Raw genomic sequence first — 56018 nt, forward strand, 5'->3', positions numbered from 1 at the left:
CGCCACGGCGTGGCCGGCGAAAAAGCCGATCGTGAGGCAGGCAATCCCGGCGGCGATCAGCGAAAGCGGCGAGAAGAGCGTGAGGACGACGCCCGCGAGCATGATCGCGAGGCTCGCGATGAGGACGCCTCCGCGGCCGAAGGTGTCGGCCATGCGGCCGGACCACGGCGAGGCGACCACGCCGGTCAGATAGACCACGAAGATCGCGCTGATGGCCGCCTGGCTCATGTGGTAGGGCGCGGCGATGAGCCGGTAGCCGATGTAGTTGTAGAGCGTGACGAAGCTGCCCATCAGCACGAAGCCCATTACGAACAGCACGGGCAGGCCGGGGCGCGCGAACTGCTGCATGAGCGCCGCGCGGTGATGCGCGAAGCCGAGGCCCGGCTTCGGCACGAAGCGGCGCGAGGGCGGCAGCAGCGCCCGAAACGCGAGCATGGCGCCAATGCCGAGCGCGCCGATGACGGCCACGGCCACGCGCCAGCCGAACAGGTCGGTGAGCACGCCCGTGATGACCCGCCCGGCCATGCCGCCGATGGCGGTGCCGCCCACGTAGAGGCCCATGGCGAGGCCGAGGCCGTCGGGGTGCATCTCCTCGGCGAGCCAGGCCATGGCGACGGCCGGCACGCCGCCGAGCGCGAGGCCCTCGAGCGTGCGCAGCACGAGCAGTTCGTGCCATTGCGGCACGAAAGCGGCGGCGAGCGTGAGCACGGACGAAGCGCTCAGCGACGCCGTCATCATGGTGCGGCGGCTCCAGCCTTCGGAGACGAAGCCCGCAACGAAGATCGCGCCCGCGAGCGCGGCGGTGGTGAGCGAGAGCGAAAGGCTGCTTTGCGCGGGGCTCACGCCGAAGGACTGCGAGAACGCGGGCAGGAGCGGCTGCACGCAGTAGAGCAGCGAGAACGTGGCATAGCCCGCGAAGAGCAGGGCGAGACACGCGCGCCAGTAGGCGCGGGTGCCGCGTTCGAGATACGGTTCGTTCGACGGCGAAGGGGCCGCGGTGGTGCGATCGGCGCCCGGTGAAACGGTCACGGCTGGATCTCCGCAAAAGTGCAAAGCCGCCACGATACGCCGGTTGCGCGAATCGGGGCGCCGAAGCCGCAGGACGCGCCGCCGCTGCTCCCGTGCGACCTCGCGCTCCCCCCTCAGCCCGGCGTGGCGGTTCCGGCGGGGCCTTCCTGCTTCGGAGGATGCACGAGCTGGTCGCCCGTGGGTAACGCCGCCGCATTCCAGCCGCCGCCCAGCGCCTTGACCAGCGCGACGCTCGCCGCCATGCGCCGGCGCGCAATCGTCACCGCCTCGCGTTCGTTGTTGAGCGCCGTGGTTTGCGCGACCACCACGTCGAGATACGTGATCGCGCCGCTGCGATAGCGGTTATCGACGATCGCGAGCGTGCGCTGCGCCGCCGCCACGGCACGGTCCTGCGCGAGCGCTTCCTGTTCGAGCACGCGCAGCGTCGCGAGGTTGTCCTCGACCTGGCCGAACGCGTCGAGCACCGTCTGGCGGTATTGGGCGACGCTCTCGTCGTACTGCGCGCGCGCCTCGTCGCGCACCGCCGCGCGGCCGCCGAAGTCGAGCAGCGTGCCTGCGAGCTGCGGCCCGAGCGACCAGAACCGCGCGGGCGCCACCAGCCACTGGCTGTAGTTGGTCGCCTCCAGGCCGCCCGTCACCGCGAGGATCAGGTTCGGGAAGAACGCGGCCGTGGCCACGCCCACCTGCGCGTTGGCGGCCGCCACGCGCCGCTCGGCCGCGGCGATGTCGGGGCGCCGTTCCAGCAGCGTCGAGGGCACGCCCGGCGGCACGATGACCGGCTGCGCCGTGAGCGGCGCGCCGGGCAGCACCGGCAGCGTGAAGGCGGCGGGCGGCTGGCCGGTGAGGATCGCGATGGCGTGTTCGAGCTGGGCGCGCTGCACGCCCAGGTCGATGGCCTGCGCCTGGGTGGTTTCGAGCTGGGTCTGCGCCTGGCCGACGTCGGCATCGGTGGCGATGCCGCCCGTGTAGCGGTGCTGCGTGAGGTCGAGCGACTCGCGGTACGCCTTGATGGTGTCGCCGAGCAACTGGCGCTCGCGGTCGATGCCGCGCAGCTCGAAGTAGTCGGTGGCGAGTTCGGCCTGCATCGAGAGCAGCACGGCCTGTTCGTCCGCGGCGCTCGCCTGTGCGCCGGCCTTCGCGTTTTCGACGGTGCGCGCTACGCGGCCCCACACATCCGGCTCCCACGACGCATCGACGCCCGCGAGGTAGTCGTTGACCGTCAGCCCGGCCGTGGACTTGTATTCGATGTTCTGCGAGGTGCGCGTGCGCGCGAAATCGCCGCCTGCCGTCACGAGCGGGAAGAAGCTCGAACGCTGCTGCGCGACGTTGGCGCGCGCCGCGCGAAAGCGGGCTTCGGCGGCCGCGACGTTCTGGTTGGCGCGCGCCACCTGAGCTTCGAGCGCGTCGAGCTGCGCGTCGCCGTAGATGTCCCACCACGCGCCGCGCGGTGCCGCATCGGCGGGTTGCGCGGCGCTCCAGCCGGTGCCTTCGAGCTCCTTGTAGTTCGCGGTGACGGGGGCCGCCGGCCGCACATAGTCGGGGCCGACCGCGCAGCCCGCAAGCGCGGCCGCCGCGGCCAGCGCGAGAGCACAGCGGGGAAAGCGCGCGCGTGTCATGAGCCCGAACCGGAATCGTTTTGCGCGGCGCCGCCCTTCGGCTGCGCCTCGCCTTGCGCGTGGGTCTCGACGATGCGCACCGGCGTGCCATCGACGATCGAATCCTGCGGATTCACGATCACGCGTTCATGGCCGGTCAGTCCTGCCGCGATTGCCACGCGCGTGCCGAAGTCGGTGCCGAGCGCCACCTTCACGAGCTTCACGCGGTCGTTCGCATCGACGGTGGCGACCTTCACGCCGTCGGGACGGAACAGGAACGCGTTGCCGGGCAAGGTGAGCGGCGTGGCGTCGCCGCCGAGCGCGAAATGGACCTGCGCATAGGCGCCGGGCAGGAGTTCGCCGCTGCGGTTGTCCACATCGACTTCGACGAGCATGGTGCGCTGCTGCGGGTCCACCGCCCCCGCCGTGCGTGCGATCACGCCCGGATAGCGCTTGCCCTGGGTTTCGTTGAGCGTGAGATATGCGCTGGCCTGCGGGTGGATCTGCTGCGCGTAGGCTTGCGGCACGTTCGCATAGACGCGCAGCCGGTCGGCCTGGGCGAGGTGGAACAGTTCCTTCTGCGCGCCGCCGGCGCTGCCCGCGTCGATCAGGGCGCCCACATCGACGTTGCGCGCCGTCACGATGCCGTCGAACGGCGCCGTCACCTTTTCGTACGACTGCAACTGGGCAAGGCGCGAGACGTTGAAACGCGCGGCGTCGAGCGTGCCTTCTTTCGCGAGCATGTCGGCGGTTTTTTCGTCGGCGTCCTGCTTCGAGACCGAGCGGCTTTGCAGCATCTCGCTCCAGCGTGCCGCCGTTGTCCTCGCAAGCGTGTAGTTCGCCTGAGCATTGGCGAGGTCGGCGCGCGCGGCGCGCAACTGGTCGTCCACTTCGGGCGCGTCGATTTCCGCGAGCAGCTGGCCGGCCTTCACGTGCGCGCCGATGTCCGCGTACCAGCGGCGCAGATAGCCGTTGGTGCGGGCATAGATGGGCGTGTCGAGGAACGCCTGCACGTCGCCGGGCAGCACGAGGTCGAGCGGGCGAGTCGAGCGCTGCGGGCTCACCACCTGCACGGAGAGCGTGCTTGCCGCCGTCGCGTCGCGTTCGAGCGCCGCATGCGCGCTGTGGCGCGACCAGATGCCCTGCGCGGCGAGCGCGATCACCACGAGCGCGGCGAGCGCCACGGGCCAGCGGCGCCGGCGTGGAGGGCGGGGCGGCGGGGTATCAGCGTGCGGCTGCATGGCGCCTCCGCGTGAGCAGTGAGAAAAGAGTCGTCATGATTTCGGCACTACGTTTTCGAGAGCCCGCTGGCGGCGTTCGCCGAGCTTGCGGTACACGAGCGAGAAGACCACCGGCACGAAGATCAGCGTGGCGAGCGTACCCACCGCAAGCCCGCCGATCACGGCGCGCCCGAGCGGCGCATTCTGTTCGCCGCCTTCGCCGAGGCCGATGGCCATCGGCACCATGCCGATCACCATTGCGAGCGCCGTCATGAGCACCGGGCGAAAGCGCGTGAAGCCCGCTTCGATGGCGGCGCGCGCGGCGTCGCCGTGTTCGCGCAACTGCTCGCGCGCGAAGCTGATCACGAGAATGGAGTTCGCCGTGGCGATGCCGATACACATGATCGCGCCCGTGAGCGCGGGAATGGAGAGCGTGGTGTGCGTGAGGAACAGCATCCAGACGATGCCCGCGAGCGCGCCGGGCAGCGCCGTGATGATGATGAACGGATCGAGCCAGGACTGGAAGTTCACGACGATCAGCAGGTACACCAGCAAGATCGCGAATACGAGGCCGCCGAACAATCCGGAGAACGAATCGTTCATCGTCTGCACCTGGCCGCGCAGCACGATGGTCGAGCCGCGCGGCAGTTCGGCGCGCGCTTCGCCGATGATCTTGCCGATGTCGTCCGAAACGGCGCCCAGGTCGCGTCCGTCCGCCGTGCCGTAGATGTCGATGGTGGTCTGCGCGTTGTAGTGCGTGACCACTGCGTTGCCTGCTTCGCGCCGCATGTTCGCGAGCGCGCCGAGGATATTGCTGCGTCCGTTCGCGGTGAGCGGAATGTTCGCGAGCGACTGCAGCGAATCGATCGTGTATTGCGGCGCTTCCGTGACCACGTTGTAGCTCACGCCGTTCACGGGATTGAGCCAGAACGTGGGCGTGGTCTGCTGGCTGCCCGAGAGCGTGATGAGCAGATCGTTCGCCACGTCCCTTTGCGTGAAGCCCGCCTGCTGCGCGCGGGTGCGGTCCACGTCGATGAAGATGCGCGGCAGGTCGGCCGGCTGCTGGATGCGTGCATCGGCGAAGCCGGGCACGCCGCGCAGGCGTTCGAGCAGTTTCGCCGCGAACGCGCGGTTGCCGGCCACGTCGCGGCCCACGATCTGCACGTCGATGGGCGAGGGCATGCCGAAATTGAGCGTCTGGCTCACGATGTCGGCGGGCAGGAACGCGAACTCCACGCCCGGGAATTCGTTGCTCAGCGTGCGGCGCAGCAGGCGCACGTAGTCCGCGGTGGGATGGTGATCTTCGTTCAGCGAGATCAGCACGTCCGCGTCGGAGGTGCCGATCGTGCCGGTATTGCTATACGAGAGGTTGATGCCCGAAACCGGCAGGCCGATGTTGTCGATGATCGAATGCAGTTCGTTCGCGGGAATCAGCGTGCGGATGCGCTTGTCGACGCGATCGGTGAGCACGGCGGTTTCCTCCACGCGCATGCCGGTTTTCGCGCGCAGGTGCAAGGCGATGGTGCCCGCATCGACCTGCGGAAAGAAGTCGCGGCCGAGGAACGGCAACAAGAGCAGCGAGGCGCCGCAGCACGCGAGAAACGCCACGACGAACAGCACCGGGTGCGCCACGCGTGCTGCGAGGAAGGCGCGATAGCGCACGCGCAGGCGCTCGAAGCCGCGCTCGAACGCGAGATGCGCGCGCAGGAACGGATTGCGCGTGTTCGCATGCACATCCGCCGCCTTGTGGTGATGGCGCATCAGGTACATGGCGAGCGTGGGCACGAGCGTACGCGAGAAGAAGTACGACGCGAGCATCGCGAACACCACGGCTTCTGCGAGCGGAATGAAGAGGTAGTGCGCGACGCCCGTGAGCAGGAACATCGGCACGAACACGATGCAGATGGAAAGCGTGGAGACGAGCGTCGGAATGGCGATCTGGTGCGCGCCGTCCAGAATCGCCTGCTCCAGCGTCTTGCCCTGTTCGAGCTGCTGGCTGATGTTTTCGATGGCGACCGTTGCGTCGTCAACGAGAATGCCGACGGCGAGCGCCAGGCCGCCGAGCGTCATGATGTTGATGGTTTCGCCGAGCGCGGAGAGCGCGATGATCGAGGTGATCATCGAAAGCGGGATCGACACCGCGATGATGAGCGTCGCGCGCCAGTTGCCGAGGAACAGCAGGATCATGAGCGCGGTGAGGGCGGCCGCGATCAGCGCCTCGCGCAGCACGCCCTGCACGGCGGCGCGCACGAACAGCGACTGGTCCGCCACGGGGTCGATGTTCAGCGACGGGGGCACGAGATTGCGCAGCGCGGGCATCATGGCCTTGATGCGGTCCACGATTTCGAGCGTGGAGGTGTTGCCGCTCTTGTTGATGGTGAGGAGCGAGGCGCGCTGCCCGTTCACGCGCACGATGTTGGTCTGCGGCACGAAGCCGTCGCGCACGTGCGCCACGTCGCGGATATAGATCGTGCCGCTCGCCGTGGTTTTCACCGGAATGTCGTTCAGACCTGCTAACGTATCGGGGCTTGCATTCATCAGCACCGAATACTCGGTCGAGCCGATCTTGGCCGTGCCCGAGGGCAGGATCAGGTTTTGCGCGCTGATGGCGTTGACGACGTCGGTGGGCGCGAGGTTGTGCTGCTGGAGCGCGCGCTGATCGATATCCACCATGATCTGGCGCTGCTTGCCCCCGTAGGGCAGCGGCGCGGAAGCGCCCGGCACGGTCGCGAGCTGCGTTTTCAGGAAGTTGTTGCCGTAGTCGAACAGCTCCTGTTCGGTGAGCTGCTGCGAGGAGAGCGACAGGCGCAGGATCGGCACCGTCGAGGCGTTGTAGCGCAGGATGAACGGCGGCGTGATGCCGGGCGGCAGCGAGCGCAATTGCGTCTGCGAGAGCGCGGTGACTTCGGCGAGCGCTTCCTGGATATTGGCATGCGGCTGGAAGAAGATCTTCACCACTGCAATGCCGTTGAGCGAAGTGGATTCGGTGTGCTCGATATCGTTCACCGCCACCGAAAGCCCGCGCTCGTAGTTGAGCACGATGCGCTTTTCCATCTCGTCGGCGGGCAGGCCCGTGTAGGTCCAGATGACCGAGAGCACGGGAATGTCGATGTTCGGGAAGATGTCGGTGGGCGTGCGCAGGATCGTCAGCGGCCCGACGATGAGCAGCAGCAGCGCGAGCACGACGAACGTATACGGGCGCCTGAGCGCCAGTCGGACGATCCACATGGAACGGCGGGTTCCCTGGTTGAAAGAGCGGCCCGCGCGCGCGGCTGGTCTGGCCTTGGGCGGCGGGCGTTGTCGATTGAGGTCCTGGCGCCGGGCGCTTGCCCGTTGCCCGTCGAGTGGACGCGACAGGACTATAGCGCCTTGCACTGGCCCACAGCGTACTTTTCGGCAGGTGCTGCGGCAAGAGCCGGGGGAATGGGGTTTACCAGTTGTTGCAGTTGGCGTTTCGTAAGCTGTCGCGCCGCGCACGGCGGGCGCGCAGGCGGGAAAGAGCGTGGGGCCGTTGCTTCACCCCCTAATTTTTTACTTTCCGTGTTCGCCCAAACAGGCAACAATGGAACGACCGGTCGGCCCGCCGCGCGTGAATCGCGAAACGGCAGGCCGCCGGGCAGGCAGGTATGGATGTGCGCGCAACCGTTGGTGCGCACGGGCTTTGATCAGCACGTTGACCGGCGCTTCACGAACGAAAGCCGGCATAGAGAACGGGGAAACATCATGCAAGTCGGTTCTATCGTCCGCTCGGTTCATATCGCCGTACCGCAAGGTGCGCGCGGCATCGTGATGCGCATTCTCGGCGACATGGCCATGGTCACCTGGTACGTCGGCGAGCCCGGCGCGTCGAAACAGCTCGCTACCGAGCCCTTTTTTCTGGAAGACCTGATCGAGACGGGCGAGCACGTCCTGCCGGCGGGTGCGGTGGTTCACTAACCCGTTCATCGCGACACGGCGCGCGAGGAGACCCGCCCAGGCGCGCGGCGCATGGGCGTCGCGCCGCGCGACTCGCCCCGCCGGCCCGCAGCAGGCACAATTGCGGGTATGAACCACGATCTTTCTTCCCAGCCGGGCGCACCCGACGACGACGGCGAACCCTCCGCCGATCCGGCACGAGCGGCCGCTCCCTACGCGCGCCTCACGCCCGAATGCGTGCTCGACGCCCTCGACAGCGTGCTGATCCCCGCCGGCCGCCGCACCGACGGCCGCATGCTCGCGCTCAACAGCTACGAGAACCGCGTCTACCAGGTCGGCGTGGAGGACGGCCCGCCGGTCGTCGCGAAGTTCTACCGGCCCGAGCGCTGGTCGGACGAAGCCATTCTCGAAGAACACGCCTTCGTTGCCGAACTCGCTGCCCGCGAAATTCCGGCGGTGCCCGCGCTCGTCCTCGAAGGCCAGACGCTGCACAGCTACGAGGGTTTCCGCTTCTCCGTGTTCGAGCGGCGCGGCGGCCGCGCCCCGGATCTGGACCGCAGCGACACGCTCGAATGGATCGGCCGTTTCATCGGACGCATTCATGCCGTGGGTGCGCTCACGCCGTATCGCGCACGCCCGACGCTCGACATCGGGACCTTCGGCTACGAGCCCCGCGCGTATCTGCTCGAACACGGTTTCGTGCCCGCCGACGTGCGCAGCGCGTGGGAGGCGGCCGTGAATCTCGCGCTGGAAGGCGTGGAGGCCGCGTTCGAACGCGTGGGCGACGTGCGCAATCTGCGCCTGCACGGCGATTGCCACCCGAGCAACGTGCTGTGGACCGAGGCCGGCCCGCACTTCGTCGACTTCGACGACAGCCGCATGGGTCCCGCTATCCAGGATTTGTGGCTGCTATTGCCGGGCGACCGGGAGGGGGCGTCGCGCGCGCTCGCGGATCTGCTGGCGGGCTACGAGGATTTCGCCGAATTCGAGCCGCGCGAGCTGCACCTGATCGAGGCGCTGCGCACGCTGCGGCTCATTCACTACTCGGCGTGGCTGGCGCGGCGCTGGCACGATCCGGCGTTTCCGGCCGCCTTCCCGTGGTTCAACACGCAGCGCTACTGGGAAGAGCGCATTCTCGAACTGCGCGAGCAGATTGGCGCCATGCAGGAAGGGCCGCTCTGGCCGGTCTGAGCGGCGGTTTGCCCGTCTTTCGAGCCATGCGCTTCGCTGCTGGTTGCCGGTTCATTGCGCATTGACCGGCGTATTCGCCGCGTGCACCGGCTGGGTGCTCGCGGCGGTTGCGGTTGCGGTTGTGGCTGCGGTTGCGGTTGCCGAGGTTGCCGCCGTTGCATTGTCCACCGGCTTGACGATCCATTGCGCGCGCAGGTCGCGCGACATGGTTTCGAACGCGGGCTGCATCCGGGCGAATTCGTCAGGTGTGCAGACGTCGCTCGCAAAGTGCGTGCGGCCCGTGCGCGTCACGCGCAGGACGTTGGTGGCCGGATCGAGCGCGTACTGCGAACTGAATTCGACATAGGCGTTTTCCGCGTGCTGGGGCGCGGGCACGTCCAGCACGCGGATGCCGGGCGGCAGCGTGATGCGGGTGCGTTCGGTGGAGACGAAGTTGCGGCAGACGAAGGGCTGCGTGCGGCGCGGCTCGCCCAGCCAGTAGCGCAGGTTCGCGTCGAGGCCGCCGACGAAGCTCGTCAGCGCGGGTACCGGCGTGGTCATGCCGGGATCGACGAAGCTGTCCAGCTGGCCCGAAAGGGTGAGCACGAGCGGCCCGCTCGTCGCGTCCAGCGGGCTTGTCGCGATGCTGGCCGTGCCGCGCAGGTTCGCGTTGCGCAGCTCCCATTGCAGCGATTCCTCGCGTTGCGCCGGCGTTTGCAGGCGCAGCACGCTGCGCGTCTGTTCGGCGGCCCAGCCGTCCGCGTGCAGGCGGAATGTGAAGCGCGCGGAGCCATCGGGCGCAACAGTAATGTCGAGGTCGCTCTCGCGCGTGGTCGAGGCCGTGGCGGGTGTGCGCACGCGCGTGCCGTCGCCCGCGAGCACGGCCATGCGGTCCATGTCGGTGGCGGGCAGGAAGCCGAACTCGATGTTGCCGGCCGTGGAGTCGGCGAACATCTGCAGGTCCGGCAGCCAGGTGATGACGTGGTTGATCACGCCGAAGCCCGGCACGTCGGGCAGCGTATAGACCGTGCCGCTGTTGATGAGCGCCGGCTCGCTCTTCACGCCCACCGCGGCGAGCAGCGCGCCGTAGAGCGCCACGTGGTCCTTGCAGTCGCCGTAGCGGTTGGCCAGCACGTCGGCGGCGTGGTGCGGCACGATCTCGCCGCGCCCGATATTGATCGCCACGTAGCGGATATTGCGGCGCACCCAGTCGTAGAGCGTCTGCGCTTTCGCGCGCGGCGTGGTGTCGTGGTCGGTGAGGCGCTTCGCGAACGCGATGAGCGCCGCGTCCTGCGCGCTCGGGTCCGCCGCCGAGGCGCGATACACGGAGGCGAAGGCCGCGTAGTCGGGGAAGGTGGAGACCATCAGCCGGTCGCCGTAGCTTACGTAGGAAACCGAACCATATTCGAGGCGCTGGAAGCTCGCCTTGTCGTAGCGGAATTCGTAGCGCGTGCGCCCGCCCGAAGTCTGCGGCGGCAATGCGGTGAAGCCGCGCGCGTCCGCGTAGAGCGGCACCGAAGCCGGCATGTCGTAGATCACGCGGAAGTTGTGCGTGGGCGCGAGGTCGGGCGGCGTGAAGTCGCTGAACCAGCCGGGCACGACCGGCACGCGCTGGGTCTTGCGATAGGTGAGGTGCACGCGCGCGCCGGGCTCCACGGCCGGAAACACGATCACCTTGTCCTGCACGTCCTGGAACATGGGGGCGTCGAACGAGCCCAGTTCCTGCACGTCGCGGATCTGCTCGGGGCGCACGTCGTGGCGGTGCCCCTGGGCGTCTTCGGTCCAGGCGTCCAGGATGTCCACGTCGGCCATTTCGCGGTTGAACCACACGTAGTACTGGCCGGCGCGCGCAATGCCCGCCTCCGTGTTCACGCGCAGGGTGAGCGTGTCGAGCTTCGTGAACGAGCCGTCCGCGTTGACGGTGAAGGTCTGCGTCTCCGACTCGTTGGTGTAGGGCGCGAGCGACGCGCCGCCGGGTGCGGTGGCGTTGGCCGTGCCGGTCGCATGAACGCCTGCGGCCGCGCCGGACAGGGCAATGCACAGCGCGATCAGATGAGCGGGGCGCATGTCGGCCTTCGTGTATTGAGGGGCAACGGGTCGTGGGAACGCAGTACTCGAGCACAACGTTCCCACTTAAAAGTGACCGGATTCGCTTGTCAAGCGGGTGCCCCGCACAGAAACCAGGGTTGCTGCCCGCAAGCCTCGATTGAGTAAACCTTTCAATTGTGTAATGATGCGCGTTCTCATCTGCGGGGCTTAACGCGCCTGTCTTCATCACCCGTTGCCGATTCCATGTCCGACTCTCTCCGTACCGCCACGCCGCTCGACGCGGGTGAACTCGCCGCGCGCCGGCAGCGTTCGCGCCGTGCCACCTTCATCAAGTGGCTGCGCAAGGTGCATGGCTGGGTGGGGCTGTGGGGTGCCGTGCTCGGCCTGCTGTTCGGCGTGACGGGCTTTTTGCTCAATCACCGGGCCGGGCCGATGAAGGTGCCGACCGGCGAGCCGCAGGTTGAGCAGATGCAGATCGCGCTGCCCGCCGAGTCGCCCGCCACGCCCGAAGCGATGGCGCACTGGCTGCAACGCGAACTGGGCTTCGACGGCAAGCCCGGGCGCATGAAGCGCGAACGCGCGCATCCGGTTGCGTGGGGCGATCGCAGCGTCGTACAGCCGGAGCTCTGGCAGATGGCGCTGATGGGCCCGCATCAGGGTCTGCAGGCCGAGTACTGGGTGGGCAACGGCTACGTCTCGGTCAAGCGCACGCAGAACACCGTGCTCGCCACGTTCAACAATCTGCACAAGGGGGTGGGCCTCGGGATCGGCTGGGTGCTGCTCATGGACACCATCGCCGGCAGCCTGATCCTGCTCTCGCTCACGGGCGTGCTGCTGTGGACCGAACTGAACCGGCGCCGCACGGTGGGCGTGCTGCTCGTGGCGGGATCGGTGGGGGCGGCCCTCGCGGCAGGGCTCATGTAGCGCGCTGTTTCGTTCTCCGATCTTTCGTGGACCCTGAAAATCGATAGCGAGCAAAGCAACGATCAGGGATCGCTCACGGCGGGTGTACCCGTATATGCAGCGCCGTTGCATATCCCATATGCATCGCCGTCTCATATTGCAAACGCTCCTTGCGGGGAATAAGGTTCCGGGCAGTCGCTCCGCGACATTTAAGCGCACCGTACAGACGGACACGATCTGCTCCCTGCGGTGCGCGATTCGATGCCCCCACGCCTTGCCACAAGAAGGAGACCACATAATGAGCAGCGTTGCGGATACAACGCGCGGTCGAGCTGCCGCACCATTCTTTTCCAAAGAGGCGACCGTTGCACCCCCCGGCTTTTCACGCTGGATGGTGCCGCCCGCTGCGCTTGCCGTGCATCTGTGCATTGGCGAGGCTTACGCCTTTTCCGTTTTCAACGCGCCGCTCACGAAGGTGCTCGGCATCACGCAGTCCGCGCCGGGCGACTGGTCGCTCACCACGCTCGGCTGGATCTTTTCGCTCGCCATCGTGTGCCTCGGGCTCTCCGCCGCGTTCGGCGGCAAGTGGCTCGAACGCGTGGGCCCGCGCCGCACCATGTTCACGGCGGCCTGCTGCTTCGGCGGCGGCTTTCTCGTCGCCGCGCTCGGGGTGGGGATGCACGAGATCTGGCTGCTGTATCTGGGCTATGGCGTGATCGGCGGCATCGGCCTCGGGCTCGGCTACGTCTCGCCGGTTTCCACGCTGATCCGCTGGTTCCCGGACCGCCGCGGCATGGCCACGGGCCTCGCGATCATGGGCTTCGGCGGCGGCGCGATGATTGCCGCGCCGCTCTCCGTCATGCTGATGAAGCACTTTGCCAGCGACACCAGCGTGGGCGTGGCGCAAACCTTCGTCGTGCTGGGCGTGGCCTACTTCATCTCGATGTCGATCGGCGCGCTCGCCATTCGCGTGCCGCCGCCGGGCTGGCAGCCCGCGGGCTGGACGCCGCCCGCCACCACCGGCAAGCTCGTTTCGCGCGCGCACGTGCATATCGATCAGGCGCTCAGGACACCGCAGTTCTATCTGATCTGGCTCGTGCTGTTCCTCAACGTGACGGCCGGCATCGGCATCCTGGGTCAGGCTTCGGTGATGGTCCAGGAAAGCTTCAAGGACACCGTGAGCGCGGGCGCGGCCGCCGGTTTCGTGGGTCTGCTCTCGCTCTTTAACATGGGTGGGCGTTTCGTGTGGGCCTCAGCGTCGGACTGGGTGGGCCGCAAGAACACCTACTTCATCTTCTTCGTGGTCGGCGCGGTGCTGTATTACGCGGTGCCGCAGTTCGCGCAGAGCGGCAACATCGTGCTCTTCGTGCTGGCGTACTGCCTGATTCTCTCGATGTACGGCGGCGGCTTTTCGACCGTTCCCGCCTATCTCGCGGACATGTTCGGCACGGCATTCGTGGGCGGCATACACGGACGCCTTCTGACCGCCTGGGCCGCGGCCGGCGTAGCGGGGCCGGTGCTCGTGAACTACGTGCGCGCCTATGAAGTGGCCCACGGCGTGGCCAAGGCCGACGCCTACACGATGACCGTGCACATCATGACGGTGCTGCTGGTGATCGGTTTCGTCTGCAACCTGCTCGTGTCGCGGGTGCACCAGAAGCATCACATGAGCGAGTCGCAGCTTGCGGCTGGAAAATAAGGAGAAGCCCATGAGTACGGCCGTTGCGACGAAGTCCTCGAACAAGCTGCTGATGGCGGTTTTCTGGCTCTACGTGCTGGTGCCGCTCGCGTGGGGCGTGACCAGCACGCTTGCGCAGGCGATGAAGCTGTTCGGGTAACGCGGTACGTGGCGCTTCGCGGTGCCGCATGCGAAACCCCAGAGGCGGGCCGCCGACGCAAGTCGCGGCCCGCCTGCCTTTTGAGGCCGCCCACGCGCAATTGCGGGACCGCTTGCGCCCGCGAGCGGTACGATTTGCGCTTCAGCCGATTCGGGAGGCTCGGGATGGTGCGGCTCATGATGATCCTGCTGGGCGTGGATTACCTGCGCGCGCGCTGGCGCGGCCTGATGATCGCGGGCTTGCTGAGCGCCGCCATCGGCGTGGTGCTGTTCATCGATGCGCTCGACGGCGCGATGCACTTCCACATCGCCCCGTTCGGCTGGCTGCTGCTGCTCGAAGGGCTCGCCACGCTCGCGGTTGCCTGGACCGGCATGGGCGGCCAGCGCACGCTGCGCTACGTGAAAGGGCTGTCGTTCTGCTTCGTGGCGGGGCTCATGCTCTCGGGCTACCGCAACGCGCCGTTCATCATTTCGATGGTGTTCGCCACGCTCTTTCTCGCCGACGGCCTTTTGCAGATCGCCTCGGCCTGGGTGGTGCGCTACCGCACCTGGCGGCTCGCGGTGGCGGGCGGGGCTCTGGAGATCGTCATTGCGATCTTCCTGTATCAACCCTATCCCACCCACTACAAGGGCACGGTGCCGTACTGCCTCGGGCTCGTGCTTGTTTTCACGGGCTGGAATCTGCTGCTGCTCGCTTCGCGCGCGCGGCGCCTCGCGGCGAACCCGGCGGTGCCGGCGAGCAGCCCGGCCATGCTTGCCGCCACGGCCGCGGGTGCTGCAGGTCTTGCGGGTGCCGCGGGTGCGGCGAAGGGGACGGCACAGGACGCGCGCGGAGAGGCGCACGAAGAGGCGCACGAAGAGGCGCGCGCCGCGCCGGCGAAACTCGCGCGAACCGAATTCGAAGGACCGCCTGCGGACGACGAGCACGCGCTCACCGTGCACGTCTGGACGCCCGTGGGGTCTTCGCGGGCCGAGGCGCGGCGCCAGCCCGTGATCGACCGTTATATCGCCGCCGTCGATCGCAACGGCGTGATCTCGACGGGCCACGCGGCGCTGGAGTCGCCCGAGCGCGTCTATATCAGCCTCTATCCCGCGGTGGAGCTCGACCGCTCGCCCGACGAGTTCTCGCGCCTCCTGCGGGCGACGCGCGAAAACGATGTGCCGGGCCTGTTCCAGCCCGACTACGCCACCGAATCGCACGCGTGGTGCCCCTCGACGCGGCGCGTGCGCATCCGCAACTACGATCCGCTGCGTCTTGCGAGCTTCTGGGTGCACTACCGCGAGGACACCACCTACAACCTCACCTACCGCAACTGTTCGAGCACGGTTGCGCATGCGCTGGAGGCCGCGCTGGAAGGCGCGACGCCGCGCGTATGGGGGCGTGGCTGGTGGGCCTTCGCGCGGATGCTGGCGACGCCCGAGCTCTGGGTGGCGGCGCAGTTGCGCAAGCGCGGGCAGACCATGGCGTGGACGCCGGGCCTCGCGCTCGACTATGCGCGTGCCCTGAGCATGCTGGCGGACCCGCGTCCGCCGGGCTGGGCGCGCGCGCTGCGGCTCTTGCGCGCGCGCTGGCGGCGCGGGCCTGGCCGCTAGACGTCGCAGGTCGAGCCCGCGCCCGCGGCGATCTCGCGCGCGGCCTTCGCGCCTTCGACCTGGAGCAGCGTGGGCAGCGAGACGCCGTTCTTCGCGGCAGTGACCTCGGCGAGTATCGACACGGCGATCTCCGGCGGCGTGCGGCTGCCGATGTAGATGCCCACGGGCCCATGCAGGCGGGCCAGTTCCGCGTCGCTCAGATCGAATTCCTTGAGCCGCTCGCGCCGCGCCGCGTTGTTGCGCCGCGAGCCGAGCGCGCCCACGTAGAACGCGCGCGTCTTGAGCGCTTCCATCAGCGCGAGGTCGTCGAGCTTGGGGTCGTGCGTGAGCGCGATCACGGCGCACCGCTCGTCGAGCTTCATGTCGAGCACGGTGTCGTCGGGCATGGTGCGCACGAGCGTCGTGCCCGGCACGGCCCAGGTGTCGGTGTACTCCTCGCGCGGGTCGCACACCGTCACGTGGTAGTCGAGCCCCACGGCGATCTGGCACAGGTAGCGCGAAAGCTGCCCCGCGCCGATCACCAGCATGCGATAGCGCGGCCCGTGGATGGTCAGCAGTTGCGCATCGTCGAAATAGACGCCGTCGGTGGCGCTCGCGGGGCCGAGCGTGGCCACGCCTGTGGCCATGTCGAGCGTGCGCGCGACGAGCTCGCCGCGCTCCACGGTGTCGAGCAAGGTGCGAATGCCGCTCGCCTCGCTGAGCGGCTCCAGCGCGAGCTGGATCGTGCCGCCGCAGGGCAGCCCGAAGCGGTGCGCTTCTTCCGCCGTGATGCCGTACTTCACCGCCTCGGGCTTGTCGATGCCGATGCCTTCGCGGCGCACGCGGTCGATCAGATCGTCTTCGATGCAGCCGCCCGAGACCGAGCCCACCACGAGTCCGTCGTCGCGCACCACCAGCATCGCGCCTTCGGGGCGCGGCGAGGAGCCCCACGTTTTCACCACCGTCACCAGCAGGGCGCGGTGGCCCTCGTCGAGCCAGCGCACGCTGGATTTCAGGACCTCGAGATCCACGCTGTCCATGATCGTTTTCCTTTCTTTCCTTCGTCGCCGGATGGGTCCGCGGCGGCGTTATCGCTTTCCGTCTGTGCCTCGGCGGTGCCCTCGGCTTCGGCGGTTGCCGCAACGCCCGGCGTCGTTGCCGCCGCGCCTGCGCCCAGCTGTTCGCCGAAGCGTTTGAAAAATTCTGCCGCGATCTTGCGCGCGGCGCCGTCCACGAGCCGCGAGCCGATCTGCGCGAGCTTGCCGCCCACCTGCGCGTTCGCCGTATAGGTGAGCGTGGTGGCGTCTTCGCCCGCCGGTTCGAGCTTCACCTGCGCGCTGCCCTTGCCGAAGCCCGCGGCGCCCCCCTGGCCTTCGAAGACGATCGTGTAGCTCCGCGGCGCGTCGATGTCGGCCAGTTCCATGCGTCCCTTGAAACGCGCCTTCACCGGGCCGACGGCCGCGGTGAGCGCGACCGCATAGCCGGCCTCGCCTTCGGGTTCGATGCTCTCGCAGCCCGGAATGCAGGCCTTGAGGATCGCCGCATCGTTGAGCGCCTCCCACGCGCGCTGCTGCGGCACCGGCAGCGTGTGGCTTTCGGTCAGCTCCATCGTGCTCCTCCTTCTCGTGATCGGCCGGGCGGCGTCGCGCGTGCGGCCAGCGGCGCCTCGCCGAGACTGCGTCCGAACGCTTCGAGACTCTCGAGGTTGTGGACGGGGTAGTGGGCGTTCACGTGCGGCAGCATCGCCTGCACGCCGCGCGCCTTCGGGGTGAAGCCGCCATAGCGCAGCAGCGGGTTGAGCCACACCACGCGGTGCGCGAAGCGGGCGAGGCGCGCCATTTCGGCGTCCAGCGTTTCGCTCGCTTCGTGATCGAGCCCGTCGGTGACCATCAGCACGGTGGCACGACCGCCGAGCACGCGGCGCGCCCAGCGGCGGTTGAACTCGCCGAGCGTCGCGCCGATGCGCGTGCCGCCCGACCAGTCCGCCACCTGCGCCGCGATCTGCGCGAGTGCGATATCGGGGTCGCGTTCGCGCAAGGCGCGCGTGGCATGCGTCAGGCGCGTGCCGAACAGGAAGACCTGAAGGCGCTCGCGAGAATGCAGTAACGCGTGGCAGAAGTAAAGCACCGCGCGCGAATACGCACTCATCGATCCGCTTATATCGAGCATCAGCACGAGCGGCGGCTTGCGCTCCACGGGCGCGCGGTATTTCCACACGGTCCAGTCGCCGCCCGCGCGCACGGCGTGGCGCGCGCTCGCGCGCAAGTCGGCATGCGTGCCGTGCGAGGCGGCCTTGAGCCGCCGCGTGCGTTCGGTCGCAAGCGGCAGGCGGTGCGCGCGGATCAGGTGGCGCAGCGCACGCCATTCGTCGGCGGTGAGGGTGTCGAAGTCGCGGTGGCGCAGGTGCTCTTGCGCGCTGAAGCTCGCGTGGGCGCGCAGTTCGTGCTCTTCTTCGCGCGACTGCGGCTTGTGGGCGCCCTGCGTTTGGGCCGCGCGCGCGGCGAGCGCGTCGGCGAGACGGTTGTTGCGGCGCGGCGGCGGCAGGCCGCCCTTGACCTTGGGCAGCAGCAGGGCGCGCAGCTTGCCTTCCCAGTCGGGGTCGCGCCAGAAGAGATCGAATGCCGCGTCGAAAATCCCGCGCTCGTCGGGCGCGCTCGTGAGCAGCGCGGCCAGCGCGGCCCGCACGTCGTCGCGGCGCGCGAGGTCGATGAGGTTCAGCGCTTCGAGCACGTCGGCGGCTTGCGCGGACGACATCGGCAAGCCCGCGCCGCGCAGGATGCGCACGAAATGCACCACGTTGCGCGCGAGCATGGGCGGTGCGGTAACGCCTGGGGCGGCATGCATCGGCTCAATCCTCTGCGGCGAGCGCTTCGGCAATACGCCGCGTGTCGAGCTGCGCGAGATCGTCCTGATACTTGAGCAGCACGCCCAGCGTGTCCTGCACCGATTGCGGGTCGAGCTCCGTGACCGAAAGCGCCGAGAGCGCGCGGCACCAGTCGATGGTTTCCGCAATGCCGGGCGCCTTGAAGAGATCCATCGTGCGCAGCCGATGCACGAAGGACACCGTGCGATGCTGCAACGCCGCCGAGGTTTGCGGCGCGCGCGCCGCCACGATGGCGAGCTCGCGCTCGCGGTCCGGGTAGCCCAGCCACTGATAGAGGCAGCGGCGCTTGAGCGCATCGTGGACTTCGCGCGTGCGGTTCGAGGTGATGACCACGAGGGGCGGCACGTCGGCGCGCACCGTGCCGTACTCGGGAATCGATACCTGGAAGTCCGAAAGAAGTTCCAGCAGGAAGGCTTCGAACGGCTCGTCGGCGCGGTCGATTTCGTCGATCAGCAGCACGCGCTGCGCCGAGGGATTGTTCGCATCGGGCTGCAGCGCTTGCAGGAGCGGCCGCTTGAGCAGGAATTCGTCGCGATAGAGCGTGTCGCTGCGCGGCTTCTCGCCTGCGGCTTCGGCGAGGCGCAGCGCCATGATCTGGCGCGGGTAGTCCCATTCGTAGAGCGCGCTTGCGGTATCGAGCCCTTCGTAGCATTGCAGCCGCAAGAGCGTCGTGCCGAGCATCGCGGCGGCCGACTTCGCGAGTTCGGTCTTGCCGACACCCGGCTCGCCTTCGAGAAAGAGCGGGCGCTGCATGGCGAGCGCGAGAAAGAGCGCCGTGGCGAGTTCGCGGCTCGCGAAGTAGCCGCGCGACTGGAGTTGCGCGAGGGTGTCGTCGATCGAGGCCGGTTGCATGGCGTGCCTGAATACGGTGAGGCGCGAGGCGCGCGCTTTGTTCACGTTCGGTTCACGTTCGGTTCACGTTCCGCCCGCGCGTCACGGCGCAGGCGGAGCGTGCGGGGCGGACCTAGCCGGTGGCCTTCGTCACCGCGCGCGCCGCGAGCACCGGAATCAGGTGCGCGCGGTACGCGGCGCTCGCGTGCAGGTCGGTGTTGAGGTCGTCGGCCGCGAGGGTCACGGCGCGCGCGGCGGCGGGCGTGAAGTTCGCCGCGAGCGCCTGCTCCAGCGCCTGCGCGCGGAACACCGAGGGCGCGGCGCCCGTTACCGCGACGCGTACCTTGCCGTCGGCTGCCTTCGCGACGAACACGCCCGTGAGTGCGAAGTGCGAGGCCGGGTTCTTGAACTTCTCGTAGGCCGCGCGCTCGGGCACGGGGAATTCGACGGCCACGATCAGCTCGTCGGGTTCCAGCGCCGTTTCGTACATGCCGCGGAAGAAGTCGTCCGCCGCGATGCGGCGCCGGTCCGTAACGACGGTCGCGTTCAGCGCGAGCACGGCGGCGGGGTAGTCGGCCGCCGGATCGTTGTTCGCGAGCGAGCCGCCGAGCGTGCCGAGCGCGCGCACCTGGCGATCGCCGATACCGGCCGCGAGTTGCGCGAGCGCAGGCAGCGCGTTCTGGACTTCGGCGTTTTCGGCGACGTCGGCATGGCATACCGCCGCGCCCACCTTCACCACCCGGCCGTCGACGAATAGCGCCTTCAGGTCGGGAATGCGCGTGACGTCCACGAGCGTGGAAGGCTGGGCGAGCCGCAGCTTCATCGCCGCGAGCAGGCTCTGGCCGCCGCCCAGGTATTTCGCGTCGGCGTCGCCCGAGAGCGTTTTCACCGCGCCTTGCGCGTCGCTTGCGCGCTGGTAGTCGAATGCATACATGGTGCGCCTCCGCTCAAGGTTGTGATGCCGCGCCGGACTGGCCGGCGGCCGCGATGGCCGACCACACGCGATGCGGCGTGGCCGGCATCTGCAGGTCCTTCACGCCGAGCGGCGCGAGCGCGTCGAGTATCGCGTTGATGACGGCGGGCGGCGAGCCGATCGCGCCCGCCTCGCCGCAGCCCTTCACGCCGAGCGGATTGTGCGTGCAGGGCGTGCCCCTGGCGGTTTCCACGCTGAACGAGGGCACGTCGGCCGCATGCGGCATCGCGTAGTCCATGTACGAGCCCGAGAGCAGCTGGCCGGTCTCCTTGTCGTAGATGCACTGCTCCAGCATCGCCTGGCCGATGCCCTGGCCGAGGCCGCCGTGCACCTGGCCTTCGACGATCATCGGGTTGATGACGTTGCCGAAATCGTCCACGGCCGTGAAGCGTTCGATGCGCGTTTCGCCCGTATCGGGATCGACTTCCACTTCGCAGATGTAGGCGCCCGCCGGATAGGTGAAGTTGGTCGGGTCGTAGAACGCGCTTTCGTCGAGGCCCGGTTCGAGCTTGTCGAGCGGATAGTTGTGCGGCACGTAGGCCGCGAGCGAGATTTCGGCAAAGGTCTTCGTGCGGTCGGTGCCGGCCACGCGGAACACGCCGTTGGCGAACTCGATATCTTCCACGCCCGCTTCGAGCATGTGCGCCGCGATCTTCTTCGCCTTCGACTCGATCTTGTCGAGCGCTTTCATGATCGCGGAGCCTCCCACGGCAATCGAGCGCGAGCCATACGTGCCCATGCCGAACGGAATGCGGCCGGTGTCGCCGTGCACGATCTCGATCTGCTCGATCGGTACGCCGAGGCGGTCGGACACCACCTGCGCGAAGGTGGTTTCGTGCCCCTGGCCGTGGCTGTGCGAACCGGTGAAGACGGTGATCGAGCCGGTGGGGTTCACGCGCACTTCGCCCGCTTCGAAGAGGCCCGCGCGCGCGCCGAGCGCGCCCGCGATGTTCGAGGGCGCGAGGCCGCACGCTTCGATGTAGCACGAGTAGCCGAGCCCCCGCAGTTTGCCTTGCGCCTTCGCGGCGTCGCGCCGGGCCGGGAAGCCCTTCACGTCGGCAATTTCCAGTGCGCGCGAGAGGCAGGCTTCGTAGTCGCCCGTGTCGTAGGTGAGGCCCACGGGCGTGGCGTACGGGAACGCGGTGATGAAGTTGCGGCGGCGGATCTCGGCCGGGTCGAGCTTCATCTCGCGCGCGGCGGTTTCCACGAGCCGCTCGACCACGTAGGTCGCCTCGGGCCGGCCCGCGCCGCGATAGGCGTCCACGGGCACCGTGTTCGTGAACACGGCCTTCACCTCGGCGTAGATCGCGGGCGTGGTGTACTGGCCCGCGAGCAGCGTGGCGTAGAGGATGGTCGGCACGCTCGACGCGAAGGTCGAGAGATAGGCGCCCATGTTCGCGATGGTGTGCACGCGCATGGCGAGGAACTTGCCGTCCTTGTCCATCGCGAGCTCGGCCTTCGTCACGTGGTCGCGGCCGTGTGCGTCGGAGATGAAGGACTCGCTGCGCTCGGCCGTCCACTTCACCGGGCGGCGGATCTTCTTCGCGGCCCACGTGAGCGCGACGTCCTCGGCATAGAGAAAGATCTTCGAGCCGAAGCCGCCGCCCACGTCCGGGGCCACGATGCGCAGCTTCGTTTCGGGCAGCCCGAGCACGAAGGCGGCCATCAGAAGCCGTTCGACGTGCGGGTTCTGGTTCGACACGTAGACGGTGTAGCTGTCGTCGTGCAGCGAGTAGCTCGCGTTCACGGCGCGCGGCTCGATGGCGTTCGGCACGAGGCGGTTGTTCACGATGTCGAGCGTCGTGACGTGCGCGGCCTGCGCGAAGGCGGCGTCGGTGGCGGCCTTGTCGCCGTGGCCCCACGTGTAGCAGGTGTTCTCCGGCACGCCGTCGTGCACGAGCGCCTGGCCGGCGTCGGCCGCGTGCGCCGTATCGACCACGGCGGGCAGTTCTTCGTAATCGACTTCGACGAGTTCGGCGGCGTCCTTCGCGGCCTTCACCGAATCGGCGATCACGAGCGCCACCTGGTCGCCCACATGGCGCGCTTTCTCGTGTGCAATCACGGGATGCGGCGGTTCATGCATGGGCGTGCCGTCGATGCTGTGGATGAGCCAGCCGCACGGCAGGCCGCCCACGTTTTCGGCGGCGAGGTCCGCGCCGGTGAACACGGCCACCACGCCGGGCGCGGCTTTCGCGGCGCTCGTGTCGATGCTCTTGATGCGCGCATGCGCGTGCGGCGAGCGCACGAAGACGGCGTAGGTCTGGGCCGGAAGGACGACGTCGTCGGTGTACTGGCCGGCGCCGGTGAGGAAGCGGTAGTCTTCCTTGCGCTTGATGGGCCGGCCGATCATGCGGTTGGGTTCGGGTGCGTTCATGGCGGGCTCCCGTTCAGACCGTTGCGGCCGCAGCGGCCGGCGTGCCGGCGCGCATGGCCTCGGCGCCCGCGAGCACCGCCTTCACGATGTTGTGATAGCCCGTACAGCGGCACAGATTGCCGTCGAGGCCCGCGCGCACCGCGGCTTCGGTGAGGTCGGGGTTCTCGCTGGCCAGCGCCGCCGCGCTCATCACCATGCCCGGCGTGCAGAAGCCGCATTGCAGGCCGTGGCATTCGCGGAACGCGGTCTGCATGGGATGCAGTTCGCCGTGCTGCGCGAGGCCTTCGATGGTGGTGACGTCCATGCCCTCGCACTGCACCGCGAGCTGGTTGCACGACTTCACTGCGCGCCCGTTCAGATGGACCGTGCAGGCGCCGCACTGCGCGGTGTCGCAGCCGACATGGGTGCCGGTGAGACGCAATTGCTCGCGCAGGAACTGGACCAGAAGCGTGTGAGGTTCGACTTCGGCGGTCACGGGCTGGCCGTTGACCGTGAGGCGGATACTGATCGCCATTGACTGTCTCCTGTTGATCGGAGCGGGAGCGTGAACTCCTTGTTCCGATCCCATACAGCGTAGGGATAGAGACCTGCCTGGGCCCGCATACACCATCATGCCCCGAATTGCCGTCTGCTGGTCTGCCGTCCGATGTCTGCCGCACGCGATGGCGGCCTGGAGGGAGTGGGGGCGAGGGTCCGGCTGGTGCTTTGCTCTTCAGTGATGCCAGGGGGTAACGCTCGGGACAGTAAAGCACAAAACGCCGCTTTGCGCTGCGCGGGCTTTTACCGTTCGGCGGCCTGGGCGGCGCGCATGAAAAAGCGGCCCGTCCCCGGTGTCCGGGGCGGGCCGCCTGTCTGTGTCTTTGTGCGCCTTCGCGCGCTTTGTGCGTATTGGTGCAGTGCGGGTGCAGTGCGACGAAACGCACCGCACGCGGCTTACGCGCTGATTTTAATGCTCGCCGTGCGGCGCGTGCGCGAGGCGCGAATGACGGCGCGAGTAGCCGAAGTAGATGACCATGCCGATCACGAGCCACACCACGAACGCGACCCACGTGAGCGGCTGCAGGTTGACCATGAGAAAGAGGCACGACGCCACGGCGAGGATCGGCACCACCGGCACGCCGGGGCAGCGGAACGCGCGCGGCAGGTCCGGGTGCGTCTTGCGCAGCACCAGCACGGCGATCGAGACCATCGAGAACGCCGCGAGCGTGCCGATGTTGATGAGCTCGGCCAGCACGTTCAGCGGCACGAGCGCGCCGATCAGCCCGAAGAAGATGCCGACGAGCCAGGTGGTGAGAAACGGCGTGGCGAAGCGCGGATGCACGCGCGAGAGCGCGGCGGGCAGCAGGCCGTCGCGCGACATCGCGAAGATGATGCGGGTCTGGCCGTAGCTCATCACGAGAATCACGGTGAGCATGCCGAGCACGGCGCCGAGATCGATGAAGCCCGCCACCCACTTTTCGCCGGCCACCTGGAGCGCGTACGAAACCGGGTGCCCGATGTTGGCGAACTGCGCGGACGGCACGATGCCCGTTACGACCGCGGCAACGGCCACGTAGAGCACGGCGCACACGGCGAGCGAAGCGATGATGCCCACGGGCAGGTCACGCTTCGGATTCTTGACTTCTTCGGCGGCGGACGAAACCGAGTCGAAGCCGATGAACGCGAAGAACATCACCGCAGCGGCGCCGAACACGCCGTTCCAGCCGTTGGGCATGAACGGATGCCAGTTCTCGGGCTTGACGTGAAACACGCCCACGGCGATCACGAGCAGCACCACCGTCACCTTGATGGCGACCATGACGTTGTTGATGCGGGTGGATTCGCGCACGCCGATGGAGAGCAGCGCCGTGATCGCCATCATCACGAGGAACGCGGGCAGGTTAAAGAGCGTATGCACGCCGGGCACGGCGCCGGGTGCGGCGGTGAGCGCCGCGGGCAGGGTGACGCCGAAGCCCGCGAGCAGCGATTGCAGATAGCCCGACCAGCCCACCGAAACGGCCGAGGTGGCGAGCCCGTACTCGAGCATGAGGTCCCAGCCGATCACCCAGGCGGCCAGCTCGCCGAGCGTGGCGTACGAGTAGGTGTAGATCGAGCCCGCGACGGGGATGGTCGAGGCGAATTCGGCGTAGGCGAGCGCGGCGAAGCAGCAGGCCACGGCGGCGATGAGGAACGCGATCATCAGTGCGGGACCGGCCTGCACGGCGCCCGTGCCGGTGAGCACGAAAATGCCGGTGCCGATGATCGCACCGATGCCGAGGAAGGTGAGGTCCAGTGCGCCGAGTGCTTTCTTCAGGCCGGCGCCCTGGGCGCTGGCCTGCAACATGTGCTCGACGTTCTTCTTGCGAAAAAGGGACATTTGGCGGGGAACTCCTGGTTTGCGCGCAGTGCACCGCAGTGCGCCCGCAGTGTGTCTGAAGGGCGTGCGAAAGCCGCGCGCGGAAAATCGGATGAAACCGGAAATTTTAGCGGATATGGGCGGCAAAACCGGCCGGGCCGGGTGAGAAACACCGCTGCGCCGTGGGGGAATCTGCCGCAAACGCCAATGCGCAGGCGCAATCCTTGCCGGCGCGCGCCGTATCGGGATCATTCATTTCGGGATTAAGGGCTTATGGCGAGAAGGCCGCCTTAGTACGACGTACGATGGCCCGTGTGCCGCCCCCGCGGCCAACCTCAGGCGCCGACGGCCGGCGCGAGATCGACGAGCCGGTTGCTCATCACGTAAAAGGTGAGCTCGGCGTTGTTGGTGAGCTTCATCTTTTCGAGCAGGCGCGTGCGGTACACGCTCACCGTCTTCACCGAAAGCGAGAGCGTGCGGGCGATGTCGGTGAGGCGCTTGCCCGAGGCGAGCATGCACAGCGTCTGGTATTCGCGGTCGGAGAGCTTTTCGTGCGGCATCTGCTCGCCGTCCACGAGCACGTAGTCGGCGAGCGCTTCGGCCATCGCCGGGCTCACGTACTTGCGGCCGCTCGCCACCTGCTGGATCGCGGCCACCATCTGCGCGGCGTCCACGGTCTTCGAGAGATAGCCCGAGGCGCCCGCCTTGAGCGCGCGCACCGCGTACTGGTCTTCGCGGTACATCGAGAACATCAGCACCGGCAGGCGCGGCGCCTTGCGCTTCGCGCGCTTGAGCACCTCCACGCCGTTCATGTCGGGCAGCGAGATGTCGAGCAGGACCACGTCGCAGGCGTGCTTCGCGATGGTCGCAAGCGCTTCGGCGCCGGTCTGCGCCTCGATCACTTCGCTGGCGACGCCGCGGTCGATCAGCAACTGGCGTACGCCCTGGCGCACGACGGCATGGTCGTCGACGAGCAGGATGCGAGGGGTCATGAGCGGGCGCCTTTCGCCAGGTTGGCGGGGGAGTCGGGAGCGGATGCGGCGAGCAGCGCATCCCACGCGAAGCGGGCGCGCACGGTAGTGCCCGGCGCGGTCTCGCTGCCGGTGGTACCGCTGGTGGCGCGCAGCGAGCCGTTGAAGGCGGCGCAGCGCTCGCGCATGCCGGCGAGGCCGTACTGGTTGCGCCGGCTTGCGTGGCTGCCTGCGCGCCGGACTCTGGCCGCGCGGTTCGGCAGGCCGATGCCGTCGTCGCTGACGGTGAGCGTGAGGTGGCGCGCCGTGCAGTCGATGCGCACGTCGGCGTGGGCCGCGCGCGCGTGCCGGGCGACGTTGGCGAGCGCTTCCTGGGCCACCCGGAACACGGCGAGCGCCGCCGGGGCCGGGAGGTGCGCGAGCCGCACGTCGGCGGCGCAGACGAAGCTCGTGGCGAGGCCCGTGCGCTCGCCGAAGCTGCGCGTCCAGCCGGACAGCGCCGGCACGAGGCCCGCGTCCAGATGCGGCGCGGCGAGCCCGTCGAGCGCCTGGCGCAGCGCCGCGCCGGCGGCGTCGAGCGAGCGCGCGACGAGCGCGAGCGCTTCGGTGCATTGCGGCGGCGCGTCGGCGGGCAGCCAGGTGTGGACGTTGGCGAGGGCGAAATGGGTGGCGGCGAGTTCGGCGCCCACGCTGTCGTGCAATTCCTGGGCGATCCGGCGGCGCGCGGCTTCATCGGCTTCGATGCGCCCGGCGCGGGCCGCAGCGGCCTGCTGCTGCAACTCGTCCAGCCAGGCGAGCTCGCGCAGCGTGTCGTCGGCATCGCGTGCGCAAGGCACGGAATGGGCCGAACGGGTGGAGCGGGTAGACGCGAACGCAGCGCCGCCCGACGTCAGGGCGTCATGAGCGAGCGCGATCATCGCGGCGTGATTCGACGTATCCATCCATTCCCCGTGCTGGAACCGGTTCGCCGTGCGGTGTCTGTCCGGGCTTCAGAGTCCCGGTGCGACGGATAATGGCACGGCGCGGCGTAACGATATTTACATCCGGTAACGACCTGGCTGTACCCCTTTTGGGGGCGCCAGCGCGGCTGTCACTGCGCCGCGATGATATCTCAAAAAAAGAAAAAATTCAGTCTGGACAAGGTTTAGCGGCACAAGCTAAGAGCTCGCTTGAAGTTCGGCCGCACGATTTTTGTCAGAAAAAAGCTGACACGGAAATTACCGGAATTCCGCTGAATATGTAACCGCGAGTTGCCCACCCTGTCGCAAAAAAGAGAAATGAAAGGTGGGAGGGTGCCCGAGCCAAAAAGGCGGACGAAAAAAAACCGGAGCGCGAGGCTCCGGTTTTCGATGCGAAGGCAACGACGCCGGGTGGCTTGTCCCCCGGGCTGTCGTTTTAGCCGACGAGTTTTAGCCGACGAATGCCTTTTCCACCACGTAGTGGCCCGGCTCGTTGTTGCTGCCTTCCTTGAGGCCGGCCTTTTCGAGCAGCCCGACGGTGTCGCGCAGCATGTGCGTGCTGCCGCACAGCATGATGCGGTCGCGCTCGGGCGAGAACGACGGCAGATCGAGGTCGGCGAACAGCTTGCCCGTATCGATCAGTTCGGTGATGCGGCCGCGGTTGTCGAACACTTCGCGCGTGACGGTCGGGTAGTACACGAGCTTTTCGCGGACGATCTCGCCCAGGTACTCGTGCTCGCGCAGCTCTTCGGTGATGTACTCCTTGTACGCGAGTTCATCGACGAAGCGGCAGGTGTGCGTGAGGACGATCTTGTCGTAGCGGTCGTAGATGTCCGGGTCTTTGATGATCGACATGAACGGGGCGAGGCCCGTGCCGGTCGAGAGCAGCCACAGCACCTTGCCCGGCAGCAGGTTGTCGGCCACCAGCGTGCCCACGGGCTTCTTGCCGATCAGAACCTTGTCGCCCACCTTCAGATGCTGCAGGCGCGACGTGAGCGGGCCGTCCGGCACCTTGATGCTGAGAAACTCGAGATGCTCTTCGTAGTTCGCGCTCGCGAGCGAATAGGCGCGCATCAGCGGCTTGCCTTCCACTTCGAGGCCGACCATGGTGAACTGGCCGTTGTCGAAACGCAGGGCCTGGTCGCGCGTGCAGGTGAAGCTGAAAAGCGTGTCGGTCCAGTGGTGGACGCTCAGAACGGTTTCTTCGGTGTGTTTGCTCATGGTTCCTGATGGTGCAATACAAGGGCCGCCAGGTTGGACGCTGCCCGCGCCGTGCTAAGGCTGTTCCCGTTTAAAACGAGGTGCAAACCGGTATTTTACCGCGACCGCGCCGCAAGGCGCCGGGCGCGCCGGTGGGGGCGGCCTGCGCTTCGCGCGGTCGTGCCGCGCGGGTTGTACGGCACGGCCTGGCTGCACGGATTTCGCTGGCGGTTTTGCTGCCTGCTTTGCTACGTAGTTTCGCTGCCCATTTCCGCGGCGGTACGCTGGCACCCGCACGGCTCGCGTGGCGGGCAAGGCTGGCATCGGGCAGGGTGGCGGCGCTTTGGCCGCTCGTTCCGGCTTCGGCAATTCTGGCTGCGCGTGCGGGCAAAGGCGGCCGCCGGTTGCGCGGGCACGGCTGAAGATCGTTCACCCGGGCGCGCGTGCGAAGGTTCGCACTGGTTCGGCTGGATTTTACCGGAAGCCCTGCTGGCCCGCAGCAGAGACCCTGGTGGCGGGGCAGATACGGAGCCTGGCTTGCGGGCGCCTTGCGGCCGGTGGCGTGTGGCGCGCCGCTTCTAGCGGTCGGCCGCGAGCTTCACCCCGAGGCCCACGAGCGCCACGCCGCAGAACGCGTCGATCGGACGACGCAGGCGCCGGTAGCCGCGCTGGGTGCGGTCGTCGGCGAACAGGAACGCGATGCTGCAATGCCAGCCGAACGACATGGCCGCGACCGTCGCGAGCACCGCGCCGTAGAACCACAGCGGCGGATGCGCGGGCAGCATCGCCGCGAATACGCTGGTCCAGAACACGCAGCCCTTGGGGTTGGTGAGACAGGTGAACAGGCCGGCGCGCCAGGTGCGCAGATAGTCGAGGCGGCTGGCGGGGGGCAGCGTTGCGGCGGCCACGGACGCCGCCGAAGCCGCGGCCGGGTCGCGGCGCGCGCCCGAGCGCACGAGCTTGATGCCGAACCACACCAGGTAGAGCGCGCCCGCAATGCGCACGCCGTTGTACAGCCAGTCGATCCGCTGCAGCACGGTGGCGAAGCCGAGCATCGCGAGCGCGGCCCAGAGCGTCGATCCCACGCCCACGCCGAATGCCGACGCTACGCCCAGCGCGCGCTGTCCGCCAAGCGAAAGCTGGGTGACCATGAAGAAGTTCGGGCCGGGGCTCACGAGCGCGAGCGAATAGACCGCGGCGATCTGGATCAGCGTGATGAAGTCGTGCATGCGGGGCGAACGAGCGGAAGCGGGCGGAGTGAAGGTGAAATACCGCGGGTGAAATACCGCGCCTGAAACAGGGCCAAAAAAGAAGCGGCGCGCAACGCGCGATTTTAACGCGTTGCGGCGGGTGGCCGCAGACTCGTTGGGCGTTCAAGGCGGGCGTTCAAAACAGGCGCCGCGCCCGGCCTGTGCGGCAGACAAGCGCGCTATTCGAGCCATCCGGGCTATTCGAGCCGCAGCCGCGCCATATACGGCAGGTGATCGGAGAGCCACGCGGTCTCCTGCGCGGGCTGGATCAGCTCGACGGGCTGCAGGCCGCGCACGAACATCTTGTCGAGCGCGAGCGCCGGCGAAAACGCCGGGAAGGTGCGCGCGGGCTCGCCCAGCAGCGTCGCCACTTCCTGCATGCCGTGCTCGGCGAAGATCGGCACCGAATCGTTGCGCCAGTCGTTGAAGTCGCCCGCCAGCACGAGCGGTCCTTGCGGCGCTTCTTTCGCGATCCAGTGCGCGATCCAGTGCATCTGGCGCATGCGCGCGCTGCGCGTGAGCGCGAGGTGGGCGCACAGCAGCGTGACCGAGTGCCCGGCCACGCTCGCGCGCGCCACGAGCAGGCCGCGCCGCTCGAAGCGGTGCGCGGAAATGTCCCAGCGCCCGCCGAGATCGAGCGGATGCGGCGAGAGGATGGCATTGCCGTGCCGCCACGAGGGCTTGAACACATTGGGCCCGAGCGCGATCTGCAATTCGAGCGCGTGGGCGATCTCGGTTGCCTGGCAGTGCCAGACATCTTCGAGCGGATCGCCGAGCGGCGCGCCGAAGGTGGAGGCGAGCACCGGCTGCGGCAGGCGCCGCGCCATGGCTTCCTGGAGGAAATAGGCGTCGGCGTGGGTGGACTGCACCCAGCGCCGCATGGCCTGCCAGGCCTGAAAGCCCAAGGGCGAGCGGCCCTTGTGCAGGTTCCAGCTCACCGCGACGAAGTCCTTGCGATGGCCGGTGTCGATGAGCACTTCTTCTGGGTTTCGCATTAGCGGTTATTCGGGTGGGGCGCGCGCCGCTCAAGGCTGCTGCGGCGCGAGGCTCGCGCTGATCCGGTAGGCGAGCGAGGGGTCCTTGTCGACGATCTGCCAGCTCACCGTCTCGCCCGCGGGCACGCGCAGCCCCGGATGGCTCGCGTTGATCTGGCGCGGCTGCGGCGGCAACTGGCAGCCTTCGGCGGTCTGGGGATGATCGTCGGATTCGAGTGTTTCCTGCGCGTCGATGGCGAGTATCACCTCGCTCGCGTTGGCCTGCAGCGGCGAGACGGTCACCGTGCGCTGCAGGTCGATGCTGCCGGCCGGCTGGTCCTTGCAGCCGACGTCGTGGCGCACGACCTGGTGATGCGTGTCGGTGCGCGCCTGGCCCACCGTGGTCGTGCCGTCGAACTGGTCGATCTGCTGGCCGTCGCGCATCACCTGCAAGGTCCATTTCACGACCGGCTGCTCCGTACTCTGCGCCTGCGCGCTCACGGCGGCCGTGCCGGCGGCGGTGATGAACAGGGCGGCGGCGAGGCAGCGTTTCCACAACGTCATAGGAGTGACTCCGTACAGGCTTGCCGGGCGGGGGCACGGCGGGCAGGGCTGGCTGTTTCTGACCTCCGATCCTATACCGGGTTCGCAAAAACCGAGCCGTCGCGTTCTCCGCGTGTTTTATCAGATAGGGATGAGGCGCCGCGGTTCAACCGCCGGGCAGCCGACGGCGGGTTGAGATTGGTGCCATATCGGCAACGAAGTCATTTTTGCTCAGGGCTCACGGCCGCCATTGTTGTTCGGGAGGCAACGCACACTTGCCATTAATCGAGATGTGTTTTCGATAGTCAGTGATTACACTGAGTCGCATGTCATCGACGAAACGCTGGCCGGGCGCGCTGACTGGTTTGCCGACTTTCAGCCTTTTCCTGCACTTCCGCCCGCCATGCCCGCGCGCCCCAACCCGCACCGAGGAATTGCCATGAAGACCGCCACGCTTGCTGCCCTGCTGATTACCGCCGCCGGTTTTGCCGCCGCGGCGCCGGCCTTTGCCGACGATACCACTGCCGCCCCGATCACCGCGGGCTCCCCCGTCCAGCAGGCCCCCGCCAACGGCCCGCGGACCCGCGCCGAAGTGAAGGCCGAACTGGCCCGCGCCCGCGCCGCCGGCGAACTCGACAACCCGAATATCCCGAGCTATCCGTCGCAACTCGCCACCGGCGGCTACACCGTGCCGCGCGCGCAGATCCAGACGGCGGCCTTCTTCCACACGTCCCGCACGGCGGAGCCCGCCGTGGCAACCGCCACGACCGCCACGACCACGCTGAACTGACCGCCGGCCGGGCATTCCACGCCCCCACCGTGCGCCGGCCCGCGTTGGCCGTGCGCAGCGGGCTTTGCTGCGCCGCCACAGAGCGTACAATTTTCCTCAAAGCGGCGGCGTGCTTCGCGCGCCGTCACCCGGACGGAGGATCGCGGCGGCCGGCCGAATCCAGGCTGGCGCCGCAGGGGCGGACGTGGAGACATGGATCAGATCGACTGTGTAGTTATCGGCGCCGGTGTGGTCGGGCTGGCGGTGGCGCGCGCACTCGCGGCGCGCGGGCGCGAGGTGATCGTGCTGGAGGCGGCCGACGCCATCGGCACCAGCACCAGCTCGCGCAACAGCGAAGTCATCCACGCGGGGCTCTACTACCCGCGCGGCTCGCTCAAGGCCACGCTGTGCGTGCGGGGCCGCGAGATGCTCTATGAGTACTGCGCCTCGCACAACGTCGCGCACTCGCGCTGCGGCAAGCTGCTCGTGGCCACGGCGGCGAACCAGATCCCGCAACTGGAATCGATCCTCGCGCGCGGCAAGGAAAACGGCGTGTTCGACCTCACGCGCATTAGCGGCGCCGAGGCGCTGGCGCTCGAACCGGCGCTCGAATGCGTGGCGGCCGTCTATTCGCCGCAGACGGGCATCGTGGACAGCCATCAGCTCATGCTCGCGCTCCAGGGCGATGCCGAGCGCGACGGCGCGGTCGTCGCGCTCAAGTCGCCGGTCGAGGCGATCGACGCGACGGCCAACGGCTTCGTCGTGAAAGTGGGCGGCGACGCGCCCACCGAACTGCGCGCGGCCTGCGTCATCAACAGTGCGGGGCTTGCCGCCAACAAGCTCGCGCGGCGCATCCGCGGGCTCGACCCGCGCCACGTTCCGCCGCTCTATCTCGCGCGCGGCAATTACTTCAGCGTCTCGGGCCGCGTGCCGTTCTCGCGCCTCATCTATCCCATGCCGAACGAGGCCGGGCTGGGCGTGCATCTCACGCTCGATCTGGGCGGCCAGGCGCGCTTTGGCCCGGACGTCGAATGGATCGACTCGATCAACTACGACGTCGACCCCCATCGCGCCGACGCGTTCTACTCGCAGATCCGCAGCTACTGGCCGGCATTGCCCGATGACGCGCTGTTGCCCGCCTACGCGGGCATCCGGCCCAAGCTCTCGGGCCCGGGCGAGCCGGCCGCCGACTTTCTGATCCAGGGCGCCGCCGCCCACGGCGTGCGCGGGCTCGTCAATCTGTTCGGCATCGAATCGCCGGGGCTCACGGCGTCGCTCGCCATCGCGCAGCGGGTGTGCGAAATGGCCGGTACGGCTTGAGCGGGGGCGGCAAGGCGCATTGAACGTTGCACTGGCGGGGCGCTGAAGAGCGCCCCGCGGGGCGATTCTCATTTCCCATTAATGCGGGTCTCTTATCTCCGGAATTGCAACGAAATTCCGCTGTGCTTCGTTGCTATCCTTGCGCGACGCCGTCGTCAGAACGGTGTAGCCCTACATACTGGAGTGAGTCCCATGAAATCGTCCCGCCGCAGCTTTCTGATCACGAGCATCGGTGTTGCCACGACGGTCGCGCTGTCGCGCCAGGCTTTTGCCGATGCGCCGAAGGCCAGCGAAACCGATCCCACCGCCCAGGCACTCGGCTACAAGGCCGACGCCACCAAGGTCGACAAGGCGAAGTTCGCGAAGTACGCCGCCGGTCAGGACTGCAGCAACTGCACGTTCTACCAGGGCAAGGCCACCGACGCGTGGGCGCCGTGCCCGATGTTCGCCGGCAAGCAGGTGGCGGGCAAGGGCTGGTGCAGCGCCTATAACAAGAAGGCCTGATTGCCGGAACCCATCGGCCGGAACCCATCGTTCAGCAATGAGCGAGCCGCGCCTGCGAGCAGGGCGGCATGCAACACAGGGCGTGCGCTAGCGCGCCTGCAACAGCGGCGGCCGGCGTCCGAACCACGGGCGCGCCGCTTCGAGTTGCGCCGCGAGACGCAGCAGCAGCGCATCGTGACCCTCGCGCGCCGCGAATTGCACGCCAATCGGCAGGCCGCGCGCACTCCATGCGAGCGGCACCGTCATCGCCGGCTGCCCCGTCAGATTGAAAAGCTCGGTGCAGCCCGCCCACGCGAACGCCTTGTTCGACGCTTCCGTCAGCAGCTTTCTCATCAGCGCTTCCATCGGCATGGCCGTGACCGCCCGCATCTGCATGCGCTCGGTCTGCGAAGGCTTCAGTTCGCCGATTTTCACCGGCGCGGCCGCGAGCGTCGCGCACAGGATCACGTCGTAGCGCGTCATGAGCCCGGCGAGCTGCGCGGTGATGCGCTCTTGCAAGTCGAGCGCCGCCGGCAGCTCGCGCTCGCCCAGCTTGCGGCCGATGTGCGCCATCGCCCACGTCGCGATCTCGAAGTCCTGGCGGCGCGGCGGGGTGCCCGTGATGGTGTCCGCGTTCAGCACCATTTGCTCCGCCACCACCGACCACAGCATCAGGAACGCTTCGCGCGCGGCGGCGAAATCGACCGGCAGCGACACCGGCTCCACGCGATGTCCGAGCGAGGTGACGAGCGCCGCCGCATCGTCCACGGCGGCGCGCACTTCGGGCGAGAGCTCGAAGGCGAAGAGCGGATCGGTGATGAGCGCGATGTTCAGCGGTTTTGCGAAGGGCGCCGGATCGCGCGCCGCCGCGAGAAACGTGCCGGGTGCGCCGGGGGCGAGCGCGGGATCGCCCGCGATCAGATCGAGCATCAGCGCGCTGTCGCGCACGCTGCGCGAGACGGCCAGATCGACGCCGAGCGCGCCGGGCGCGGGCGCGAGGTTCGAAGGCACCTGGCGCGAGCGCGAGGGCTTCAGGCCGAAGAGGCCGCAGCACGAAGCCGGAATGCGGATCGAGCCGCCGCCGTCCGACGCATGCGCGAGCGGCACGATGCCGGCGGCCACCGCCGCTGCGGCGCCGCCGCTCGAACCGCCCGGCGTGTGATCGAGATTCCAGGGGTTGCGGCACGGGCCGAACAGTTCCGGTTCGGTGTAGGGCATCTGCCCCAGCTCCGAAGCGCTGGTCTTGCCGAAGATGTTCAGGCCCGCCGCGCGCAGGCGTTCGACCACGGGGGCATCGGCCGTGGGCACGTAATGGCGGTAGTGCCGGCTGCCGAAGGTCATCCGCAGGCCGGCCACCGCCGCGCCCAGGTCCTTCACGAGAAGCGGCACGCCCGCGAGCGGGCCGTCGGCCAGCGTGTCGGCGCCGTTGCCGCCCGCTTCGATGGCGCTCGCGCGCCGGCGTGCCGCGTCGTAGTCCTTGAGCACGATGGCGTTGATCGCGGGATTGGCCGCTTCCGCGCGGGCGATGGCCGTGTCGAGCAGTTCGCGTGCGCTCACGTCGCCGCGCTTCACGAGTTCGGCAAGGCCGATGGCGTCGTACTCCAGATAGTCGGACTGCAAGGCGCGGCCTCCTGCTCCAGGTGAAGATGCGTGGGGTGAGTGCGGGGGGCGGAGCGCGCCCGACGCCCGCTCGATGGCACTGCCTGTGAGGCAGTGTGACAGTTGCGCCGGCTGCGCGCGATCGTCGCGCGCAGCCGGCGTGCGGTGCCGCGCTTACAGGCGCTCGGCGAGGAACGTCAGCGTGCGGCCATGGGCGAGTCCCGAGGCGTGCTGGTTGTACGACTCGCGCACCGGGCAGTTGAAGCCGTGCCCGGCGTTCGGGTACAGGTGGAATTCGGCATTGTCGCGGCCCGCGAAGCGCTCCTTCACCTGGCCCACCGCGTCGAGCGGAATGCCGTGATCGTTTTCGGCGTAGTGGAACTGGATCGGCACCGTGACCTTGTCGGCCACGTCGAGCGCGTTCTGGATGCCGCCGCCGTAATAGGCCACCGCCGCATCGACCGAGCCTTGCGCCGCCGCCAGGTAGGCGAGGCGCCCGCCGAAGCAATAGCCGATCGCTGCGACCTTGCCCGTGCACTCGGGCAGCGCGCGCAGGGCCGCGGCCGTCGCGCCGATGTCCTCCACGGCGAGCTTCACGTCGGTCTTCTGCAGCAGTTCGATGCCCCTGTCGCGGTCGGCGCCCACATAGTCCAGTTCGACGCGCGGCTGCGTGCGCCAGAAGATGTCCGGCGCGACGGCGACATAGCCGTCGAGTGCGTACTGCTCGACCACATCGCGAATGTGGCCGTTCACGCCGAAGATCTCCTGGACGATGACGATGCCCGGGCCCTTGCCGCCTCTCGGCAGCGCGAGATAGCCGCCGAAGCTGTCGTTGCCGGCGGGAATGTCGATCCATCGAGTCGATACGCTCACGTTGCTCTCCTTCTTGATCAGTCAGTTCGCGTTGCCGCGAAATTCGGGGCGCCAGTTTGCCACGCCTGCCCGCGGCCTGCAGCGTCCCTCGTTCTCATCTGCGGATCGGAACGATCTCGATTATTCATTTTTCGCGCGAAGGGCGCTCGGCTAGATTCGGAAGCCATGGAGGCGCACGGATGGTCGCGGGGACCACCCGACGCGCGCCGCTTGCCCGCAAGGATGCCAATATGACTGCCCAGTCCACCGCTTCGTCCGCCTTCTCCACGCCGTTTTCGCGGCGCTTCGGCCTGCGCCTGCCGCTCGTTCAGGGGCCGATGGCGGGCGGCCCCACCTCGCCCGCGCTGGTGGCGGCCGTCGCCAATGCGGGCGCGCTCGGCTTTCTGGCTGGCGCCGCGCTCGCGCCCGGAAAGATCGCGAGCGAAGTCGCGGCGATCCGCGCGCTCACCCGCCAGCCGTTCGGCGTGAATCTCTTCGTCCTCGATCCGGCGCATCCCGACGAAGCCACCGTGCGGCGCGCGCTCGAAGCAATCGATCCGCTGCGCGCGCGCTTTGATCTGCCGCCGGGCGAAGCGCTCGAACGCTACGCGCCCGATTTCCGCGCGCAGCTCGACATGCTCGTAGAACTGCGCCTGCCTGTGGTGAGCTTCACCTTCGGCCTGCTCGCGAAGGCCGATGTCGCGCGGCTGCAGACGGCGGGCAGCTACGTGATCGGCACGGCGACGCACGTGGCCGAAGGGCTCGCCTGGCGCGAGGCCGGCGCGAACGCCATCGTCGCCCAGGGCGCCGAGGCGGGCGGCCACCGCGGCACCTTCATCGGCGCGCCCGAGCACGCGCTGGTGGGCACCATGGCGCTCGTGCCGCAGCTCGTCGATGCCACCGGCCTGCCCGTGCTCGCGGCGGGCGGCATCATGAACGGCCGGGGCATCGCGGCGGCGCTCGCGCTCGGCGCGCAGGGCGTGCAGATGGGCACGGCCTTCCTCACCTGCGCGGAAAGTGCGATTCCCACTAACTGGAAAGCGCGCGTGCGGGCTTCGTCGGATACGGACACCTCGGTCACGCGCGCGATCACGGGTCGCCACGCGCGCGGTATCCGCAATCCGCTCATGCAGGCACTCGAAGCGCATCCCGGCAGCGTCGCGCCGTACCCGGTGCAAAACGCGCTCACCCAGGCGCTGCGGCAGAGCGCGGCGCGCGCCAACGACGGCGATTACCTCTCACTCTGGTCGGGGCAGGGCGCGCCGCTCTCCCGCGCGCGCGAAGCAGGGCTCGGCGCGGCGCAACTGGTCGATGCGCTCGATGCCGAATGGCGCGCCGCGCTCGCGGCGCTCACGCGTGGGGCATAGCGTGCGCAAGTCCCGAGCCGGTTGCTGCGCTGCCAGGGGATATCGGGCGATATCGGATGCTGCAACGCAGCAACGGCTGCCCCTTTACGGACAATTAATCGAATGCTTACTTGAGCGCGCACCGTTCTGCGCCGCGGCGTTTCACGCCAACGTTCGCACTTTCGACGCCCCTGCACCCGCCTCCGGCAATATTTTCAAAATTAATCCGTCAAGGCTTCCTAAAGGCTTTCCCGACGTTTGCGGATGCCTTCCCGGCGCCTTGCAGCGCCGGGCCCAAACCCGGATATTTGCAGGGGCTCGGAGCGATCCGGTAGAAAGCCTATTGGTACTCGTACCAATATCTGAAAAAAGTCCCCCAAATTAATTTGATCGCCTACACTTGCGCGCAAGTATGACCGGACGGCCCGCCATGAACGGGCCCGAAGGCATGCTGGCCAGGTGCATCAAGGATGCATCCTGCGTGGTCGTCCGCACGGGGAGCGACACGTTCGGGGCGCGGGAGCACCAGGGCGATTACGTTGCTTTTGGGTTCGAAACTGGAGACTTACATGAATATCAAGCTTCAAAAGCTGTTGCCGATCAGCGCTGCCGTCATGATGTTCGGTGCGTTTGCTACGGCATCGTTCGCAGATGAAGTGGTCAAGATTGGTCACGTCGCTCCGCTGACGGGTGGCATTGCCCACCTCGGCAAGGACAACGAAAACGGCGCGCGTCTTGCCGTTGAAGAAATCAATGCGAAGGGCCTCGTGATCAACGGTCAGAAGATCACGCTGCAACTCGACGCACAGGACGACGCGGCTGACCCGCGTACGGCCACCCAGGTTGCGCAGAAGCTCGTCGACGACAAGGTCGTCGCCGTGGTCGGCCACCTGAACTCGGGCACCTCGATCCCGGCTTCGAAGATCTATAGCGATGCCGGCATCGTGCAGATCTCGCCGTCGGCGACGAACCCGGCCTACACGCAGCAAGGCTTCAAGACGACGTACCGCGTCGTGGCGACCGATGCGCAGCAAGGCCCGGCGCTCGCGAACTACGCGGCCAAGACGATGAACCTGAAGAGCGTCGCGATCGTCGACGACTCGACGGCTTACGGCCAGGGTCTCGCGAACGAGTTCGAGAAGACCGCCAAGTCGCTCGGCATGAAGGTTCTGTCGCATGACGCGACGAACGACAAGGCCGTGGACTTCCGCGCCATTCTGACGAAGATCAAGGGTGAGAACCCCGACGCGATCATGTACGGCGGCATGGACGCCACCGGCGGCCCGTTCGCCAAGCAAGCCAAGCAGCTTGGCCTGCGCGCGAAGGTGCTCGCGGGTGACGGCGTCTGTACCGACAAGCTCTCGGACCTCGCCGGCGACGCGACCGACAACATCGTGTGCTCGGAAGCGGGCATGGCGCTCGAAAAGATGCCGCAAGGCAAGGAATTCGAAGCCAAGTACGAGAAGCGCTTCGGCCAGCCGATCCAGATCTACGCACCGTTCACGTATGACGCCGTGTACATCATCGTCGATGCGATGAAGCGCGCGAACTCGACGGATCCGGCGAAGATTCTGGCCGCAATGCCGAGCACCGACTACAAGGGTGTGATCGGCGAGACGACCTTCGACTCGAAGGGCGACCTCCGGCACGGCGTGATCTCGCTGTACGACTACAAGGGCGGCAAGAAGACGCTGCTCGACGTCGTCAAGATGTAATACCGCTGCCCGCCGCAGCGCGAGCTGCGGTTAAGGGTGCGTAAAAAAGGCACGTGGACTTTGATGTCCACGTGCCTTTTTCTTTATGGGCGGCGCGGGCGGGGCAGCCCTCAGATGCCCAGACGCCGCAGCACGCGCGGCGCGGCGAGCGCAACGAGCGCCGCACACAGCGCGACGACGGCAAGGCCCACGGTGAGATTGGTCACCTGCGTGATGCCGCCGATCACCACCGGCCCGAACAGCAGCCCGAAGTAGGCGATGCCCGCGACGTGCGCGAGCCCCTCGGCGGCGTGGATGCCCTTCACGCGCGCGGCGGCGGCGAACAGCACGGGCATCATGTTCGCGAGGCCGAGTCCCATCAGCGTGAAGCCGATGAGGGCCGTGGCCGCGAACGGCAGCACGAGGGCGCCGATCATCCCGGCACAGGCGAGCGACGCGCTCACCATCACGAGCTGCGGCGCGCCGAAGCGCGCGCGCACGGCATCCCCCGCGAAGCGCGCCGCGGCCATGCCGCCCGAGAACGCCGCGTAGGCCGCGCTGGCGAGCGCGGGCGACGCGATCACCACGTCGCGCATGTACACGGTTGCCCAGTCGTACATCGCGCCTTCGGCGATCAGCGCGATGAGCGCGATGCCGCCCAGCGCCCAGAGCGCGGGCGTGCGCCAGCGATTGCCGGTCTTCGCGCCTTCGCCGTGAGTGGGGTGCGGCACGTGCGGCAGCACGGCCGGGCACGAGACGATCAGCACGAGCGCCGCGAGCGCGGAGGCGAGGAGCAGATGCAGCGCCGGCGCCATGCCGCGCGCGAGCAGCGCGCCGCCGATTGCGGCGCCCGCCATGCCGCCCAGGCTGAACATGCCGTGCAGCGCCGACATGATCGGCCGCCCGAGCGACTCTTCGACGGCGCTTGCTTCGGCGTTCATCGCGACGTCGAGCGTGGCCATGCCCACGCCGAACAGGGCCAGCACCACGAGCAGCGACCAGAACCACGGCACGACGAGGATCAGCGTGCCGCAGACCGACATGGTGAGGCCGCCCGCGAGGCAGGCGCGGCGCGAGCCCACGCGCGCGATCCAGCCGCCGAGCATTGTCATGGCGGCGATCGAGCCGCCCGCGACGGCGAAGAGCGCGCACGAGAGCAACGCGGGGCTCAGGTGAAAGCGGTCGCGCACGGTGGGAACATGCACCCCCCAGGACGCGTACATCATGCCCGCGATGAAGAAGAGCGCCATGGTGGCGAGCCGTGCGCGCTGGCGGGTGACGGCGGGCAGGGCGCGATGCGCGGCGGCGGGCGTGGGCGCGGCGGGCTGGCGGGCCAGGGTGGCGCCGGTCGTGGCGGCGGCAGGGGCGGCAGTGGGGTGGCTGGTGCGATCGGACACGGGCGGTTCCGGGGTTCGGAGAAAAACGCTATAAAAAGGAAGGAGACTGAAAGCAAAGAAGGATTTTAGCGAACGCATGCGCGTCCTGCCGAACCGCGATCCGCGCGCTGCACTACTATCGGTACACAGTCCGCTCCCGGCGCCGTACTTCGGGTGTGCACTCCACGCTTACGACAAAATCGCACCGCCCGAGGACGTTCTTGAAGATTCCCGCCCACGCTCCGCTGCATCTGCTGCACCAGGTGTCCACCGGCACGCTCGCGACCCATGCGCGCGAGCCGCACGGTTTTCCCTATCCGACCATCGTGCCGTTCGCGCCCGACGCGTTCCACCGGCCCGTGATCCTCATCAGCCGGCTCGCCGAACACACGCGCAACCTGCTGGGCGATCCGCGCGCCGGTTTTCTCGTAGCGCACGCGCCGGACGGCGACGTGCTCAACGGCTCGCGCGCCACGCTGCTGGGCCTTTATGCGCCGGTAGACCCGGACCAGGAAGCGGCGGTTGCGCGCCGCTATCTGCGCTACCACCCGGACGCCGAGCGTTACCTCGCGCTCGGCGACTTCACGTTCTGGGTGCTGCATGTCGAGCGGCTGCGCTATATCGGCGGTTTCGGCGCGATGGGATGGCTGGACGGCGCGGACCTGGACGAGCTCGATTCGCTTGCGGACGAAGACGAAATCGCGCTGATCGAAGCCTTCGAGCGGCATCCCGCCCGGCCGGCCACGCTGGAGCTGGCGGGCGTGGACCGCTACGGCGCCGACCTCCGGATCGACGGCGCACGCACGCGCTTCGTGTTCGACGCGCCGCAACCCGATCAGCAAACCTTGCATGCGGTGCTAACGGATTGCATCGAACGATATTCGGGCTGAATTATTTTCAAGATATAGCGTGTGCGCCCTGAGGGCGGCCCCATGCGGCTTGAAACCGGATCGCTATATCTCATAAGGCATATCGAATATTCTGGAAGCTATCATCTGGTGAAATGTTTGGATGTTCTCATACCATTTAATTTTCATCGATTGACCGTTGCACCTTCCGGATTAATCTGTGGAATGAGGTATTGAGTAAAAATACCGATTTGCGCCGAATGAACATCCCCGACAGTGCGGGGCGGTACGGAAAGATTCCGAAACAGGTTTTTGATTATTTTTTATGCGCCGCGCTTTTACCGGGATTGAATTCTGTGTTAATCTCGCCTCCACTTTCCGGGGCACATATTTGTCAATTGGCATACCGGCGCGAGACTGGTAGCCATATTTGTCCAAACCACAAGGGTACCTATGTCTTCCTACAAGGAACTACTCGCCCAGCGCGAAAAGCTTGAGAAGCAGATTGAAGAGGCGAAGGCACGCGAATATGCCGAAGTCCTCGACGAGATCAAACAGAAAATGGCCGATTACGGCATTACGATCGCCGAACTCGGCGGCGGCCGCGCCAGCAGCAAGAGCGCCAAGGCCAGCCGCTCGCGCGCCAGCGTCGCGCCCAAATACCGCGACCCGGACAGCGGCAGCACGTGGTCGGGCCGCGGCAAGCCGCCCCGCTGGATTGCCGGCAAAGATCGCGAAAAGTTTCTGATCCAGAAGTAAATCCGCACCGAATGCCACTTATGCGCCGCCTGGACCCGCGGCGCATAAGCGAAGTGACATACCGTGCGGGGCACCCGGCCCGCTCATTGAAAAAGCCGCGCTGTCGTTTCGACGCGCGGCTTTTTTGTTCCCGGCGGCATTCCCTCCCTGCATGGGCAATGTTGAATGCGAATGCGTCGTGTTCTTGTAGGCATCTGATTTAAAAGAGATTTTTAGGGTTGTCGCAAAAAAATCGGCGCGGTCCTATTACAATCGTCGGTATTCCTGGATTCGCTCTTTACATCGTCCATGTCCCCTGCCGCCGACGCGCTCGTATCGGATAAACACCAGGTTGCGCGCAAGACCACACTCGTGAGCGTGGCTGTCAATTCGGTGCTCGTGGTCCTGCAAATCGCAATCGGCGTGATTGCGCATTCGCAGGCACTCGTTGCCGACGGTATTCATTCGCTGGCCGATCTGGTTTCCGACTTTGTCGTCTTGCTGGCCAATCGGCATAGCGGCGCCAAACCGGATGCCGATCACAATTACGGCCACAGCCGTTATGAAACGGTTGCTTCACTGTTTCTGGGCGGGCTGCTGATTGCGGTCGGCATCGGCATGCTGTGGCGCGCGGGCACCCGCATTGCCGATCTCGGCGATATTCCGCCCGTACATCTGGGCGCGCTGGCTGTGGCGCTCCTCGTGCTCGTTTCCAAGGAAGGACTCTTTCGCTACATGCTGGGCGAGGCGCAGCGCGTGCGCTCGCAGATGCTCATCGCCAACGCGTGGCATGCGCGCTCCGATGCGGCTTCGTCGCTCGTGGTGGCGATCGGCATTGTGGGCAGCGTAGCGGGCCTGAAGCTGCTCGATCCGATCGCGGCGGCCATCGTGGGTTTCATGGTGGCGCGCATGGGCTGGGTGTTCGGCTGGGATGCGCTGCAGGACCTCTCCGACCGCGCGCTCGACGAAGCCGCCACTGCCGACCTGCGCGCGCTCCTGCTCGCCACGCCCGGCGTGCTCGACGTGCACGAAATGCGCACGCGCAAGACCGGCGACCTCGCGCTCGTGGATGCCCACATCCTCGTCGATCCGTTTATTTCGGTGTCCGAGGGACACTATATTGCTGAGCAGGCGCGCTCGCGCCTCCTCGCCGACGCGCGCGTGCTCGATGCGCTCATCCACGTCGATCCCGAAGACGACATGCACGTGCGGTCGGTGTCGAACCAGCCCGCGCGCGAGGCGTTGATCGGGGCGCTAGGCGAGGCGCTGGCTGCGCGCGGCCTGCATGTGGAAGCGGTGACGCTGCACTACCTGAGCACGGGCCTCGCCGTGCAGGTTGCGCTGGCTGCCGGCGACGACCCGAGGCGCCTCACCGAGGCGGACCGGGAGGCGATCAAGCGCCGCGTGGGCGCGAGCCGGCTGGACGTGGTGAGTGTCGTCAGCGTGGATACGGCGGGGCTCGCGCCGGCGCGTGAAGCAAGCGCTAGCGCATCGCCGCGCCGTGCGAGTTGACCGGCGCGGCGCCCGCCTCAGAGCGGCAACTGCGTATCGAACTTGATTTCGCGCAGCACGACGCTCGTGCGCACCTGCGCGACCGCCGGAATCTTGAAGATGCGGTCGTGGAGAAAGGCGTCGTAGGCCTTGATGTCGGGCGCGACGATCTTGAGGATGTAGTCCGATTCGCCGGTCGTGCTGTAGCACTCGGTGACTTCGGGACAGGTCGCGATCTCGCGCTCGAACTGCTCGACGCCGCCTTCGGTGTGGCGCGTGAGATGGATATGCGCGAGCGCGCAGACGTGCAGCCCGAGCTTTTCGCGATCGAGCAGCGCCGTGTAGCGCTGGATCACGCCCGATTGTTCCATGTCCTTGATGCGGCGCCAGCAGGGCGTGCTGGACAGGCCCACCTGGTCCGAGATTTCCTGCACCGAGCGGCGCGCATCCAGCTGTAGCAGGCGCAGGATCTTCTGAGAGAACGTATCGAGTGTCAACTGCGCCTCCGTTTGCGTCGTGCCATTCCCGAATGGTAGAGGGCGCGAAAACGAAACGCAATGCGAAGTGCACCTGGTGAGGAGGATTGCCCGCTTTGTGATTTAACTGGCGGCATTTTTCCCTGACACGTCCCCATCAACCGTGCTGGCGGCCTGGGCCTGCTGCGCGCGCAGGTCGGCCAGCATGTTGCAGAAGAGGGCGCCTTGTTCGATGGCGTCGTCGAGCGCGACGTGGGTGTGCGGGTGGTCGTCGAACCAGTGCTTCGGGAAGCGTGGCTTGATGCACTTGCGGTACGGCAGGCCCGTCATCGCGAAGGCCAGCGTCTTGATGTCGAGCGCCGACCACGAGAACGGGCAGCGCCCCGCGAAACGCATCATGTACCAGAACATGAAGGTGAAATCGAAGCCCGCGGGCATGGCGACGAACACCGGCTTGCCGGGCAGCGCCTCGACCCATTGCACGTAGTTGACGAGCGCCGCGGCCGGGTCCTGCTGGTCCTTGCGGCAGGCCGCCCACGCCTCGGGCTGCGTTTCCCACCAGGCGGCCTGCACGGGATGCGGCGCCGCGCCTTCGAGCGTCATGAGATTCGCGGAGAAGGTGGCGATGAGACGCTTGTCGGCGGTGTAGGCCGCCGACGCGAAACTCAGCATCGAATGCGGGCCCGGAATCGGACCGTCGGCCTCGACGTCCGTGCTGACATAGATTTCCTCGATGGCGGCGGTATTCATTATCCGGGGATGCCGTCTGCGACGTAGGGGTTGGAGCGGCGCTCTTCGCCGAAGGTGGAAGCCGGGCCGTGGCCCGGCACGAACGTGACGTCGTCGCCGAGCGGCCAGAGCTTTTCGCGGATCGAGCGGATCAGGTCGGCATGATTGCCGCGCGGGAAATCGGTGCGGCCAATCGAGCCCGCGAACAGCACGTCGCCCACGATCGCGAGCCGGTGCGCGCGGCTGAAGAACACCACGTGGCCGGGCGTGTGCCCCGGGCAGTGGTAGACCTCCATCTCCTCGTTGCCGAAACGGACCGTGTCGCCGTCGTTGAGCCAGCGGTCGGGCTCGAAGGCTTCGGCGTGGCCGAAGCCGAAACGCACGCTCTGCTGCGGCAGCATGTCGATCCAGAAGCGCTCGTCCTCGTGCGGCCCTTCGATCGGCACGCCGAACTTTTCAGCCAGCGCCTTCGCGCCCGCGCAGTGATCCACGTGACCGTGCGTGAGCAGCACCTTTTCGAGTTGCACGCCCTGCCGCGCGATCTCGGCTTCGATGCGTTCGAGGTCGCCGCCCGGATCGACGACGGCGGCGCGCTGCGTCGTCTCGTCGACGAGAAGCGAGCTGTTTTGCTGGAACGGCGTGACGGGTATCAGCGTGACTTTCATGCGCGTAGAAGGATCGCGGGGAACGCGCGGCCCAACGGCGGGCCGCAACCAGAGACCCGATTGTACCGGCGCGGCGGGGCACCCGCCGATGGGGTTGCGAAGGGGCGTGCGAAGGGGCGCGCGAGGGGGCGCCGGAGGGTGCCTTCGGCGGGGGCGCGGAACGCCGCTTGCGGATCGTCTGTATCCCCCGCCGGGCAAGGCTTCGGCCTCCGGCTTTGTTACGCCAATGTAGAAAATTCATAAAAATTCGGGGGTTACGTGCGTGACAACAATTACTTTTGGGTATAATGCGACCCAACACGCACGTTTTACGTGCTTTCACTGGGCGGTGCGACTCGGCTAAAAAGCGGGTCTCGATGCATCGCCGTCAAGCAGTGCCGTCGTCGGACGACCGCCTTTTGCGGACTGAAGCGATGGCAAATCAGGTGCCGATCCGTTCGGCACCGCACGTCTTGCCCAGCCAGGTGCCACGCGCCTGCAACGGCCTTGCTGTCGTGACGCTGGGTGGGGCCTACGCCGCCGTTCCTGTGCGCCGTGTGTTACCGGCGCGCCAGAGCGAGTTGTCCACGCTCGATGGCGGCATGTGGGGTCTGGTCAGGCTGCCGGGGAGAGGCTGCGCCAGACGTGAAAGAAAACCAGCGGTTGGTGGCCCATTAGGGGTCGCATCCGGGTGCCGGCTCGAGCTCGCCTTTCGCGAGCGGGGCATGGCTTTACCTGCAGCCGCCGAAGCCTTTCAGTTTGCGTGCAGCCATGGGCTGCCGGGGGCTTCGACATGTGATGGCAAGCTTATGAAACTCAGACTGTCTCGACGAAAATTCGGGAGTCTCGCAGCCGTGTCCGTGCTGGCCGGTTGCGCCATGCCGCCCGGCCCGCAGAACCAGGCGGACGGGTCGGCGCTCAGCACCACCAGGGACGCGCACGTGGCGTTCGCCGCACCGCAGAGCTACGGCTCGGCGCTTGCCGCGCTGCCCGCTTCGGGCGCCGGCAGCGACAAGACCCTCGCCGATGCCGAACCGATCGGCGGCGGCCCGGACGTCTCGTCGTTCCACCAGACCGGCCGCGCTTCGTGGTACGGCCGCGCGTTCCACGGCCGCAAGACCGCGAGCGGCGAACGCTTCAACATGGAAGCGCTCACCGCCGCGCACCGCACGCTGCCGCTCGGCTCCTACGTGCGCGTGAGCGTGCCTTCGACGTCCAGATCGGTGGTGGTGAAGATCAACGACCGCGGGCCGTTCGCCCGTGGCCGCGTGATCGACCTCTCGTATGCGGCCGCGAAGATGCTGGGCGTGCAGCACGCCGGCACCGCGCGCGTGAACATCGAAGGACTGTCGCGCCAGGAAGGAAAGGAAGCGCTGGCCGAACAGGTTGCCGCGCTTTCGAACGGCGACCACTAACCGGTTGCTGTCGCACAAACGAGAAGGGCCGCTACGCGATTGACGTGCGGCCCTTCTTGCATTTCAGGGGGGGCGCCCGGTGCCCCCCGATACCCGATACCCGGCGCTGCGTGGCTGAACGTGGCTGGACGCGTTTTTGTTCAGTCGTCCCCATCTTCCGCATCTTCCCCTGCGCCCTCTTTGCCCTTCAGTTCCAGCGCCCGCGCATAGAGCGCATTGCGCGACGCGCCTGTGAGCGTTGCCGCGACCTTCGCTGCGCTCTTCACGGGCACTTCCTGCAGGAGCGCGCGCAAGAGCGCATCGTGATCATCGTCCGCGGATTCGCCCGCACTCGCGCCTTCCACCACCAGCACGAACTCGCCGCGCTGACGGTTCGCATCCTCCGCGAGCCACGCTGGCGCTTCGGCCAGGGTGCCGCGATAAAGCGCCTCGTGTAGCTTCGTCAGTTCGCGGGCGATCAACACGCGCCGCGCGGGACCGAACGCATCGGCGAGGGCCTGCACCGTCTCCACGATGCGATGCGGCGCCTCGTAGAACACCATCGCGTGCGCGTGTGCCACGAGCGGCTGCAGCGCAGTGGCGCGCTGCTTTGCCTTGGGCGGCAGGAAACCGAGGAACGTGAAGGTCGAAACCCAGTCGCCCGCCACGCTCAGTGCGGTGGCGAGCGCGCTCGCGCCGGGCAGCGGCACGACCTGGAAACCGGCCTCGCGCACGGCATCGACGAGCTTCGCGCCGGGATCGGAAATGCCGGGCGTGCCCGCATCCGAAACGCAGGCCACGCGCTCGCCCGCGCGCAGAAAGTCGATCACGCGCTGCGCCGCCTCGCGCTCGTTGTGCTCGTGTACGGCCACGAGCGGCTTCGAAATGCCGTAGCGCATGAGCAACTGGCCTGTGTTGCGCGTGTCCTCGGCGGCGATGCGATCGACGAGACCGAGCACGTGCAGCGCGCGCACGGTGATGTCGGCGAGATTGCCGATGGGTGTCGCCACGACATACAGCGTGGCGGCCGGATACTGCTGGGCCTGGGCGAGCTCGGAAACGGACGAAGGGAGCGTCATGACACGCAACGCGCATGCGAAAGGAAGGAGGCCGACATTGTGCCACGCGGGCGAACGGACCGAGCCGCCGGCGAAGACGCCAACCGGGCGCGCGAGAAAAAGAGATGACGCGGACAACTTTTCCGGACACCGCGAGTCCAACGCCGAATCGCGCGCGGCCGGTGCGCGTTTCGAAGCGCACGCGCTGGATTTTCTGCGCCGCCAGCGGCTCACGCTCGTTGCGCGCAACGTGCACTGCCGCCGCGGCGAACTGGATCTCGTGATGCGCGACCGCGACGGCACGCTGGTTTTCGTGGAAGTGCGCGCGCGCACCGGGCAGGGCTACGGCGGCGCGGCGGCGAGCGTGGGATGGCGCAAGCAGCAGCGCGTGGTGAGCGCGGCGCGCTACTTCCTGGCCGTGCGTGCAGCCGGTGCAGGAGAGAACGACGGCGCGCGAGACGAGGCAGGCGGCGCCGCGCGTGCGATGCCCGCGTGCCGCTTCGACGTGATTGCATTCGAGCGCGGGCGTCTGACGTGGATACGCGACGCCTTCCGCGCCGATCACAGCTAAATGCGCGGAGAACGCGCGCGAGTGCGCTAAACTTGCGGCAATCCGCATACAGGCAGCGGTTTTTGGGCGATACCCGCAGTACAGATTAGAGAGTCGATGTCCGTCGAACGAATTCAACAGCACTTCCGCGACAGCGCAGCCGTCAAGCTCGCGGCCATGGAAACCCTCGCGGTGCCGATCGCGGCCGCCGTCGATACGATGTTCGCCGCGCTGGCGAACGGCAGCAAAATACTGGCCTGCGGCAACGGCGGCTCCGCCGCCGACGCCCAGCACTTCGCGGCCGAACTGATCGGCCGCTTCGAACGCGAACGCCCGGGACTTCCCGCGCTTGCCCTCACCACCGACGCATCGGTGCTCACCGCCGTCGCCAACGACTACGCGTACGACCAGGTCTTCGCGAAGCAGGTGCGCGCGCTGGGGCAGCCGGGCGACGTGCTGCTCGCGATCACCACCTCCGGCAACTCGGCGAACGTGCTCGCGGCGATCGAAGAAGCGCACGAGCGCGAAATGATCGTGATTGCGCTGACGGGCAAGGGCGGCGGCGACGTGAACGCGACGCTGGCCGATACCGACATACACCTGATCGTGCCTGCCGACAGGACTGCGCGCATCCAGGAAGTGCACCTGCTAGTAATTCACTGCCTGTGCGACGGCATCGACGCGATGCTGCTGGGCGACGACTGACACCGAAGGACGAAGGAGAGCGACGTTGAAGAGCAGATACGGCAACGGTAGTGCACTGGCCCGAACGGCTGCGACGATCGGATTGGCGGCGGCCCTCTCGGCGAGCCTGCAGGGGTGCTTCCTTGCGCTTGCGGGCGCGGCGGGCGGCACGGCGCTTGTGGCGACCGACCGGCGCACGGTGGGATCGCAGACCGAGGATCGCGAGATCCAGGTGAAGGCGCTTTCGGAGCTCTCGAACAAGCTGCCGAATACCTCGCATATCAACGTGGCGGTGTTCAACCAGCGCGTGCTGCTGACCGGCGAAGTGCCCGACGACGCGACGAAGCAGAAGGCCGAGGCGCTCACGCGCGCAGTGACGAATGTGGATTCGGTCGTGAACGGACTGGCCGTGCAGCCGGCGAGCTCGTTCTCCTCGCGGGCCAACGACTCGTATCTGGAAGGGCGCGTGAAGGGGGAGCTGGTGGCCTATAAGGACATCTCCGCGAACGACTTCAAGGTGGTGAGCGAGCGCGGCACGGTGTATCTGATGGGCCTCGTCACGCCGCAGGAAGGCAATGTGGCGGCGAATGCGGCTGCCGGCGTGGTGGGCGTGCAGCAGGTGGTGAAGGTTTATCAGTACATCAAGCCGGGGCAGCCTGCGGGGGCTCCGGCCGTTGCGGCGGTGAGCGCGCCGGCGCAGCCTGCTGCGAATGTGGCGGATGAGCCGACGGTGGGCGCGGTGCCGGATGCTTCGGTGAGCTCGCGGCCTATCGACGGCTCTTCGGCTGCGCCTGCTGCCGCGCCGGCGGGTAATGGGAAGGCGCTTTGATGACGACTCGGGTGACGGGTATGGGCGGCCGGTTTTGGGTCGGGGCTTTGGGGCTGGCTGTGGCTGGGCTGGTGGCGACGATGCCTGTGCGGGCGTTTGCTGCGGCCGAGGGGTTGGCTATTGCGCGCAACAATGCCTGCATGGGGTGCCATGCCGTGGATCGCAAGCTCGTGGGGCCTTCGTTTCACGATATCGCCCAGCGGTATAAGGGCGATGCGGCCGCTCAGGCGAAGCTCGAGAAGAAGGTGCGCGACGGCGGGTCAGGGGTTTGGGGGGCGATTCCGATGCCTTCTCATCCGGGCATGAGCGCGGGCGATATTCGTACTGTGGTGGGGTGGGTGCTGGCCGGGGCGCCTGCTCAGTGATCCCCAGGGAGTTTTGAGCGCGGGCAGATTTTGTGCTTGCCTGCTTGGCAATGGCGGATTTGGCTGTGCTAAGATCGTGGCTTCGTTGGGGCGGTAGCTCAGCTGGGAGAGCGTCGCGTTCGCAATGCGAAGGTCGTGAGTTCGATCCTCATCCGCTCCACCAAGAATTTCAATAAAAACAATGCACTACGTCTTGCGATGTAGTGCATTGTTTCGCTTTTTGGCGCAGGTTTTTGCACATCGCATGTGGCAAATTTGTGGCGCCGAACTGTATCTCCATCTCACGCGTCGAACCTGTCCGCATTTTTGTGGGCGAGGCGGTTAAAGGAATCGTTACCCGCGCGCCTGCGTGAATCGCTCACCAAACAGAATAGCAAACTGGTTCATGGCGGACTTCCAGTCGAAGGCAGCGCGAACAGATTTTGCCAGGACATTGCGTAGCGCCAGCCAGAGCAGTTTGATGGCGGCCTCGTCATTCGGGAAGTGGCCGCGGGTCTTGATGATCTTGCGTAGCTGCATGTTCAGGCTCTCAATGGCATTCGTTGTGTAGACAACGCGGCGGATCTCCGGCGGAAACGCGAAGAACGGCGTGACGTGCTCCCACGCGCGCTGCCACGACTGCACGATCATCAGGTATCTGAGGCCCCATGGACCGTCAGCGAACGCCTGCAGCGCCTGCTGTGCGGCCTGCTCGCTGGCGGCGCAGTAGACCGGTCGCAGCGCCGCGGCAAGCGCCTTGCGGTCCTTGTAGCTGGCGTAATCCAGACTGTTGCGGATCAGGTGCACGATGCAGGTCTGCACGGCCGTGCGGGGGTATGCGGTGCCAATTGCGTCGGCCAGTCCCTTCAGGCCGTCAACCACCGCAATCAGGATGTCCTGGCAGCCACGGGCCTTCGCTCGTTGAACACCTTGAGCCAGAACTTCGCGCCCTCGGTCTGCTCGATCCACAGGCCCAGTACGTCGCGCTGGCCGTCCGCCTGAATGCCCAGTGCCAGATAGACCGCCTTGTTGCTGACCACGCCGTCGTCGCGGATCTTCACGCGCAGGGCGTCGAAGAACACCACCGGATACATTGCATCGAGCGGGCGGTTCTGCCAGGCCAGCGTTTCGGCCATCACCTCGTCGGTGACCGAGCTGATGAAATCGGGCGATACCTCGGTGCCATAACTTTCGGCCAGAAAGGCCTGAATCTCGCGTACGCTCATGCCGCGCGCGTACATCGCGATAATGCGCTCGTCAAATCCGGTGAAGCGGCGTTCGTGTTTGGGGATCAGGACCGGCGCGAAGCTGCCGTCACGGTCGCGAGGCACCTCGACGCGCACGGGGCCGCGATCCGTGATGACTGTCTTGCCACTGGCACCGTTGCGCTCGTTGGCTTGCCCGGCCGGTTTGGACTGGCCCGGCGGGTAGCCCAGATGCAGGTTCATCTCGGCGCCCATCGCGCGTTCGATGACCGCTTTATTGAACGCCAGCATCAGATCCTGGACTTCGGCCGGCGTCATATCGGCCCCTTGACCAGCTCGTCCAGCAGCGCCTTGGGCAGTTCAGGCAGCGGCCCGCGGGCCGCTGCCTGAGACGCTACCGTACGTTTCTTCTTCATCGGCATATCCATGATTTTTACCTCTCATGATATGCCTCACACACAAAATGCCGGACAGGTCCTCGCGTCCGGATTGGTAAAAAAAGCCTTCGGACTCTACCGAGACTTCATCGCCCTCAGAACGCAATCTTGCATGCACTAGCTAACCAACGCCGTCATGTGCACACATGTGACATGGCGCATTCGGGGTCATACGCATGCAGGCGCTACTCACGGTCGATCAATTGGCGGAATGCCTTCGCAAGTCAGTCGCAAGCGTTCGGAGCGACGCGACTCGGAATCCACAGTCCTTGCCCCCCGTTTGCCGCTTACCCGGCACGAAACGCCTGCTCTGGCGAGTAGAAGACGTCGAAAGCTGGCTTGGAGCGCATGTGGCCGTGAGCGTCCTGACATCCGCGCCTGTCGAGAAGCCGGCGTTCCCGCGACGGGGCCGCCCAACGAAGGCTGAGCAGGTCGCCCGGCAGCGACGGGACTCCCATGCACTAACCCAAGCCGACATGCCGTCAACTGGCCGATCGGTCCGCTAATTCGTGGCGCTCACCGCAGTGCGGGCGAGCCAGCCTGATGGTCGCTGCGCAATCACGGGATGCAGCATTCGGGACGTACTGGAAGCGGCGCATATCACACCCTATCTTGGTCCCGAGACTAACCACGTAGCCAACGGGCTCTTACTGCGCACGGACCTTCACACACTGCTTGACTGCGACTTACTTGGAATCGATCCCGCTACGAGAAAAGTGCTCCTGGCGCCGCCACTTCGCACTTCTGCGGACTATGGACACCTACATGGACAATCCTTGCGGTGCGCGAGCCCGGTATCCGCTTCTCCGAGCATTAAGGCGCTTGAAGCCGCTATGCCCCGCTTAGCTTGGATGGTCGAAACAGCCGACCAGCGGCAGACGACTATGCCGTAGCCGGAAGTTTCTTGGATTACTAGAGCGGCCTAGCTGACGGCTCCGCGGGGACGCGCCAGGCATGGTCTTCTAACTTGCGATCGATGCGATGTGCGGCTTCAGAAAAGCGGCAGGCCCTTCTCGATGCCGTCCTTGGTGCGGATCAGCAGATGCGCACCATCGGCCTGTTCGCTGTGCAGGTAATCGTATAAGGCGAGCGCGCGCCGAATGACCTCGCCCATGCTGTCGGCATGGACCTGGTCGCGGATCCGTTCGAGCTGTTCCTTGACCTCAACCGGCATATCCAGATTGATTCGGACCTTCGGTTGCTTGCGGGCTGGGCGCATTTCACTTCCAATAACTGATGGGCACACCGCGGCGGTCACCGGACGGCAGCGGTGTGCTGTATCCGTCACTGGCGTTCGCGAAAGGTCCCAAAGGCGCCGAGGATGACGATCGCGAGAAGCGTCTGCGACGTGATTATCGACGGCAAGCCCTTGTACGCGACCATCGCGGCGACTGCGACAGCCGCAAGAATGGCGAAGTGCGCACACTTCAGGCGTGCCACGCACTGGATGGCAGTCATCTTCCATGAAGTTGCCGGCTCTGGTGCATCCACAAGGCCTTCAAGCTGGTCGTAATGCTGTCGCAGTTTTTTTTCTTCGGGGGTCATCTTTGGTCTTCTCCAAGACAGTTAAAAAACTGCCTCGGAGAACACGGAGCGCCGGCGCACGTGGACACCCCCGATGACGGTCATCGGGTTCACGGGCAGGCGCTCCGCGTCTCCAGTTGCGTCCTCAGAAAAGTCCGTGTTGGGTGTTTTTCTGGTCAGGATGGAGAAAACGGGCAGGCAAAACAGGTACAGCAAACGGCGATTACTCGCCAGGGTATTCTGCCTTCTGGCTGCGCGGGAGAGGACGCATACGTGACACTCCTCGCTCAGCTGGGCTAATCATTCAGTACTGCGTTTCTATCTGACTAATTGATGAACTACGTAATGCAGTGATCAACTCATACTGCCAAATGAATGGCTGATTGTTAATATACACACAAAATGCAGGTGTCGCAAGCACTTCCTTAAGCGGCGCCAAGAGCGACACAGAAAGCGAATTCTATGTGTGATAATGTCCTTTATCACACAAAAAGAGAGGCCGAGTGACCATGGAGAGAGCGGACTACGAGGCCGGCATCTGTGGCCGGTTGCCTGAAGCCGAAGCGATTCCGTTTCGGCCGGTCGTTATGGCCGACGGGCGCCCCCGCATCAGTGAATGTCACCAGAACGTTGATGCCTGGGTGGCGGCTCATCCTGATTGCACGGCCGTCAGGGGATGGGGCACCTATCTTGACCAAGGCTTGCTAGGGGTTAAGTTGACGGCCCATTCCGTTGTGCGCGCCCCTGATCACATGCTGTTTGACATCACGCCCTTGGCAGACGAACGCATTCGCCCATTCATGCGTTTTGTGAGTCACACCGGCGACGACAAGTCGTTTGTCATCGAACGAAGCCGGGACCTCTTCATAACCTGTCCCTGTTCAGGAGAAGTCGTACGATGAAGCGGGACATGGACCTGATCCGCGAATTGATGCTCGAGCTCGAGGCATTGTCGGTGCCTTCGACCGACATCATCCTGATCGCGCCGGACGCCATAGCGGTCGAGGGCTACGACACCCAGCAGATTGACTACCACTTACAGCTGCTGGCGCAGGCCGGTCTGGTTGATGCGGGAGGAGCGGATGGATGCGGCATGCGCGCAGGCCCCGGGATCGCCTTTCGCAGCTTGAGCTGGGCGGGCCACGACTTCCTTGATGCCGTGCGCGAACAAGATGTGTGGGAGAAGACCAAGGCGGCTGCGGCCAAAGTGGGGGGCTACACAGTCGACATCCTGATCGCGGCGGCAAAAGCCTATGTGCAGCAGAAGATCACGGAGTTCGTGCATGGCCCGCACTGAACTTGCGCTTCCCATCGGCGCCACGGTGCCCGCGCTTGTCGTCGCCGCTGGCGAGCGCGCCGGCGTACGCTTCCTGGAGTTCTTCGCCTCGGCGATCCGCAACCCGCACACACGGCGCGCGTACGCGCGCGCGGCCGGCGACTTCTTCGCCTGGTGTGCCGGCGCCGGTGTGACGTCGATCACGGACGTGCAGCCGCTGCACGTCGCGGCCTGGATTGAGTTGCAGACCCAGACGCACGCCGCACCGACTGTCAAGCAGCGCCTCGCGGCCATCCGCCATCTGTTCGACTGGCTCGTGACCGGCCAGGTCGTGCCGCACAACCCGGCCGCGTCGGTGCGCGGGCCGAGTCACACCGCAAAGGTCGGCAAGACGCCCGTGCTCGATCCCGCCGAAGCGCGGTTGCTGCTTGATAGCATCGATGTGAGCACACCGATCGGGCTACGGGACCGAGCACTGATCGCGCTCATGGTGTTTTCGTTCGCCCGGGTGGGTGCGGCGCTCGCTATGCACGTCGAGGACGTCTACGTGCAGAACCGGCGGCTGTGGGTGCGCTTGCGTGAGAAGGGTGGAAAGGCACACGCGATGCCCTGTCATCACACGCTTGAGGCGTACCTGCATGCGTACATTGAGGAGAGTGGTATCGCCAGCGATCCTAAGGGACCGCTGTTCCGCACCATCGCACGGGGCACTGGGCGGCTCAGTACCACGTCGCTCCCGCAGGCGAATGCGTACGCCATGGTACGCCGGCGCGCGCTCGTCGCCGGCATCGGCACCAAGATCGGCAACCACACGTTTCGCGCGACAGGCATCACCGCCTACTTGAAGAATGGAGGCACGCTGGAGAATGCCGCGGCGATGGCGAACCACGCGTCGACGCGCACTACGCAGCTCTATGACCGGCGCCGAGACGATGTTAGCCTCGACGAAATCGAGCGAATCCAATTGTAAAAATGGATTCAGCCGCTAAACTTACGACTTGACGTAAAACTAAACGATTAAATTCATGAAATCCATTGCGTTTTTCACCAATAAAGGTGGCGTCGGGAAGACAACGCTGACTTGTAACCTCGCCGCTTATCTGTCTGAGGTTGATCGCAAAAAAATTCTATTGGTGGATGCAGATCCGCAAACGAACGCTACCCAATATATGTTTAAGGATAGCGTCTTAAAAGAGATATACGATAAAAAATCCGCATTCACGATTTATTCAATGGCGAGACCGTTATCTCAGGGTAAAGGTTTTTCCGCGGATAATGAGTTTAGAAATTCGACAAATTTCAAGGTCGATGTTTTACTCGGGGACCCCCGCCTCGCATTGATCGAGGACACTTTGGCTTCTGATTGGAACTCCGGAGGTGTGCGTGGAGTTCGTACAACGTATATGTTCCGTGAATTTTTGACGAAATGTAACGAATACGATTACGTGTTCTTCGACATGGGTCCGTCCCTCGGCTCGATCAACCGAGCAGTGCTGATTGCGTGCGATTATTTCGTTCTTCCGCTTTCAATGGATATTTTTAGTATTCGCGCGACGGAAAATATTTCGACTTGGCTACGAGAGTGGCGCCGCCGGTTGGACCTTCAGTTGAAGGGTTTGCCTGATGCGAGCGAAACTGAAATAGATGATTTAGAGTTCAGGTTGCGCTTGCTTGGCTACGTGAATCAGCAATATACGGCCAAACGGGATGCAACTGGAGAACGGCGAGCTGTTAAGGCGTATGAAAAAATTATGTCGCAAGTTCCGCA

52 protein-coding genes, 1 tRNA gene and 1 pseudogene (2 of these 54 only partly in view) are annotated in these 56018 nt (G+C 66.6%); 25 read left to right on the plus strand and 29 right to left on the minus strand.

Annotation, left to right across the window (positions count from 1 at the left end):
- From BFE01S_RS21785 to BFE01S_RS21800, 4 genes are all read right to left on the minus strand, one after another.
- Positions 1-1029: the 5' portion of an MFS transporter gene (locus BFE01S_RS21785; RefSeq protein ID WP_028227323.1), read on the minus strand. 222 nt of this gene lie to the left of the window's left edge; 1029 of the gene's 1251 nt are visible here — the first part of the coding sequence; the start codon lies at positions 1027-1029; its stop codon lies beyond the left edge, outside the window.
- A gap of 113 nt (positions 1030-1142) precedes the next feature.
- On the minus strand, positions 1143-2645 hold the full coding sequence (locus BFE01S_RS21790; protein ID WP_028227324.1) for an efflux transporter outer membrane subunit: 1503 nt from the start codon (positions 2643-2645) through the stop codon (positions 1143-1145).
- Complete coding sequence (locus tag BFE01S_RS39625; protein ID WP_042338190.1) at positions 2642-3865, minus strand: efflux RND transporter periplasmic adaptor subunit; 1224 nt, start codon at positions 3863-3865, stop codon at positions 2642-2644. Before BFE01S_RS39625 ends, BFE01S_RS21790 begins: the two co-directional genes overlap by 4 nt.
- A gap of 33 nt (positions 3866-3898) precedes the next feature.
- On the minus strand, positions 3899-7072 hold the full coding sequence (locus tag BFE01S_RS21800; protein ID WP_028227325.1) for an efflux RND transporter permease subunit: 3174 nt from the start codon (positions 7070-7072) through the stop codon (positions 3899-3901).
- A 495-nt stretch (positions 7073-7567) separates the two neighbouring features.
- Between BFE01S_RS21800 and BFE01S_RS21805 the strand changes: the two genes are divergently transcribed.
- Positions 7568-7780: a hypothetical protein gene (locus tag BFE01S_RS21805; protein WP_028227326.1), complete on the plus strand. Its 213-nt coding sequence runs from the start codon at positions 7568-7570 to the stop codon at positions 7778-7780.
- Positions 7781-7888: 108 nt separating this feature from the next.
- The gene (locus BFE01S_RS21810; RefSeq protein ID WP_028227327.1) at positions 7889-8950 is read left to right on the plus strand and encodes a serine/threonine protein kinase; all 1062 of its coding nucleotides are present in this window, start codon (positions 7889-7891) and stop codon (positions 8948-8950) included.
- A gap of 51 nt (positions 8951-9001) precedes the next feature.
- On the opposite strand, the gene BFE01S_RS21815 is transcribed toward BFE01S_RS21810, so the two are convergent.
- Positions 9002-10996, minus strand: coding sequence for a DUF3857 domain-containing transglutaminase family protein (locus BFE01S_RS21815; protein ID WP_028227328.1), 1995 nt, complete (start codon positions 10994-10996; stop codon positions 9002-9004).
- 225 nt (positions 10997-11221) lie between these two features.
- Between BFE01S_RS21815 and BFE01S_RS39630 the strand changes: the two genes are divergently transcribed.
- The 4 genes from BFE01S_RS39630 to BFE01S_RS21835 all read left to right on the plus strand — a co-directional run bounded on the left by BFE01S_RS39630 (position 11222) and on the right by BFE01S_RS21835 (position 15311).
- Positions 11222-11902 (plus strand): PepSY-associated TM helix domain-containing protein, encoded by a 681-nt coding sequence (locus BFE01S_RS39630; RefSeq protein ID WP_042338192.1) that lies wholly within the window; start codon positions 11222-11224, stop codon positions 11900-11902.
- Between the two features lie 277 nt (positions 11903-12179).
- Entirely contained in the window at positions 12180-13580 is a 1401-nt protein-coding gene (locus BFE01S_RS21825) for an L-lactate MFS transporter (protein WP_028227329.1), read from the plus strand.
- Between the two features lie 10 nt (positions 13581-13590).
- The gene (locus BFE01S_RS21830; RefSeq protein ID WP_028227330.1) at positions 13591-13719 is read left to right on the plus strand and encodes an MFS transporter small subunit; all 129 of its coding nucleotides are present in this window, start codon (positions 13591-13593) and stop codon (positions 13717-13719) included.
- A gap of 164 nt (positions 13720-13883) precedes the next feature.
- Positions 13884-15311 carry an HdeD family acid-resistance protein gene (locus tag BFE01S_RS21835; protein ID WP_028227331.1) on the plus strand — a complete coding sequence of 476 codons (1428 nt, stop codon included), beginning with the start codon at positions 13884-13886 and terminating at the stop codon, positions 15309-15311.
- On the opposite strand, the gene BFE01S_RS21840 is transcribed toward BFE01S_RS21835, so the two are convergent.
- The 14 genes from BFE01S_RS21840 to BFE01S_RS21905 form a co-directional block, all read right to left on the minus strand.
- The gene (locus BFE01S_RS21840; protein WP_028227332.1) at positions 15308-16330 is read right to left on the minus strand and encodes an XdhC family protein; all 1023 of its coding nucleotides are present in this window, start codon (positions 16328-16330) and stop codon (positions 15308-15310) included. The two genes, BFE01S_RS21835 and BFE01S_RS21840, sit on opposite strands and share 4 nt — an antisense overlap.
- On the minus strand, positions 16303-16899 hold the full coding sequence (locus tag BFE01S_RS21845) for a CoxG family protein (RefSeq protein ID WP_028227333.1): 597 nt from the start codon (positions 16897-16899) through the stop codon (positions 16303-16305). Before BFE01S_RS21845 ends, BFE01S_RS21840 begins: the two co-directional genes overlap by 28 nt.
- Positions 16890-18134 carry a vWA domain-containing protein gene (locus BFE01S_RS21850; RefSeq protein ID WP_028227334.1) on the minus strand — a complete coding sequence of 415 codons (1245 nt, stop codon included), beginning with the start codon at positions 18132-18134 and terminating at the stop codon, positions 16890-16892. Before BFE01S_RS21850 ends, BFE01S_RS21845 begins: the two co-directional genes overlap by 10 nt.
- Before the next feature lie 4 nt (positions 18135-18138).
- Positions 18139-19026 (minus strand): AAA family ATPase, encoded by an 888-nt coding sequence (locus tag BFE01S_RS21855; RefSeq protein WP_028227335.1) that lies wholly within the window; start codon positions 19024-19026, stop codon positions 18139-18141.
- A 112-nt stretch (positions 19027-19138) separates the two neighbouring features.
- Positions 19139-19939 (minus strand): FAD binding domain-containing protein, encoded by an 801-nt coding sequence (locus BFE01S_RS21860; RefSeq protein ID WP_028227336.1) that lies wholly within the window; start codon positions 19937-19939, stop codon positions 19139-19141.
- Between the two features lie 13 nt (positions 19940-19952).
- On the minus strand, positions 19953-22352 hold the full coding sequence (locus BFE01S_RS21865) for a xanthine dehydrogenase family protein molybdopterin-binding subunit (protein WP_028227337.1): 2400 nt from the start codon (positions 22350-22352) through the stop codon (positions 19953-19955).
- Between the two features lie 13 nt (positions 22353-22365).
- On the minus strand, positions 22366-22866 hold the full coding sequence (locus BFE01S_RS21870; RefSeq protein WP_028227338.1) for a (2Fe-2S)-binding protein: 501 nt from the start codon (positions 22864-22866) through the stop codon (positions 22366-22368).
- A gap of 432 nt (positions 22867-23298) precedes the next feature.
- Positions 23299-24708, minus strand: a complete 1410-nt coding sequence (locus BFE01S_RS21875) for an amino acid permease (protein WP_028227339.1) — start codon at positions 24706-24708, stop codon at positions 23299-23301.
- A gap of 314 nt (positions 24709-25022) precedes the next feature.
- The gene (gene rqpR / locus BFE01S_RS21880) at positions 25023-25679 is read right to left on the minus strand and encodes a response regulator transcription factor RqpR (RefSeq protein ID WP_028227340.1); all 657 of its coding nucleotides are present in this window, start codon (positions 25677-25679) and stop codon (positions 25023-25025) included.
- Positions 25676-26599, minus strand: coding sequence for a sensor histidine kinase (locus tag BFE01S_RS21885; protein ID WP_042338195.1), 924 nt, complete (start codon positions 26597-26599; stop codon positions 25676-25678). The genes rqpR and BFE01S_RS21885 overlap by 4 nt, the downstream gene beginning before the upstream one ends.
- Before the next feature lie 468 nt (positions 26600-27067).
- A complete protein-coding gene (locus BFE01S_RS21890; RefSeq protein WP_028227342.1) occupies positions 27068-27838 on the minus strand; it encodes a ferredoxin--NADP reductase in 771 nt (256 codons plus the stop codon).
- 557 nt (positions 27839-28395) lie between these two features.
- Positions 28396-29046 (minus strand): LysE family translocator, encoded by a 651-nt coding sequence (locus BFE01S_RS21895; RefSeq protein WP_028227343.1) that lies wholly within the window; start codon positions 29044-29046, stop codon positions 28396-28398.
- 218 nt (positions 29047-29264) lie between these two features.
- Positions 29265-30062, minus strand: coding sequence for an endonuclease/exonuclease/phosphatase family protein (locus BFE01S_RS21900; protein WP_028227344.1), 798 nt, complete (start codon positions 30060-30062; stop codon positions 29265-29267).
- Between the two features lie 30 nt (positions 30063-30092).
- Positions 30093-30599 (minus strand): hypothetical protein, encoded by a 507-nt coding sequence (locus BFE01S_RS21905; RefSeq protein ID WP_028227345.1) that lies wholly within the window; start codon positions 30597-30599, stop codon positions 30093-30095.
- 424 nt (positions 30600-31023) lie between these two features.
- Here BFE01S_RS21905 and BFE01S_RS39635 point away from each other — a divergent pair, with 424 nt between their 5' ends.
- The 3 genes from BFE01S_RS39635 (at position 31024) to BFE01S_RS21920 (ending at position 33177) form a co-directional block, all read left to right on the plus strand.
- Entirely contained in the window at positions 31024-31374 is a 351-nt protein-coding gene (locus BFE01S_RS39635; protein ID WP_063834436.1) for a DUF4148 domain-containing protein, read from the plus strand.
- A gap of 192 nt (positions 31375-31566) precedes the next feature.
- Positions 31567-32673, plus strand: coding sequence for an NAD(P)/FAD-dependent oxidoreductase (locus BFE01S_RS21915; protein WP_028227346.1), 1107 nt, complete (start codon positions 31567-31569; stop codon positions 32671-32673).
- A gap of 192 nt (positions 32674-32865) precedes the next feature.
- The gene (locus BFE01S_RS21920) at positions 32866-33177 is read left to right on the plus strand and encodes a high-potential iron-sulfur protein (RefSeq protein WP_028227347.1); all 312 of its coding nucleotides are present in this window, start codon (positions 32866-32868) and stop codon (positions 33175-33177) included.
- A gap of 87 nt (positions 33178-33264) precedes the next feature.
- Here the strand turns inward: BFE01S_RS21920 and BFE01S_RS21925 are convergent, their stop codons facing one another.
- Both BFE01S_RS21925 and BFE01S_RS21930 read right to left on the minus strand, forming a co-directional pair.
- Complete coding sequence (locus BFE01S_RS21925) at positions 33265-34776, minus strand: amidase (protein ID WP_028227348.1); 1512 nt, start codon at positions 34774-34776, stop codon at positions 33265-33267.
- A 153-nt stretch (positions 34777-34929) separates the two neighbouring features.
- The gene (locus BFE01S_RS21930) at positions 34930-35628 is read right to left on the minus strand and encodes a dienelactone hydrolase family protein (protein ID WP_028227349.1); all 699 of its coding nucleotides are present in this window, start codon (positions 35626-35628) and stop codon (positions 34930-34932) included.
- A 230-nt stretch (positions 35629-35858) separates the two neighbouring features.
- Between BFE01S_RS21930 and BFE01S_RS21935 the strand changes: the two genes are divergently transcribed.
- Complete coding sequence (locus BFE01S_RS21935; protein ID WP_028227350.1) at positions 35859-36974, plus strand: NAD(P)H-dependent flavin oxidoreductase; 1116 nt, start codon at positions 35859-35861, stop codon at positions 36972-36974.
- A 548-nt stretch (positions 36975-37522) separates the two neighbouring features.
- Positions 37523-38668 (plus strand): branched-chain amino acid ABC transporter substrate-binding protein, encoded by a 1146-nt coding sequence (locus tag BFE01S_RS21940; protein WP_028227351.1) that lies wholly within the window; start codon positions 37523-37525, stop codon positions 38666-38668.
- Between the two features lie 110 nt (positions 38669-38778).
- Here BFE01S_RS21940 and BFE01S_RS21945 read toward each other — a convergent pair whose 3' ends face one another.
- A complete protein-coding gene (locus BFE01S_RS21945; protein ID WP_084170093.1) occupies positions 38779-40122 on the minus strand; it encodes an MFS transporter in 1344 nt (447 codons plus the stop codon).
- Between the two features lie 122 nt (positions 40123-40244).
- Between BFE01S_RS21945 and BFE01S_RS21950 the strand changes: the two genes are divergently transcribed.
- From BFE01S_RS21950 to BFE01S_RS21960, 3 genes are all read left to right on the plus strand, one after another.
- Positions 40245-40913 (plus strand): HugZ family pyridoxamine 5'-phosphate oxidase, encoded by a 669-nt coding sequence (locus tag BFE01S_RS21950; RefSeq protein WP_028227353.1) that lies wholly within the window; start codon positions 40245-40247, stop codon positions 40911-40913.
- Positions 40914-41324: 411 nt separating this feature from the next.
- Positions 41325-41630, plus strand: a complete 306-nt coding sequence (locus tag BFE01S_RS21955; protein WP_028227354.1) for an H-NS histone family protein — start codon at positions 41325-41327, stop codon at positions 41628-41630.
- Between the two features lie 288 nt (positions 41631-41918).
- The gene (locus tag BFE01S_RS21960) at positions 41919-43121 is read left to right on the plus strand and encodes a cation diffusion facilitator family transporter (protein ID WP_028227355.1); all 1203 of its coding nucleotides are present in this window, start codon (positions 41919-41921) and stop codon (positions 43119-43121) included.
- Between the two features lie 17 nt (positions 43122-43138).
- Here BFE01S_RS21960 and BFE01S_RS21965 read toward each other — a convergent pair whose 3' ends face one another.
- The 3 genes from BFE01S_RS21965 to BFE01S_RS21975 form a co-directional block, all read right to left on the minus strand.
- On the minus strand, positions 43139-43597 hold the full coding sequence (locus BFE01S_RS21965; RefSeq protein ID WP_008352298.1) for an Lrp/AsnC family transcriptional regulator: 459 nt from the start codon (positions 43595-43597) through the stop codon (positions 43139-43141).
- Positions 43598-43699: 102 nt separating this feature from the next.
- Positions 43700-44326 (minus strand): 3'-5' exonuclease family protein, encoded by a 627-nt coding sequence (locus tag BFE01S_RS21970; protein WP_028227356.1) that lies wholly within the window; start codon positions 44324-44326, stop codon positions 43700-43702.
- Complete coding sequence (locus tag BFE01S_RS21975; RefSeq protein ID WP_028227357.1) at positions 44326-44970, minus strand: MBL fold metallo-hydrolase; 645 nt, start codon at positions 44968-44970, stop codon at positions 44326-44328. The genes BFE01S_RS21970 and BFE01S_RS21975 overlap by 1 nt, the downstream gene beginning before the upstream one ends.
- A 788-nt stretch (positions 44971-45758) precedes the next feature.
- On the opposite strand from BFE01S_RS21975, the gene BFE01S_RS21980 reads away from it, so the two are divergent.
- The gene (locus tag BFE01S_RS21980) at positions 45759-46364 is read left to right on the plus strand and encodes a septal ring lytic transglycosylase RlpA family protein (protein WP_028227358.1); all 606 of its coding nucleotides are present in this window, start codon (positions 45759-45761) and stop codon (positions 46362-46364) included.
- Positions 46365-46504: 140 nt separating this feature from the next.
- Here the strand turns inward: BFE01S_RS21980 and rsmI are convergent, their stop codons facing one another.
- Complete coding sequence (gene rsmI, locus BFE01S_RS21985; RefSeq protein ID WP_042338202.1) at positions 46505-47422, minus strand: 16S rRNA (cytidine(1402)-2'-O)-methyltransferase; 918 nt, start codon at positions 47420-47422, stop codon at positions 46505-46507.
- On the opposite strand from rsmI, the gene BFE01S_RS21990 reads away from it, so the two are divergent.
- From BFE01S_RS21990 to BFE01S_RS22010, 5 genes are all read left to right on the plus strand, one after another.
- Positions 47421-47972, plus strand: coding sequence for a YraN family protein (locus BFE01S_RS21990; RefSeq protein WP_028227382.1), 552 nt, complete (start codon positions 47421-47423; stop codon positions 47970-47972). The two genes, rsmI and BFE01S_RS21990, sit on opposite strands and share 2 nt — an antisense overlap.
- 96 nt (positions 47973-48068) lie before the next feature.
- On the plus strand, positions 48069-48656 hold the full coding sequence (locus BFE01S_RS21995) for a phosphoheptose isomerase (protein WP_028227360.1): 588 nt from the start codon (positions 48069-48071) through the stop codon (positions 48654-48656).
- Positions 48657-48681: 25 nt separating this feature from the next.
- Positions 48682-49464: a BON domain-containing protein gene (locus BFE01S_RS22000; protein ID WP_245621168.1), complete on the plus strand. Its 783-nt coding sequence runs from the start codon at positions 48682-48684 to the stop codon at positions 49462-49464.
- Positions 49464-49829, plus strand: a complete 366-nt coding sequence (locus BFE01S_RS22005; protein WP_042338206.1) for a c-type cytochrome — start codon at positions 49464-49466, stop codon at positions 49827-49829. The genes BFE01S_RS22000 and BFE01S_RS22005 overlap by 1 nt, the downstream gene beginning before the upstream one ends.
- Before the next feature lie 87 nt (positions 49830-49916).
- Positions 49917-49992, plus strand: a tRNA-Ala gene (locus tag BFE01S_RS22010).
- Positions 49993-50162: 170 nt separating this feature from the next.
- Here the strand turns inward: BFE01S_RS22010 and BFE01S_RS39640 are convergent.
- Positions 50163-51435 (minus strand): annotated as a pseudogene (locus BFE01S_RS39640) (IS256 family transposase).
- Positions 51436-51974: 539 nt separating this feature from the next.
- Here BFE01S_RS39640 and BFE01S_RS46595 point away from each other — a divergent pair.
- Entirely contained in the window at positions 51975-52343 is a 369-nt protein-coding gene (locus tag BFE01S_RS46595; protein ID WP_407668237.1) for an HNH endonuclease, read from the plus strand.
- 98 nt (positions 52344-52441) lie between these two features.
- On the opposite strand, the gene BFE01S_RS22025 is transcribed toward BFE01S_RS46595, so the two are convergent.
- Both BFE01S_RS22025 and BFE01S_RS44490 read right to left on the minus strand, forming a co-directional pair.
- On the minus strand, positions 52442-52669 hold the full coding sequence (locus BFE01S_RS22025; RefSeq protein ID WP_245621169.1) for a ribbon-helix-helix protein, CopG family: 228 nt from the start codon (positions 52667-52669) through the stop codon (positions 52442-52444).
- 65 nt (positions 52670-52734) lie between these two features.
- Positions 52735-52995: a hypothetical protein gene (locus tag BFE01S_RS44490; protein ID WP_156967115.1), complete on the minus strand. Its 261-nt coding sequence runs from the start codon at positions 52993-52995 to the stop codon at positions 52735-52737.
- 488 nt (positions 52996-53483) lie between these two features.
- Between BFE01S_RS44490 and BFE01S_RS22040 the strand changes: the two genes are divergently transcribed.
- The 4 genes in view from BFE01S_RS22040 to BFE01S_RS22055 are tightly spaced (at most 55 nt apart) and all read left to right on the plus strand, a layout consistent with a single transcriptional unit that may run on beyond the window.
- Positions 53484-53876 carry a hypothetical protein gene (locus BFE01S_RS22040; RefSeq protein ID WP_028227364.1) on the plus strand — a complete coding sequence of 131 codons (393 nt, stop codon included), beginning with the start codon at positions 53484-53486 and terminating at the stop codon, positions 53874-53876.
- Positions 53873-54271 (plus strand): DUF2513 domain-containing protein, encoded by a 399-nt coding sequence (locus tag BFE01S_RS22045; protein ID WP_028227365.1) that lies wholly within the window; start codon positions 53873-53875, stop codon positions 54269-54271. The genes BFE01S_RS22040 and BFE01S_RS22045 overlap by 4 nt, the downstream gene beginning before the upstream one ends.
- Positions 54258-55220: a tyrosine-type recombinase/integrase gene (locus BFE01S_RS22050; RefSeq protein ID WP_028227366.1), complete on the plus strand. Its 963-nt coding sequence runs from the start codon at positions 54258-54260 to the stop codon at positions 55218-55220. Before BFE01S_RS22045 ends, BFE01S_RS22050 begins: the two co-directional genes overlap by 14 nt.
- Positions 55221-55275: 55 nt before the next feature.
- Positions 55276-56018, plus strand: partial view of a ParA family protein gene (locus BFE01S_RS22055; protein ID WP_028227367.1) — the 5' portion only. 253 nt of this gene lie beyond the right edge of the window; only the first 743 of its 996 coding nucleotides appear in the window; it begins with the start codon at positions 55276-55278; its stop codon lies off the right edge, out of view.

The organism is Paraburkholderia ferrariae NBRC 106233 (assembly GCF_000685035.1).
GTDB lineage: Bacteria > Pseudomonadota > Gammaproteobacteria > Burkholderiales > Burkholderiaceae > Paraburkholderia > Paraburkholderia ferrariae.

Coding starts and splice junctions, on each gene's coding strand:
- BFE01S_RS21935 (WP_028227350.1), top strand. CDS start 35,859: ATGACTGCCCAGTCCACCGCTTCGTCCGCCTTCTCCACGCCGTTTTCG.
- BFE01S_RS21805 (WP_028227326.1), top strand. CDS start 7,568: ATGCAAGTCGGTTCTATCGTCCGCTCGGTTCATATCGCCGTACCGCAA.
- BFE01S_RS21850 (WP_028227334.1), bottom strand. CDS start 18,134: ATGCATGCCGCCCCAGGCGTTACCGCACCGCCCATGCTCGCGCGCAAC.
- BFE01S_RS21990 (WP_028227382.1), top strand. CDS start 47,421: ATGACACGCAACGCGCATGCGAAAGGAAGGAGGCCGACATTGTGCCAC.
- BFE01S_RS21915 (WP_028227346.1), top strand. CDS start 31,567: ATGGATCAGATCGACTGTGTAGTTATCGGCGCCGGTGTGGTCGGGCTG.
- BFE01S_RS21860 (WP_028227336.1), bottom strand. CDS start 19,939: ATGTATGCATTCGACTACCAGCGCGCAAGCGACGCGCAAGGCGCGGTG.
- BFE01S_RS21815 (WP_028227328.1), bottom strand. CDS start 10,996: ATGCGCCCCGCTCATCTGATCGCGCTGTGCATTGCCCTGTCCGGCGCG.
- BFE01S_RS22005 (WP_042338206.1), top strand. CDS start 49,464: ATGACGACTCGGGTGACGGGTATGGGCGGCCGGTTTTGGGTCGGGGCT.
- BFE01S_RS21975 (WP_028227357.1), bottom strand. CDS start 44,970: ATGAAAGTCACGCTGATACCCGTCACGCCGTTCCAGCAAAACAGCTCG.
- rqpR (WP_028227340.1), bottom strand. CDS start 25,679: ATGACCCCTCGCATCCTGCTCGTCGACGACCATGCCGTCGTGCGCCAG.
- BFE01S_RS22050 (WP_028227366.1), top strand. CDS start 54,258: ATGGCCCGCACTGAACTTGCGCTTCCCATCGGCGCCACGGTGCCCGCG.
- BFE01S_RS22045 (WP_028227365.1), top strand. CDS start 53,873: ATGAAGCGGGACATGGACCTGATCCGCGAATTGATGCTCGAGCTCGAG.
- BFE01S_RS22025 (WP_245621169.1), bottom strand. CDS start 52,669: ATGCGCCCAGCCCGCAAGCAACCGAAGGTCCGAATCAATCTGGATATG.
- BFE01S_RS21970 (WP_028227356.1), bottom strand. CDS start 44,326: ATGAATACCGCCGCCATCGAGGAAATCTATGTCAGCACGGACGTCGAG.
- BFE01S_RS21855 (WP_028227335.1), bottom strand. CDS start 19,026: ATGCAACCGGCCTCGATCGACGACACCCTCGCGCAACTCCAGTCGCGC.
- BFE01S_RS21825 (WP_028227329.1), top strand. CDS start 12,180: ATGAGCAGCGTTGCGGATACAACGCGCGGTCGAGCTGCCGCACCATTC.
- BFE01S_RS39635 (WP_063834436.1), top strand. CDS start 31,024: ATGAAGACCGCCACGCTTGCTGCCCTGCTGATTACCGCCGCCGGTTTT.
- BFE01S_RS39625 (WP_042338190.1), bottom strand. CDS start 3,865: ATGCAGCCGCACGCTGATACCCCGCCGCCCCGCCCTCCACGCCGGCGC.
- BFE01S_RS21960 (WP_028227355.1), top strand. CDS start 41,919: ATGTCCCCTGCCGCCGACGCGCTCGTATCGGATAAACACCAGGTTGCG.
- BFE01S_RS21790 (WP_028227324.1), bottom strand. CDS start 2,645: ATGACACGCGCGCGCTTTCCCCGCTGTGCTCTCGCGCTGGCCGCGGCG.
- BFE01S_RS21995 (WP_028227360.1), top strand. CDS start 48,069: ATGTCCGTCGAACGAATTCAACAGCACTTCCGCGACAGCGCAGCCGTC.
- BFE01S_RS21875 (WP_028227339.1), bottom strand. CDS start 24,708: ATGTCCCTTTTTCGCAAGAAGAACGTCGAGCACATGTTGCAGGCCAGC.
- BFE01S_RS21830 (WP_028227330.1), top strand. CDS start 13,591: ATGAGTACGGCCGTTGCGACGAAGTCCTCGAACAAGCTGCTGATGGCG.
- BFE01S_RS21865 (WP_028227337.1), bottom strand. CDS start 22,352: ATGAACGCACCCGAACCCAACCGCATGATCGGCCGGCCCATCAAGCGC.
- BFE01S_RS39630 (WP_042338192.1), top strand. CDS start 11,222: ATGTCCGACTCTCTCCGTACCGCCACGCCGCTCGACGCGGGTGAACTC.
- BFE01S_RS21895 (WP_028227343.1), bottom strand. CDS start 29,046: ATGCACGACTTCATCACGCTGATCCAGATCGCCGCGGTCTATTCGCTC.
- BFE01S_RS21890 (WP_028227342.1), bottom strand. CDS start 27,838: ATGAGCAAACACACCGAAGAAACCGTTCTGAGCGTCCACCACTGGACC.
- BFE01S_RS21845 (WP_028227333.1), bottom strand. CDS start 16,899: ATGGAGCTGACCGAAAGCCACACGCTGCCGGTGCCGCAGCAGCGCGCG.
- BFE01S_RS21980 (WP_028227358.1), top strand. CDS start 45,759: ATGAAACTCAGACTGTCTCGACGAAAATTCGGGAGTCTCGCAGCCGTG.
- rsmI (WP_042338202.1), bottom strand. CDS start 47,422: ATGACGCTCCCTTCGTCCGTTTCCGAGCTCGCCCAGGCCCAGCAGTAT.
- BFE01S_RS21810 (WP_028227327.1), top strand. CDS start 7,889: ATGAACCACGATCTTTCTTCCCAGCCGGGCGCACCCGACGACGACGGC.
- BFE01S_RS22040 (WP_028227364.1), top strand. CDS start 53,484: ATGGAGAGAGCGGACTACGAGGCCGGCATCTGTGGCCGGTTGCCTGAA.
- BFE01S_RS21870 (WP_028227338.1), bottom strand. CDS start 22,866: ATGGCGATCAGTATCCGCCTCACGGTCAACGGCCAGCCCGTGACCGCC.
- BFE01S_RS21835 (WP_028227331.1), top strand. CDS start 13,884: ATGGTGCGGCTCATGATGATCCTGCTGGGCGTGGATTACCTGCGCGCG.
- BFE01S_RS21955 (WP_028227354.1), top strand. CDS start 41,325: ATGTCTTCCTACAAGGAACTACTCGCCCAGCGCGAAAAGCTTGAGAAG.
- BFE01S_RS44490 (WP_156967115.1), bottom strand. CDS start 52,995: ATGACCCCCGAAGAAAAAAAACTGCGACAGCATTACGACCAGCTTGAA.
- BFE01S_RS21840 (WP_028227332.1), bottom strand. CDS start 16,330: ATGGACAGCGTGGATCTCGAGGTCCTGAAATCCAGCGTGCGCTGGCTC.
- BFE01S_RS21940 (WP_028227351.1), top strand. CDS start 37,523: ATGAATATCAAGCTTCAAAAGCTGTTGCCGATCAGCGCTGCCGTCATG.
- BFE01S_RS21800 (WP_028227325.1), bottom strand. CDS start 7,072: ATGTGGATCGTCCGACTGGCGCTCAGGCGCCCGTATACGTTCGTCGTG.
- BFE01S_RS21945 (WP_084170093.1), bottom strand. CDS start 40,122: ATGCGTTCGCTAAAATCCTTCTTTGCTTTCAGTCTCCTTCCTTTTTAT.
- BFE01S_RS21885 (WP_042338195.1), bottom strand. CDS start 26,599: ATGGATACGTCGAATCACGCCGCGATGATCGCGCTCGCTCATGACGCC.
- BFE01S_RS21900 (WP_028227344.1), bottom strand. CDS start 30,062: ATGCGAAACCCAGAAGAAGTGCTCATCGACACCGGCCATCGCAAGGAC.
- BFE01S_RS21920 (WP_028227347.1), top strand. CDS start 32,866: ATGAAATCGTCCCGCCGCAGCTTTCTGATCACGAGCATCGGTGTTGCC.